The sequence below is a fragment of the Chelativorans petroleitrophicus genome (assembly GCF_025398195.1).
Classification (GTDB): Bacteria; Pseudomonadota; Alphaproteobacteria; order Rhizobiales; family Rhizobiaceae; genus Chelativorans; species Chelativorans petroleitrophicus.
In genome coordinates this window covers 113367-169375 of sequence record NZ_JAODNV010000007.1, presented here as the reverse complement: position 1 = coordinate 169375, position 56009 = coordinate 113367, and the positions used below count along the sequence as shown (strand labels likewise).

The 56009-nt window shown below is 63.5% G+C and carries 54 protein-coding genes, 1 tRNA gene, 1 other RNA gene, 1 pseudogene and 1 riboswitch (2 of these 58 cut by a window edge); of the genes and pseudogenes, 35 read left to right on the top strand and 22 right to left on the bottom strand.

Going from position 1 to position 56009, the window contains the following annotated elements; all coding sequences use genetic code 11:
• The 5 genes from NYR54_RS06940 to NYR54_RS06920 form a co-directional block, all read right to left on the bottom strand.
• Window positions 1-334 carry the 5' portion of a TAXI family TRAP transporter solute-binding subunit gene (locus NYR54_RS06940; protein ID WP_261514876.1) on the bottom strand. It extends 620 nt beyond the left edge of the window, so 334 of the gene's 954 nt are visible here — the first part of the coding sequence; its start codon is at window positions 332-334; the stop codon falls past the left edge of the window.
• A gap of 191 nt (window positions 335-525) precedes the next feature.
• Window positions 526-1335 (bottom strand): isocitrate lyase/PEP mutase family protein, encoded by an 810-nt coding sequence (locus NYR54_RS06935; RefSeq protein ID WP_261514875.1) that lies wholly within the window; start codon window positions 1333-1335, stop codon window positions 526-528.
• 97 nt (window positions 1336-1432) lie between these two features.
• Complete coding sequence (gene dut / locus NYR54_RS06930; RefSeq protein WP_261514874.1) at window positions 1433-1918, bottom strand: dUTP diphosphatase; 486 nt, start codon at window positions 1916-1918, stop codon at window positions 1433-1435.
• 73 nt (window positions 1919-1991) lie between these two features.
• Complete coding sequence (locus NYR54_RS06925; protein ID WP_261514873.1) at window positions 1992-2471, bottom strand: SRPBCC family protein; 480 nt, start codon at window positions 2469-2471, stop codon at window positions 1992-1994.
• The gene (locus tag NYR54_RS06920) at window positions 2464-2784 is read right to left on the bottom strand and encodes an ArsR/SmtB family transcription factor (protein WP_423738578.1); all 321 of its coding nucleotides are present in this window, start codon (window positions 2782-2784) and stop codon (window positions 2464-2466) included. Before NYR54_RS06920 ends, NYR54_RS06925 begins: the two co-directional genes overlap by 8 nt.
• Before the next feature lie 183 nt (window positions 2785-2967).
• Between NYR54_RS06920 and NYR54_RS06915 the strand changes: the two genes are divergently transcribed.
• Complete coding sequence (locus NYR54_RS06915; RefSeq protein ID WP_261514871.1) at window positions 2968-4566, top strand: peptide chain release factor 3; 1599 nt, start codon at window positions 2968-2970, stop codon at window positions 4564-4566.
• Between the two features lie 27 nt (window positions 4567-4593).
• Here the strand turns inward: NYR54_RS06915 and NYR54_RS06910 are convergent, their stop codons facing one another.
• Window positions 4594-5013 carry an HIT family protein gene (locus NYR54_RS06910; protein ID WP_261514870.1) on the bottom strand — a complete coding sequence of 140 codons (420 nt, stop codon included), beginning with the start codon at window positions 5011-5013 and terminating at the stop codon, window positions 4594-4596.
• A 110-nt stretch (window positions 5014-5123) separates the two neighbouring features.
• On the opposite strand from NYR54_RS06910, the gene ffs reads away from it, so the two are divergent.
• The 6 genes from ffs (at window position 5124) to NYR54_RS06880 (ending at window position 10127) form a co-directional block, all read left to right on the top strand.
• Window positions 5124-5221: signal recognition particle sRNA small type (ffs, locus tag NYR54_RS06905), an RNA gene on the top strand.
• A gap of 107 nt (window positions 5222-5328) precedes the next feature.
• Complete coding sequence (locus tag NYR54_RS06900; protein ID WP_261514869.1) at window positions 5329-7170, top strand: DNA polymerase III subunit gamma/tau; 1842 nt, start codon at window positions 5329-5331, stop codon at window positions 7168-7170.
• Window positions 7171-7188: 18 nt separating this feature from the next.
• A complete protein-coding gene (locus NYR54_RS06895) occupies window positions 7189-7512 on the top strand; it encodes a YbaB/EbfC family nucleoid-associated protein (RefSeq protein WP_261514868.1) in 324 nt (107 codons plus the stop codon).
• A gap of 152 nt (window positions 7513-7664) precedes the next feature.
• Window positions 7665-8270, top strand: coding sequence for a recombination mediator RecR (gene recR / locus NYR54_RS06890; RefSeq protein WP_261514867.1), 606 nt, complete (start codon window positions 7665-7667; stop codon window positions 8268-8270).
• Between the two features lie 12 nt (window positions 8271-8282).
• Window positions 8283-9533, top strand: coding sequence for a lytic murein transglycosylase (locus NYR54_RS06885; RefSeq protein ID WP_261514866.1), 1251 nt, complete (start codon window positions 8283-8285; stop codon window positions 9531-9533).
• A gap of 69 nt (window positions 9534-9602) precedes the next feature.
• Window positions 9603-10127, top strand: a complete 525-nt coding sequence (locus tag NYR54_RS06880) for a Kazal-type serine protease inhibitor family protein (protein WP_261514865.1) — start codon at window positions 9603-9605, stop codon at window positions 10125-10127.
• Window positions 10128-10298: 171 nt separating this feature from the next.
• Here NYR54_RS06880 and NYR54_RS06875 read toward each other — a convergent pair whose 3' ends face one another.
• Window positions 10299-10820, bottom strand: a complete 522-nt coding sequence (locus NYR54_RS06875) for an A24 family peptidase (RefSeq protein ID WP_261514864.1) — start codon at window positions 10818-10820, stop codon at window positions 10299-10301.
• 154 nt (window positions 10821-10974) lie between these two features.
• Complete coding sequence (locus NYR54_RS06870; RefSeq protein WP_261514863.1) at window positions 10975-11157, bottom strand: Flp family type IVb pilin; 183 nt, start codon at window positions 11155-11157, stop codon at window positions 10975-10977.
• A gap of 283 nt (window positions 11158-11440) precedes the next feature.
• Between NYR54_RS06870 and NYR54_RS06865 the strand changes: the two genes are divergently transcribed.
• From NYR54_RS06865 to recF, 9 genes are all read left to right on the top strand, one after another.
• The gene (locus NYR54_RS06865; protein ID WP_261514862.1) at window positions 11441-11863 is read left to right on the top strand and encodes a pilus assembly protein N-terminal domain-containing protein; all 423 of its coding nucleotides are present in this window, start codon (window positions 11441-11443) and stop codon (window positions 11861-11863) included.
• Window positions 11864-12043: 180 nt separating this feature from the next.
• Window positions 12044-12601, top strand: a complete 558-nt coding sequence (locus tag NYR54_RS06860; RefSeq protein ID WP_261514861.1) for a TadE/TadG family type IV pilus assembly protein — start codon at window positions 12044-12046, stop codon at window positions 12599-12601.
• On the top strand, window positions 12594-13202 hold the full coding sequence (locus tag NYR54_RS06855; protein ID WP_261514860.1) for a TadE/TadG family type IV pilus assembly protein: 609 nt from the start codon (window positions 12594-12596) through the stop codon (window positions 13200-13202). Before NYR54_RS06860 ends, NYR54_RS06855 begins: the two co-directional genes overlap by 8 nt.
• A 60-nt stretch (window positions 13203-13262) precedes the next feature.
• The gene (locus NYR54_RS06850; protein ID WP_261514859.1) at window positions 13263-14489 is read left to right on the top strand and encodes a phosphopentomutase; all 1227 of its coding nucleotides are present in this window, start codon (window positions 13263-13265) and stop codon (window positions 14487-14489) included.
• Window positions 14482-15378 carry a bifunctional DNA-formamidopyrimidine glycosylase/DNA-(apurinic or apyrimidinic site) lyase gene (gene mutM / locus NYR54_RS06845; RefSeq protein ID WP_261514858.1) on the top strand — a complete coding sequence of 299 codons (897 nt, stop codon included), beginning with the start codon at window positions 14482-14484 and terminating at the stop codon, window positions 15376-15378. Before NYR54_RS06850 ends, mutM begins: the two co-directional genes overlap by 8 nt.
• A 176-nt stretch (window positions 15379-15554) precedes the next feature.
• Window positions 15555-15821 (top strand): 30S ribosomal protein S20, encoded by a 267-nt coding sequence (gene rpsT / locus NYR54_RS06840; protein ID WP_261514857.1) that lies wholly within the window; start codon window positions 15555-15557, stop codon window positions 15819-15821.
• Between the two features lie 785 nt (window positions 15822-16606).
• Complete coding sequence (dnaA, locus tag NYR54_RS06835; RefSeq protein WP_261514856.1) at window positions 16607-18136, top strand: chromosomal replication initiator protein DnaA; 1530 nt, start codon at window positions 16607-16609, stop codon at window positions 18134-18136.
• A 233-nt stretch (window positions 18137-18369) separates the two neighbouring features.
• Window positions 18370-19488 carry a DNA polymerase III subunit beta gene (gene dnaN, locus NYR54_RS06830; protein ID WP_261514855.1) on the top strand — a complete coding sequence of 373 codons (1119 nt, stop codon included), beginning with the start codon at window positions 18370-18372 and terminating at the stop codon, window positions 19486-19488.
• The gene (recF, locus tag NYR54_RS06825; protein WP_261514854.1) at window positions 19485-20669 is read left to right on the top strand and encodes a DNA replication/repair protein RecF; all 1185 of its coding nucleotides are present in this window, start codon (window positions 19485-19487) and stop codon (window positions 20667-20669) included. Before dnaN ends, recF begins: the two co-directional genes overlap by 4 nt.
• A gap of 38 nt (window positions 20670-20707) precedes the next feature.
• Here the strand turns inward: recF and hemW are convergent, their stop codons facing one another.
• The 4 genes and pseudogenes from hemW to rph all read right to left on the bottom strand — a co-directional run bounded on the left by hemW (window position 20708) and on the right by rph (window position 23643).
• On the bottom strand, window positions 20708-21862 hold the full coding sequence (hemW, locus tag NYR54_RS06820; protein ID WP_261514974.1) for a radical SAM family heme chaperone HemW: 1155 nt from the start codon (window positions 21860-21862) through the stop codon (window positions 20708-20710).
• A gap of 2 nt (window positions 21863-21864) precedes the next feature.
• Window positions 21865-22506 (bottom strand): RdgB/HAM1 family non-canonical purine NTP pyrophosphatase, encoded by a 642-nt coding sequence (rdgB, locus tag NYR54_RS06815; RefSeq protein WP_261514853.1) that lies wholly within the window; start codon window positions 22504-22506, stop codon window positions 21865-21867.
• Window positions 22503-22917 (bottom strand): annotated as a pseudogene (locus NYR54_RS06810) (VOC family protein). The gene rdgB and the pseudogene NYR54_RS06810 overlap by 4 nt, the downstream one beginning before the upstream one ends.
• Before the next feature lie 9 nt (window positions 22918-22926).
• On the bottom strand, window positions 22927-23643 hold the full coding sequence (gene rph, locus NYR54_RS06805; protein WP_261514852.1) for a ribonuclease PH: 717 nt from the start codon (window positions 23641-23643) through the stop codon (window positions 22927-22929).
• Window positions 23644-23797: 154 nt separating this feature from the next.
• Here rph and hrcA point away from each other — a divergent pair, with 154 nt between their 5' ends.
• The 3 genes from hrcA to grpE all read left to right on the top strand — a co-directional run bounded on the left by hrcA (window position 23798) and on the right by grpE (window position 25982).
• Window positions 23798-24868 carry a heat-inducible transcriptional repressor HrcA gene (gene hrcA, locus NYR54_RS06800; RefSeq protein ID WP_261514851.1) on the top strand — a complete coding sequence of 357 codons (1071 nt, stop codon included), beginning with the start codon at window positions 23798-23800 and terminating at the stop codon, window positions 24866-24868.
• 73 nt (window positions 24869-24941) lie between these two features.
• Entirely contained in the window at window positions 24942-25238 is a 297-nt protein-coding gene (locus tag NYR54_RS06795; RefSeq protein WP_261514850.1) for a putative quinol monooxygenase, read from the top strand.
• 72 nt (window positions 25239-25310) lie between these two features.
• Complete coding sequence (gene grpE, locus NYR54_RS06790) at window positions 25311-25982, top strand: nucleotide exchange factor GrpE (RefSeq protein WP_261514849.1); 672 nt, start codon at window positions 25311-25313, stop codon at window positions 25980-25982.
• A gap of 75 nt (window positions 25983-26057) precedes the next feature.
• On the opposite strand, the gene NYR54_RS06785 is transcribed toward grpE, so the two are convergent.
• Window positions 26058-27248 carry an O-succinylhomoserine sulfhydrylase gene (locus tag NYR54_RS06785; RefSeq protein WP_261514848.1) on the bottom strand — a complete coding sequence of 397 codons (1191 nt, stop codon included), beginning with the start codon at window positions 27246-27248 and terminating at the stop codon, window positions 26058-26060.
• 43 nt (window positions 27249-27291) lie between these two features.
• Window positions 27292-27369, bottom strand: a riboswitch (SAM riboswitch).
• A gap of 77 nt (window positions 27370-27446) precedes the next feature.
• On the opposite strand from NYR54_RS06785, the gene NYR54_RS06780 reads away from it, so the two are divergent.
• The 5 genes from NYR54_RS06780 (at window position 27447) to NYR54_RS06760 (ending at window position 31370) form a co-directional block, all read left to right on the top strand.
• Window positions 27447-28538 (top strand): 2'-deoxycytidine 5'-triphosphate deaminase, encoded by a 1092-nt coding sequence (locus tag NYR54_RS06780; RefSeq protein WP_261514847.1) that lies wholly within the window; start codon window positions 27447-27449, stop codon window positions 28536-28538.
• A gap of 98 nt (window positions 28539-28636) precedes the next feature.
• Window positions 28637-28711 (top strand) — tRNA-Gly (locus tag NYR54_RS06775).
• Between the two features lie 166 nt (window positions 28712-28877).
• Window positions 28878-29918 (top strand): sodium:calcium antiporter, encoded by a 1041-nt coding sequence (locus NYR54_RS06770; protein ID WP_261514846.1) that lies wholly within the window; start codon window positions 28878-28880, stop codon window positions 29916-29918.
• A gap of 314 nt (window positions 29919-30232) precedes the next feature.
• On the top strand, window positions 30233-30682 hold the full coding sequence (gene rnk, locus NYR54_RS06765) for a nucleoside diphosphate kinase regulator (RefSeq protein WP_261514845.1): 450 nt from the start codon (window positions 30233-30235) through the stop codon (window positions 30680-30682).
• Window positions 30683-30830: 148 nt separating this feature from the next.
• On the top strand, window positions 30831-31370 hold the full coding sequence (locus NYR54_RS06760; RefSeq protein WP_261514844.1) for a GreA/GreB family elongation factor: 540 nt from the start codon (window positions 30831-30833) through the stop codon (window positions 31368-31370).
• Window positions 31371-31420: 50 nt separating this feature from the next.
• Here NYR54_RS06760 and NYR54_RS06755 read toward each other — a convergent pair whose 3' ends face one another.
• The 4 genes from NYR54_RS06755 to rpoN form a co-directional block, all read right to left on the bottom strand.
• Window positions 31421-31996 (bottom strand): transglycosylase SLT domain-containing protein, encoded by a 576-nt coding sequence (locus NYR54_RS06755; RefSeq protein ID WP_261514843.1) that lies wholly within the window; start codon window positions 31994-31996, stop codon window positions 31421-31423.
• Between the two features lie 182 nt (window positions 31997-32178).
• The gene (gene ptsN / locus NYR54_RS06750) at window positions 32179-32643 is read right to left on the bottom strand and encodes a PTS IIA-like nitrogen regulatory protein PtsN (RefSeq protein WP_261514842.1); all 465 of its coding nucleotides are present in this window, start codon (window positions 32641-32643) and stop codon (window positions 32179-32181) included.
• A 46-nt stretch (window positions 32644-32689) separates the two neighbouring features.
• Window positions 32690-33280: a ribosome hibernation-promoting factor, HPF/YfiA family gene (gene hpf / locus NYR54_RS06745; RefSeq protein ID WP_261514841.1), complete on the bottom strand. Its 591-nt coding sequence runs from the start codon at window positions 33278-33280 to the stop codon at window positions 32690-32692.
• A 247-nt stretch (window positions 33281-33527) separates the two neighbouring features.
• Complete coding sequence (gene rpoN, locus NYR54_RS06740; protein ID WP_261514840.1) at window positions 33528-35024, bottom strand: RNA polymerase factor sigma-54; 1497 nt, start codon at window positions 35022-35024, stop codon at window positions 33528-33530.
• A gap of 177 nt (window positions 35025-35201) precedes the next feature.
• On the opposite strand from rpoN, the gene NYR54_RS06735 reads away from it, so the two are divergent.
• Complete coding sequence (locus NYR54_RS06735) at window positions 35202-36041, top strand: DUF2243 domain-containing protein (RefSeq protein WP_261514839.1); 840 nt, start codon at window positions 35202-35204, stop codon at window positions 36039-36041.
• Here NYR54_RS06735 and lptB read toward each other — a convergent pair.
• The 3 genes from lptB to lptC form a co-directional block, all read right to left on the bottom strand.
• Window positions 36031-36765, bottom strand: coding sequence for an LPS export ABC transporter ATP-binding protein (gene lptB, locus NYR54_RS06730; protein ID WP_261514973.1), 735 nt, complete (start codon window positions 36763-36765; stop codon window positions 36031-36033). The genes NYR54_RS06735 and lptB overlap by 11 nt on opposite strands.
• Before the next feature lie 73 nt (window positions 36766-36838).
• Window positions 36839-37366 carry an LptA/OstA family protein gene (locus NYR54_RS06725; protein WP_261514838.1) on the bottom strand — a complete coding sequence of 176 codons (528 nt, stop codon included), beginning with the start codon at window positions 37364-37366 and terminating at the stop codon, window positions 36839-36841.
• Between the two features lie 10 nt (window positions 37367-37376).
• Window positions 37377-38084 (bottom strand): LPS export ABC transporter periplasmic protein LptC, encoded by a 708-nt coding sequence (gene lptC, locus NYR54_RS06720; protein WP_261514837.1) that lies wholly within the window; start codon window positions 38082-38084, stop codon window positions 37377-37379.
• Window positions 38085-38345: 261 nt separating this feature from the next.
• Between lptC and sppA the strand changes: the two genes are divergently transcribed.
• The 7 genes from sppA to olsB all read left to right on the top strand — a co-directional run bounded on the left by sppA (window position 38346) and on the right by olsB (window position 45396).
• Window positions 38346-39314, top strand: coding sequence for a signal peptide peptidase SppA (sppA, locus tag NYR54_RS06715; protein ID WP_261514836.1), 969 nt, complete (start codon window positions 38346-38348; stop codon window positions 39312-39314).
• A 64-nt stretch (window positions 39315-39378) separates the two neighbouring features.
• Window positions 39379-39663: an integration host factor subunit beta gene (locus tag NYR54_RS06710; RefSeq protein ID WP_261514835.1), complete on the top strand. Its 285-nt coding sequence runs from the start codon at window positions 39379-39381 to the stop codon at window positions 39661-39663.
• 11 nt (window positions 39664-39674) lie between these two features.
• Window positions 39675-39992 (top strand): LapA family protein, encoded by a 318-nt coding sequence (locus NYR54_RS06705; protein ID WP_261514834.1) that lies wholly within the window; start codon window positions 39675-39677, stop codon window positions 39990-39992.
• On the top strand, window positions 39989-40963 hold the full coding sequence (gene lhpI / locus NYR54_RS06700; protein WP_261514833.1) for a bifunctional Delta(1)-pyrroline-2-carboxylate/Delta(1)-piperideine-2-carboxylate reductase: 975 nt from the start codon (window positions 39989-39991) through the stop codon (window positions 40961-40963). The genes NYR54_RS06705 and lhpI overlap by 4 nt, the downstream gene beginning before the upstream one ends.
• A 134-nt stretch (window positions 40964-41097) precedes the next feature.
• Entirely contained in the window at window positions 41098-42087 is a 990-nt protein-coding gene (acuI, locus tag NYR54_RS06695; protein ID WP_261514832.1) for an acrylyl-CoA reductase (NADPH), read from the top strand.
• Window positions 42088-42203: 116 nt separating this feature from the next.
• The gene (locus NYR54_RS06690) at window positions 42204-44411 is read left to right on the top strand and encodes a PAS domain-containing sensor histidine kinase (RefSeq protein ID WP_261514831.1); all 2208 of its coding nucleotides are present in this window, start codon (window positions 42204-42206) and stop codon (window positions 44409-44411) included.
• Between the two features lie 73 nt (window positions 44412-44484).
• Entirely contained in the window at window positions 44485-45396 is a 912-nt protein-coding gene (olsB, locus tag NYR54_RS06685) for a l-ornithine N(alpha)-acyltransferase (RefSeq protein WP_423738577.1), read from the top strand.
• A gap of 5 nt (window positions 45397-45401) precedes the next feature.
• Here olsB and NYR54_RS06680 read toward each other — a convergent pair whose 3' ends face one another.
• A complete protein-coding gene (locus tag NYR54_RS06680) occupies window positions 45402-47687 on the bottom strand; it encodes an NADP-dependent malic enzyme (protein WP_261514830.1) in 2286 nt (761 codons plus the stop codon).
• A 199-nt stretch (window positions 47688-47886) separates the two neighbouring features.
• Between NYR54_RS06680 and mutS the strand changes: the two genes are divergently transcribed.
• Window positions 47887-50535, top strand: a complete 2649-nt coding sequence (gene mutS, locus NYR54_RS06675; RefSeq protein WP_261514971.1) for a DNA mismatch repair protein MutS — start codon at window positions 47887-47889, stop codon at window positions 50533-50535.
• A gap of 33 nt (window positions 50536-50568) precedes the next feature.
• On the opposite strand, the gene NYR54_RS06670 is transcribed toward mutS, so the two are convergent.
• Entirely contained in the window at window positions 50569-51537 is a 969-nt protein-coding gene (locus NYR54_RS06670) for a small ribosomal subunit Rsm22 family protein (protein ID WP_261514829.1), read from the bottom strand.
• A 134-nt stretch (window positions 51538-51671) separates the two neighbouring features.
• On the opposite strand from NYR54_RS06670, the gene NYR54_RS06665 reads away from it, so the two are divergent.
• Both NYR54_RS06665 and murJ read left to right on the top strand, forming a co-directional pair.
• Complete coding sequence (locus NYR54_RS06665) at window positions 51672-54482, top strand: [protein-PII] uridylyltransferase (RefSeq protein ID WP_261514828.1); 2811 nt, start codon at window positions 51672-51674, stop codon at window positions 54480-54482.
• A 205-nt stretch (window positions 54483-54687) separates the two neighbouring features.
• Window positions 54688-56009: the 5' portion of a murein biosynthesis integral membrane protein MurJ gene (gene murJ / locus NYR54_RS06660; protein WP_261514827.1), read on the top strand. Its footprint extends 241 nt past the window's final position; 1322 of the gene's 1563 nt are visible here — the first part of the coding sequence; its start codon is at window positions 54688-54690; its stop codon lies beyond the right edge, outside the window.

The following is a 56009-nucleotide window of genomic DNA, read 5'->3' as shown; positions in this document are numbered from 1 at the left end:
CGCGCAGCTTGTCGAGCTTGCCGGGGAAGCCGGCCTCGGTTTCGCCCTCCCAGGCGAGTTTGACCGAATCGCCGAGCGCAAACGCGATCTCTCCGCGCCCCTGCTGCAGGAGGTTCAAATTCTCTACGGATGCCTTGGTCGCCTGAACCTGCGTGCGCGCACCCTCGATCGTGTCGCCATAGATTTCGGAAAGAGCCACGCCCAGCGGATAGTACACGCCCGACGTGCCGCCGGTCAGCACGTTGATGAATTCCTGCGCGCCGGCCGCCGCGCTGAAGCTCAGACCGAGCGCCATGGCTCCGGCAGCCAGCAGTTTTCCTTTTTTTCTGAACATGTGCTCCTCCGCGTTCGGTTTTGTTATCGATGCACCCTCCCCGGGGAGGGCGGAATGTAGCTCATCATGGCGCGATGCCAACACCAAAAAATCGCGCTACGCCGAGCCTGTAGGTCCAGCATAGCGGCAAGCGCCGGCCAGCGGAACCGGCCGGCTTTCGACCTTGGACGCAGAATCCCCGACGGCTGCCGCTATCCGGCTTCTGAAAACGTCTCCTGAAGGCGGGCGAAAGGCATGCTGTCCCGGTCATAGGTGAAGGCGCCCTCGTCCAGCATCTCCTTGGCCGCGCGCTCGATCGCAGCGAAGGCCAGACAGGTGAGTTTGGAGCCGACCGAGATGCGCTTCACGCCGGCCTCGGCCAATTCGGCAACGGTGAAGTCCGCCGTGGCAAGCACGTTCACGGGCCGGCTGACGGACTGGCAAACGGCGCGTACCTGCTCTATGCTGGTAAGCCTTGGCGCGTAGAGCACATCGGCTCCGGCCTTCTCGAAGGCCTGCAGCCGGCGGATCGTATCGTCCAGATCGGGCCGGCCCCATAAGAAATTCTCCGCCCGCGCGGTGAAGACGAAATCCCGCTTCAGGGCACGCGCGGCTTCCGCCGCAGCGGCAACCCGCTCGACGGCCAGCGAGAACTCGTAAATCGGATTGGCCGGATCGCCGGTCGAATCCTCGATCGAGCAGCCGGCAAGGCCGGCCGCCTCCGCCGCGAATATTGTCTCGGCCGCGCTGTCGGGACTGTCGCCCTTGCCATGCTCCAGATCGGCCGAGACTGGCAGCGGTGTGGCGGCAACGATCTCGCGGCAATGGTTTATCCTCTCCTCGAACGGAACCCCGCCATCGGGCAGGCCGCGGGAGAAGGCGTAGCCGGCGCTGGTCGTTGCCAATGCCTTGAAACCGAGCGCGGCAAGCAGCTTCGCCGTGCCGATATCCCAGGGGTTGGGAATGATGAAGGCGCCTTCAGCCTCGTGAAGTGCGCGAAAGATGGAACCGATGTCAGCCATGTGCCATCCCCAGATTTCCTCTTTACCCACGATGAGGCGCCTGCGGCGTGGCGCTGTCAAGGGGAGGCTCTGGTCAGGCGATGGGCGGGAGAGGGCCTCAGGCCGTTCCGGTGGAGCCGAAGCCGTCAGCTCCGCGAGCCGTCGCGCCGGGTCCGTCGCGCTCTTCGATCCGGGCCTGAAGCACAGGGGCGATGACAAGCTGGGCGATGCGCATGCCGCGCGTGACGGCAAAATCGTCCTCGCCCAGATTGACCAGCAGAATCTGCACCTCGCCGCGATAGTCGCTGTCGATCGTTCCGGGTGAGTTCAGGCAGGTGATCCCGTGACGCAGCGCAAGGCCGGAACGCGGCCGTACCTGACCCTCGAAGCCTTCCGGAATCTCTAAGATAAATCCGGTCGGCACCAGGACGCGCCGGCCCGGCAGAAGGATGATCTGCCGGTCCTCAGGCACGGCGGCGCGCAAATCCATGCCGGCGGCACCGGCCGATTCGTATGCGGGCAGCGGCAAGCCCTCGCCATGCGGCAGACGCACGACGCCGACAGTAGGACCGATGACAGAGATTGAAGCAGGTGATGTATCCATACGCACTATCTGACGCCGGGAGGTTCCGGCGTCAATTCAACCTCGCCCAACGGCCGGAATTTTCAAACGCTTTTCAGGCGGCCGCGGCGGCCTCTTCTGCATAAATGGCGAGAAGAGACTGCCAACCGCCTTCCGAATCCAGCCTTTCGCTGGTTGCCGCTGCGCGCTCGCCATAGTTCTCAAGCAGCCTGTGCTCCAGTTCGACGCGCGTGCCGGCTTCGCCCAGCGGAACGAACCGCACTTCCACTTCGGTCAGAAGTTGGGGATCGTATTTCCAGTCCGCGCCGATCCGCCAGGCAAGAAGCACGCGCGACGGCGGCTCCCAGGCAAGCACCTCGCCCCATTGGCATTCCCGGCCGTTTTCTCCCGTCTCGTACCAGCGTCCGCCGACGCGCGGCTCAATAACCGCCGTCTTCAGCGGCGAAGAACCGATGCTGTGGGAGGCGGGCCACCAGCGGCCGAAGCCGGATGTGAAGACCTCGAATGCCTTCTGCTGTGATGCCTTCACGGTAACCGAACGACGGACCGGCGCCGGCGAGATCATCCTATCCATTATCTTCCTTCCCTTCCGTCTCGATTTCTCTCTTGAACTCGTCCAGGGCAGCGGCCCAGAGCCGGTCGAGCCATGCGCGCATCTGCCCGAGTCCCGCCTGATCGATATGGTAGATGTTGCTGGCGCCTTTCGGCTGGGCCCGGACGAGCTGCGCCTCTCTTAACACCTTCAGATGCTGCGAAACGGCCGATTGTGTAACGGGAAGGGCGCGCGTGATCTCCGCCACCGAGCGTGGGCGCTCCGCGATCAGCTCAAATACGGCCCGCCGCGTCGGGTCCGCGAGAGTGGCCACTTGCCTCATATCATTAGCCATAGCTAATCATTAGTTTCAGCTAATTAACTTGTCAACCATTCCGAAAATGCGGATTCCTGGCCTCCTTTCTCTTGAACGGTAGGCATGAAATCGCCGCACGGGCTTTCTATATGCGGGGGTGATTTCCATTCGACAGCGGCGGCCGCGGCTGGTAAGAGCCCGCTATCAAAGGGAATTCCGGATATGCCAGAGAGTTTGGCCGACGCGGTGGCGCGCCGCCGCACCTTCGCGATCATTTCGCACCCGGACGCGGGCAAGACCACGCTCACCGAAAAGCTCCTGCTTTTCGGCGGCGCAATTCAGCTTGCCGGCGAGGTGAAGGCGAAAAAGAACCGCATCCAGACGCGCTCGGACTGGATGAAGATCGAGCGCGAGCGCGGGATTTCCGTGGTCACCTCGGTGATGACGTTCGAATATGGCGGCCATGTCTTCAACCTGCTCGATACGCCGGGCCACGAGGATTTCGCCGACGATACCTACCGGACGCTGACGGCCGTCGATTCCGCCGTGATGGTGATCGACGCGGCCAAGGGCATCGAGCCGCGCACGCTTAAGTTGTTCGAGGTCTGCCGGCTGCGCGACATCCCTATCATCACCTTCGTCAACAAGCTCGACCGGGAAAGCCGTGATCCCTTTGAAATACTGGACGAGATCGAGGAAAAGCTTGCGCTCGACACCGCACCGGTCACCTGGCCGATCGGGCGCGGCAAGTCCTTTGCCGGCACCTACCACCTGGCGGACAACACGTTCCGCCATTCGGACGAGGATGTGAAGCCGATTCCCGTCAACGGACCGGAGGCGGACGCCATCTCCGGCCTGCTACCCGAACACGAGCGCGACGCGCTGGTCGAAGAGATGCTGCTGGCAAAGGAAGCCTGCAAACCGTTCGACCTGCAGGCCTTCCGCGAGGGGCATCTTACGCCCGTCTATTTCGGTTCCGCACTCCGCAATTACGGCGTGCGTGATCTGATTGAGGCACTTGGAAAGTACGGCCCTGCACCGCGCGCCCAGGAGGCCGACACACGCAAGGTCGAGGCGACGGAGGAAAAGATGACCTCCTTCGTCTTCAAGATCCAGGCCAATATGGACCCCAACCACCGCGACCGCATCGCCTTCGTGCGCGTCTGTTCCGGAAAGCTAGAGCGCGGCATGAAGGCAAAGCTGGTGCGCACCGGCAAATCCATCAGCCTCACCGCGCCGCAATTCTTCTTCGCCAAGAACCGCATCACCGCCGACGAGGCATTCGCCGGCGACGTGGTGGGCATACCCAATCACGGTACGCTCAGGATCGGCGACACGCTGACGGAAGGTGAGGACATCCTCTTCCGCGGCGTGCCGAATTTCGCGCCTGAAATTCTCCGCCGCGTGCGCCTTACCGATGCGATGAAGGCGAAGAAGCTGAAGGAGGCGCTGCAGCAGATGGCGGAGGAGGGCGTTGTGCAGCTCTTCTCGCCGGAGGACGGCTCGCCCGCAATAGTCGGCGTCGTCGGCGCACTGCAGCTCGATGTCCTGAAGGAGCGCTTAAAAAGCGAATACGCTCTTCCCGTCGATTTCGAGGCTTCCCGCTTCTCCGTATGCCGCTGGATTTCGGCCGAGGATAGGGCGGAGCTAGAGCGCTTCATCGCCGCCCATCGCGGAGACATCGCGCGCGATCTCGACGACGATCCGGTCTTCCTCGCGCCGCATGAATTCGGCCTCAATTACGAGGCTGAGCGCTGGAAGGCGATCACCTTCACGGCCGTGAAGGACTATCAGGTGCGCGAAAGGGCCGAAGCCGCGTAGCTTATTAAAGACGCTTGCGCCGAACCCTCAAAGCCGCGCGCGAATCTTCTCCGCGAACTGATGCAGATCCTCGCGGCGGTAGGGCTCACGCACGCCGTGGCCCCAGACGGGACCCGGCCAGCCGGGATCGTTCTCGTTGCGCGCGACAACGTGGACGTGAAGCTGGCGCACGATGTTGCCGAGGGCAGCACAATTTATCTTGGTGCAGCCCGTCAGCTCCTTGAGTGTCTTGGAGACGAGATTCGTCTCGAAGGAGAGCATTGCCTGGTCAAGCGGCGTAAGATCGTGGACTTCCTCCACGCCGGGCCGCTGCGGGATAAGCAGAAGCCATGGCCAGCGCCGTTCGTCCCTGATGCGCAGTTCGCACAGCCCAAGCCACACGACCGGAAGACTTTCCCCCTCCAGCCGCGGATCGAGCACGAATCCTTTCCTGCTGCCCGGCAGCATCCGCATCTCCTCATCCTCGTGTCGCGAGGCTAAATTGAGCCAGAAGCCGCTGCAAGCCTTTCCGTGGTGCTGGGCTTGCATTTGTGCCGGCAATTGACGATATGGGGGCGGGAGGTTGGTGGTGGACGCGCCACTCGCCAACCGGGTCAGGTCCGGAAGGAAGCAGCCCTAACGAGCAACGGCACGGGTCACCGTGCCAGCCTCCCGCCCTTTTCCCCTCCGTCCCCATTGACGTGGCCGGCCATGCAAGGGAAAGTCCCGCGTGGGGCGCGCGACGCCTTTGCAGATCATCGACCAGGGAGCGCGCACGATCCTATGAACGACGCGGTGCAGATGGCACAGGGCAAGGCGGGCGTCTATCGCGTTCTGGCCAGGAAATACCGACCACGCGACTTCTCGGGCCTCATCGGCCAGGAGCCGATGGTGCGCACCCTTACCAACGCCTTCTCCACCGGGAGAATCGCCCAGGCCTGGATGCTGACCGGCGTGCGCGGCGTCGGAAAGACCACGACCGCCCGCATTCTGGCCCGCGCGCTCAACTACAAGACCAAGACCGTCGACCAGCCTTCCATCGACCTGACGGAGCTTGGCGAGCATTGCGAAGCCATTCTCGAAGGCCGGCATGTCGATGTGATAGAGATGGACGCCGCCTCGCATACGGGCATCGATGACATCCGCGAGATCATCGACCAGGTGCGCTACGCGCCGGTCTCTGCGCGCTACAAGGTCTATATCATCGACGAGGTGCATATGCTCTCCAACCAGGCCTTCAACGGCCTGTTGAAGACGCTGGAAGAGCCGCCACCTCATGTGAAGTTCATCTTCGCCACCACGGAAATCCGCAAGGTTCCGATCACGATCTTGTCGCGCTGCCAGCGCTTCGATTTGAGAAGGATCGACGCTGCCCTCATAAAGAACCACCTCGCCCATATCGGGCAGCTTGAGGGTGTGGAGGCCGACGACGAGGCGCTCGCCATGATCGCGCGGGCGGCCGAGGGCTCCATGCGTGACGCGCAGTCCATCTTCGATCAGGCGATCGCGCATTCCTCCGGCAGGGTGACGGCAGAGACCGTGCGCGACATGCTGGGGCTCGCCGACCGCGCCCGCATCATTGATCTGTTCGAGTATCTGATGAAGGGCGATGTCGCCGCCGCCCTCGCCGAATTTCGCGCGCAATACGATGTGGGCGCGGACCCGGCGGCCGTGCTCACCGACCTTGCCGAATTCAACCACCTTGTCACCCGTCTGCGCTTCGTGCCGGAGGCGGCGGAGGATGCCGCCCTCTCCCAGGAGGAACGCAGCCGCGGTCTCGAACTCTCCGGAAAACTCTCCGTGCGCATGCTCTCGCGCACATGGCAGATGCTTCTGAAGGGCATTCAGGAGGTGCAGGGCTCCGCCCGACCGGTCGCCGCGGCCGAAATGGTGCTGATTCGCATCGCGCATGCGGCCGATCTGCCCACACTCGATCAGGCGCTGAAGGCGCTGGAGGGGGCTGGCGGGAATGGCGGTGGAAGCGTTGCAGTTGGTTCCGCCCCGGTTTCGTCTGCGCCAGGGCCGGCTTTCGCTTCGGCGCCGGCCAGTCCTGTGAGCACACCGGCGCTTCCTGCCCGGCCCATTCCCTCTGCACACGGCCGGACCATGCGTCTCGTCCAGCCGGCGGCGGAGCAGGAGCCCGCGCCGGCGCCTGCCGCCGCTGCACCTTCCCCGGAGAAGCCTCCAACCGTTCCGGTTGCTTCCCTTGCCGACATTGCCGCGCTTGCCGAACGCAACCGCGACCTGGCCTTCAAGGTCCAGTTCAAGCGCTGTGTGCGGCTCGTGCAGATCGAACCCGGCCGTCTGTCGGTGAATCTCACGGATGACGCTCCCAAGGGCCTTCTGAACGATCTGTCAAACCGCTTGCAGAAGTGGACCGGGCGGCGCTGGGTCGTCTCGCTGTCCAAGGAGCCGGGCGGGCCCACGCTCGCAGAGGAGGAGAGCGGCCGCCGCGAGACCGCGCTCGCCGATGCGCGGGCCGATCCCACGGTGGCTGCCATTTTGGAGCGTTTCCCCGGCGCGCGCATTCTGGATGTGCGTATACCGGATGCCGTGGCCGAAGAGACGGGCGAGGACGCCGTTCCGGCTGATCCCGACGCGGACGACGACGAAGACGAACTTTAGCGCGAATTGGAGACGAAGATGCGCGACCTGATGAGCCTTATGGGCAAGGCCAAGGAAATGCAGGCCAAATTTCAGGCCATGCAGGAAGAAATCGCGGCGATGGAGGCGGAAGGCCAGTCTGGAGGCGGCGCCGTCAAGGTCACGCTTTCCGGCAAATTCGAGATGAAGAAGCTGCAGATCGACCCCTCGCTCTTCAAGGAAGAGGAGGTGGAGATCCTGGAAGACCTCATACTCGCCGCGCACAACGATGCCAAGGCGAAGGTCGAAACAGCCATGCAGAAGAAGACGCAGGAAATGACCGCCGGCCTGCCCCTGCCGCCGGGGTTTAAGCTGCCGTTCTGATGGAGGTGAATGGTGAAAAAGGGAGTAGCGAGTAGGGAATAAGGGGCGGTTAACCGCTTGGCATGCCTTTCTCCCACGTCATCCACCCGTCTTTACCATTCACCATTCACTATCATTTCCCCTACTCCCTATTCGCTCTATTAAACGATTCCATGTCCAAACGAATCGCCGGCCCAGAGATCGAGCGCCTCATTCAGCTCCTGGCCAAGGTGCCGGGCCTCGGCCCGCGCTCGGCTCGGCGCGCCGCTCTTTACCTCATCAAGAAGAAGGAGCAGCTCTTTGCGCCTTTGTCGGCGGCGATGAGCGAGGCTTTGGAGAAGGTGCGCCTGTGCTCCGTCTGCGGAAATGTGGACACGAGCGATCCTTGCACCGTCTGCACTGACCCGCGCCGCGACGGGGCGACGCTGATCGTGGTGGAGGATGTGTCCGATCTCTGGGCGCTGGAACGCGCGGCGGCGATGAGTGCGCGCTACCACGTGCTGGGCGGAACGCTGTCGCCTTTGGACGGCGTCGGTCCGGACGATCTCAACATCAAAGGCCTTATCAGTCGCGTCGCCGAAGGCGGCATTTCCGAGGTCATTCTGGCGGTCAACGCCACCGTGGAGGGTCAGGCGACGGCCCATTACATCACCGACCAGCTCACCGGACTCAACGTGAAGGTGACGCGACTTGCCCATGGCGTGCCGGTCGGAGGCGAACTCGACTATCTGGACGAGGGCACGCTGGCGGCGGCACTCAAATCGCGCACGGCGTTTTGAGGGTGGTGACCGATGGGTTTCGTGAGGGGTCTTAGCGCAGCAGCCTTTCTCACCGCGCTTCCCCTCGCCCTCTCGCTTCTTGCGCCGCTACCCGCCGCGGCGCAGAATGTCACTACCCTTTTCCAGCAGTGGCTGCGGAGCGACCTCTGGCCCGAGGCCCGCGCGCGCGGGATTTCCGAAGCCACCTTCAACGCTGCCTTCGCGGGCGTGAAGCCCAATCTAAAGCTGCCGGACCTCGTGCTGCCCGGCGAGAGCGCGCCGCGCTCGGATAAGCAGCATCAGGCGGAATTCCGGCAGCCTTCCGCCTACTTCGCCCATATTGACGGCGTGGTTTCCGGTGGGCGCGCCCGAGCCAGGGCGTATGCCTCGACCCTTGCCGCGATCGAGCACAGCTTCGGGGTGCCGCGCGGCATCGTGCTTGCCATATGGGGACGCGAGTCGGGCTTCGGGCGTGCCGAGATTCCATACAGCGCCTTCGAGGTGCTGGGTACGAAGGCGTTTCTCGCCACCCGCAAGGAGATGTTCCGCGGCGAAGTGCTCGCGGCGCTGGAGATGGTGGAAAAGCGCGGCATACGGCCGGAGGCGATGCGCTCCTCCTGGGCGGGCGCGATGGGCCAACCGCAATTCATGCCCACCTCCTATCTGAAATATGCTGTCGATTTCGATGGCGACGGGCGCGCCGATATCTGGAACTCGGTGCCCGACACGCTCGCTTCCATCGCCAACTATCTCGCAAGCCACGGCTGGATACAGGGGCGCGACTGGGGTTTCGAGGTCGCGGTGCCGCAAGGCGTTTCCTGCGCACTCGAAGGGCCCGACCGCGGCCGTCCCATTGCGGAATGGGTGGCGATGGGGATCAGGCGCGTGAGCGGCAAGTCTTTCCCCGAACATGAATTGCGCGGAGAGGGTTATCTGATGATGCCCGCCGGGCGCTACGGCCCGGCCTTTATCGTCACGCCGAACTTTTACCGGCTCAAGGACTACAATGAGAGCGATCTGTACGCGCTGTTCGTGGGCCATGGGGGCGACCGCATCATGTATGGCGATATGCATTTTGCCGAAGGCTGGAAGAATGTGGGCGGGCTGAGCCGCGCGGATGTCGCGGCCATGCAGCGGGCGCTGGAACGCCAGGGCTTCGATGTGGGCGGAGCCGATGGCTTGGTCGGCTTCAAGACCCGCCGTTCCATCGGGCAGTGGCAGCAGCAGGCCGGCATGAAACCCACCTGCTTTCCGGATCGGGACTTGACGGCGCGGATCAGATAGGCCCTCCTCTGGTACGGAACGGGACGGCTTTGCCGGGGGGAAGCGGGAGACGCGACAGGAGGGCTTTGCATGAGACCCGTATCGATGGTCATACTTGCCGTTGCTGCCACGCTGCTTGGCAGTTGCACCGTGGAAGTTGTGGATGGCCCGCCCCCTGGCCCGCCTCCCGGCCGCCCGCAGTTCTGCACGCAGGAACATGCGCCGGTCTGCGGCGTGCGCGGCGACCGCCGCAGCACCTTCCCCAACGCCTGCATGGCCGACAGGGCAGGCTACCGCATCCTTCACCGCGGCGAATGCCAGGCGGGCCGTCCGCCGGACAGAGGCCCGCAGGCCTGTACGCGGGAATATCGCCCGGTTTGCGCGGTGCGCGGCAGCACCCGCCGCACCTTCCCCAATGCGTGTGAGGCGGATTCACAAGGGTTCCGCATTCTCCATCCGGGCGAGTGCCGCCCAAGCGCGCCGGACCGGCCGCAGGCATGCACGATGGAGTACCGGCCCGTCTGTGCGACCCGCTCCGGGCGCCTGCGCACCTTCGGCAACGCCTGCCAGGCAAATGCGGAAGGCTGGCGCATCGTGCGGCCGGGCCAGTGCTAAGGCACCCGCCCTTCCTGAAAATTGAGAAGGGGAGGGCGGGCAACCAGCTCATTTCTTGCATAACGGGAGCCGTATTCCCCCCGTAAGAGGGCGGGCTGTCGGACGCAGCAGACGACTGCTTCTATCTTCGGTGAATCAGAGAGGCCTCAAAGGCGCGGTGTCTCCGCGTCCTCATCCGGCTGCGAGTTTTGTCAGCGCCCACTGCATTAGCGGCGTGTCGCCATAGGCGGCAAGCCCGCCGAACCCAAGCGCGATCCCATAGGGAATGCCGGCCTTGCTGTCGGCGATATAGCGCAGAGGCGCGAAGGTACCGGCGAGCAGGCCGATATTGGAATTGCGGAACATCAGCAGCGCCAGCGTGAGGAACCCACCCGCAATAGCGGAGATGAGAAGATAGCTCATCAGTCCGGTGTCGAAGCCGAACCAGACTGCAGTTGCCGCCATCAGCTTGGCGTCGCCTCCGCCCATGCCCCCGATGGCGAACAGAACGAAAGTGATCGCAAGCACGGCGGCCCCGGCAAGCAGATGCAGGCCGACATCCGGCAGGGCCATGCCGGTGAGCGGCGCCAGAATCAGGAAGGAAGCGACGAGAAGGATGGAAACTCGATTGGCAATCGTCATCGACAGCGCGTCAGAGACGGCCGCATAGACCATGCAGAAGGGGAAGAGGACAAGAATTGCGGCTTCGAGCATGGGTGTTTAACGGAATCGACGGTCCGGTGCGGCTAGCAATCCCAGCCTCTAATGAAGTCTTCAGAGATATCAAGTTAAGAGAAACTCAGATGGATGAAGAAATTAAGAAGGCCGCTTCCAGTAAGAAGGCGGCCTTCTAGTAATTACGGTAAAATTAACCTGTAAGACCTTCTTCCTTAAGACCGTCAGAGACTCTTTGGAATGCGGCCTGGATTTGGTCACCCAGTGTGCCGACTAATGTAATAATCGCGGCCGCGATCAGCGCTACGATCAGGCCATACTCCACGGCAGTGGCGCCCGACTCGTCCTTCAGGAAACGAGCGAAAAGCTTGGACATTGAATCACTCCTTATGCCCCGTTTGACAGCACCGTCGGCCGTCTTCCCCGCCGATCGGTTGACGTGACCTTACGCGGCGCCGCTTTCGGCCGTATTAACAAACAATATTACTGAAATCTTTCCGGCGCGATTGCTTTGCTTCGGTAAATGTATGGTAACGCGAAGCATAAAATTTGACTTACTTCCATCTGCCTCACGCCCGCAACCGCAGGCTGTTTCCGTTTACCAATGCTTCACCAGTTGCGTTCATATTCCGTTGAGCATTTCATCGGGGGCTACACGCATGAGAATTCCTGGCGTCAGTGCCGTCTTCGGCGCGATCCTTCTGGCCGGGGCGCTTGGCCTGCCTGCGGCCGCCGGAGCCGAAGGCATCGCGCTCACCATGAATCAGGCCAAAATCATCAAGATCGCGCGACCCGCCAATACGGTGGTGATCGGCAATCCGGAAATTGCGGATGCCGTGGTGCAGGATTCCACAACCATCGTGCTGACGGGCCGGGGCTTCGGCGTCACAAACATCGTGGTTCTCGATGCGGAGGGGCTGCCGATCGTCGATGAGCAGATCGTGGTCTCGCGACAGACGGTCAACTCCGTGCGCGTCTATCGCCGCGCGGACGTGCAGACGCTTTCCTGCACTCCCTTCTGCGAAAGCTCCTATAAGAGTGAGGCCGAGCGGACTTCCGAAATGGAGATGAGCCGGCAGTAAGCATGTACCGGGGGCCTGCCGACGAGGGGATATTTCACGCCCGCCACGACGGAATAGCCGAGCCGCCCGATGGTTGACGATCAATTGAACCGGACGGGCGCATTTTACCGGCCCTGAAAACGGGAAGAAAACCGGGCCGGGCTATGCTCGCGGCGGCGTGAGGCAAATGGGGTTGGGGGCATGGATCGACCTGAGTGCAAGGCCGGGGTGAGGGCTGTATCGGCCCTTGGCCGCCTCGCCGGCCGCTTTGCCAGGGAACGCCGGGGCGTGGCCGCCATCGAGTTCGCCATCCTCGCCTTTCCCTTCTTCCTGCTCATCTTCGCCATTCTCGAATGCTGCATCGCTTTCGTCGCGCAGGAGCTGATGTCCAATGCCGTCGATGACGTCGCGCGGCTGCTGCGCACCGGGCAGTTGAAGCCTGATGATATCGACCGCGAAGAGATGCGCGACGCGCTCTGCGACCGCATGGGCGTCCTTTTTCCTGGAGGCTGCCCGGAGATGCAGATCGATCTGCGCAGCTTCACGACCATCGATTCGGCGAGCCGCGTGTTTGACAGCGGGGTGGTTCCGGCCGAATACAGATTCGATCCCGGCCCGGCCTCGTCAGCGAACGTGCTGCGCGTGTTCTATCCCTGGCCGGTGATCACTGACATCCTGCGCGAGCGCATCTCCTCTCCTGACGGCAAGTGGCTTCTGTTTGCCACCGCTACCTGGCAGAACGAGCCGTTCGATGACTGACGAGACTTTGCAAAACAGGGAAAACGCGCCGCGCCGGTTCCTGCGCGACAGACGCGGCGTGGCGGCGGTCGAGTTTGCGCTCATCGTGCCGGTTCTCCTGGTGCTCTACTTCATGACCATGGAGATCGCGCAGGCCATCGACACCAACAAGAAGGTGAGCCGGATCGCAAGCCAGGTGGCCGATCTGGTGACGCAGCAGAAAACGGTGACTCCTGCCGTCTTGGATTCGGTCATGAAGATCAGCGTGCCGATCCTTGCGCCCTATGGGCGCAGCGCGCCGGTCATCACCGTGACGGCCATCATGGTCAGCAACGACAAGAACCCCGAGGCGGAGGTTGTATGGTCGCGCCGCTATTCCGGCGGCAGCGGGTCGCGCGGCCTGCCGGCCGGAACGAAGGTCACGGTTCCTGAAAGCCTCATGACACCCGGCGCCTTTTTCGTGCGGGCCGAAACCGAGCTCGAATACTGGCCGGTGATCGCTTGGTCGGCGCAGGGATTGGGCGCCATGGGCATTGCCGGCACGCTATTTCCCATCGACATGGGCGAGCGCTATTTCCTGCGGCCGCGGCATGTGCCCGCGATCCCCTGCAGTTCGTGCTAGGAGCGGCGTTGCCAAGCCTTGCCCACGCCTCTATGTCTCTGAGGCTTTCGGAGACGTTCAATGGCACGCGCCTTCCTTTTCGTTCTCGATTCCTTCGGCATCGGCCATGCACCGGATGCCGCGCGTTTTGGCGATGAGGGCGCGGATACCTACGGCCACATCGAGGCGGCCTGCGCTGAGGGAAAAGCCGACCGCGCGGGGTTGAGGCATGGTCCGCTCAAGCTGCAGCACATGCGCGCGCTCGGGCTTGACGGCGCGGGGGCGATCGCTGCGGGGCGCGAGCCTCCGGCAGGCATCACGGGCTTCTTTGGCGCCGCACAAGAGAAATCGAGCGGTAAGGACACGCCCTCCGGCCATTGGGAGATCGCCGGCGTGCCGGTGCTCTTCGAGTGGGGCTATTTTCCCGAGACCGTACCCGCCTTTCCCGAGGCGCTCACAGAGAGGCTGATCAGGGAGGCGGGGCTTCCCGGCATCCTCGGCAACTGCCACGCCTCGGGCACGGAGATCATCGCGCGGCTGGGTGAGGAGCACACCCGCACCGGAAAGCCGATCTGCTATACCTCCGCCGATTCGGTCTTCCAGATCGCCGCGCATGAGCATCATTTCGGGCTCGAAAGGCTCTACAGTCTCTGCGAGACGGCGCGCAGGATTGTAGATGATTACCGGATAGGCCGCGTTATCGCTCGTCCGTTCATTGGAGAAAGCGCGGATACGTTCGAGCGCACGGCCAATCGCCGCGACTATGCCGTGCCGCCGCCTGAGGACACCCTGCTTGACCGGGTCGAGGCGGCCGGAGGCCGGGTCATTGGTATGGGCAAGATCGGCGACATCTTCGCGCATAGGGGCGTGACCGAGGTGCGCAAGGCGACAGGCAACATGACCCTGTTTGACGCCACTCTGCAGGCCATGGATGATGCGCGGGAGGGCGATCTGGTCTTTGCCAATTTCGTCGATTTCGACACGCTATACGGCCACCGCCGCGATGTGGCGGGTTATGCCGCGGCGCTTGAGGCGTTCGATGCTCGCTTGCCGGAGGCGCTGGCCAGGCTGCGCGATGGCGACCTTCTGATCCTCACGGCTGATCACGGCTGTGACCCGACATGGAAGGGGACCGATCACACGCGCGAGCGCGTTCCCGTTTTCGGCACGGGGCCGGGCCTCTCCGCTGGCTCGATCGGCCTCAGGGAAAGCTATGCGGACATTGGAGAGACCATAGCCGCCCATCTGGGTCTGCCGGCCGGGCTGCATGGGCGCTCCTTCCTGTCGGTGATCGCGCCCAATGCCTGAACTGCCGGAGGTCGAGACCGTCCGGCGCGGGCTGGAGCCGGTGATGGAGGGCGCGCTCGTGGAAAGGATCGAAACCCGCCGCCCCGATCTGCGCTTTCCGCTGCCTGCGGGCCTCGACAAGCGGCTTGCAGGCAGGTGCATCACGACTCTGGCCAGACGCGCGAAATATCTGCTCGTTCACATGGAAGATGGTGCCGTTCTGATTTCCCACCTGGGAATGTCAGGTTCCTTCCGGGTGGAGAGGGCAGGGGAGGAATCATCCATCAGGGGGAGATTTCACCACCAGCGTTCCAAGGACGGTAAGCACGACCACGTAGTCTTCCATCTTAGGCGGCCGGAGGGGGCGCGCCTGCGCGTGATCTACAACGATCCGCGACGTTTTGGGTTCATGCTGCTGGCAGAGACGGCGGATCTCGAGAGCCATCCTCTGCTGGCGGGCCTAGGAGTGGAGCCTACGGGCAATGAACTCGATGGCGCACTGCTTGCGAGTCTGCTTCAGGGCAAGCGTACCTCGCTCAAGGCGGCCCTGATGGATCAGCGCGTAATCGCGGGTCTCGGCAATATCTATGTCTGCGAGGCTCTATGGCGGGCGGGCCTTTCGCCGCGCCGCATCGCAGCCACCATCGCCGGCCGCAACGGTGCCGCCACGCGCCGCAGCGAACAGCTTGCAGAGGCCATCCGAGCGGTGATCGCGGACGCGATTGCCGCCGGGGGCTCGTCGCTGCGCGACTATGTGCAGGCGGATGGCTCGTTGGGCTACTTCCAGCATTCCTTCAGCGTCTATGACCGCGAAGGCGAGCCCTGCCGCAAGGAGAGATGCACGGGCACCGTGCAACGCATCGTACAGGGCGCCCGATCCACCTTCTACTGCCCCACCTGTCAGCGATAGTGAATCGCATTGCCTGCGCCGGAAGCGCACGCCTCATGCGTAAGCCGTTGACGGCTCTGGCAGCCTCGACTATAAGCCGCCTCGACTGAGGTGGCCTTGGGGCCGCCCTTTGTTTGCGCCAGGACCAGCATGCTTCGCGACCGGTCCGGTTGTCACGACTGAACGAGAGAGGAATTATGGCCAATACCCCGTCGGCCAAGAAGGCGGCGCGCAAGATCGCCCGTCGTACCGCAGTGAACAAGGCGCGCCGCTCGCGTATCCGCACCTTTGTCCGCAAGGTCGAGGAGGCCATTGCATCCGGTGACAAGGCCGCAGCCGAGCAGGCGCTGCGTGCTGCCCAGCCGGAGCTGATGCGCGCTGCCTCCAAGGGCGTGGTGCATCGCAACACGGCGGCGCGGAAGGTTTCGCGACTCGCGCGGCGTGTGAAGACGTTGAACGCCTGATCATCCTTCACATCGATGCCGGCCCGGCCGTCCGGCCGGGTTTTTCCTTTGCCGGCAATGGCTTGGCAAAGGGAGAGCTGTTGCGCCAAATTTATTTTGCCGGCGTCATGTCGCATTTCTTTAGGAAAACTGTCATACAGGACCTTATCGCAGAGATTGCATAAAGCTATTTTATGTAATGGAAGTAATGAGTTACGGAAGTTTATCCACAGCAAAACCCCATCGTTCGGCAGGGTCAAACCACGCGCAAAAGTCAAGGGTATTTTTTGTTTTTTTTTCGATCCACGGCTGCCGCGAGAAGGGCCCCGAAAAGCTTCTTGAATCAAAATGGTTTAACGCTTCCGTCGCTGGTGGAGAGTGTTGTTACAAAGCCGCAGGGAGGCGTCATTGACGAAAAATGCGCTGGCGCCGCCCTTGCCCTTGCCGCACGAGTTTCGGTAATGTCTGGGCATCGCTGAGGCAGGGCCCTGAGCCCGAAAAACCAAGGATAGTCGATGGTCTTCGACGCGCGGAATCTTTTTCGCGTGGATTGGAGTGTTTTGACTCGGCGATTGGGAGTGGTCTGGATCGGCTGCAGGGTGAGTTTGGTCCGGCGGTGGGTGCGGCATCAGGAGGGGCGCCGCCCCCAGCGGAGAGGTACAGGTCAGGGGGTCGGTTTACAGCAGCAAGAGGTATGAGAGAAGGCACTATTGCAGGTGCCGGTGAAAGCCAAAGAACGGGCAGTCAGGCACTCTTTGCCGGGAAGCCCGTTAGAGAAAGAAGCTATTTTAAACAGGGACACGAGGATGCAAAGCGGCGTCGAGAGGGAAACTGGGGGAGGGTTCTCTTTTCACAATCCAGCAGCAGCCCGGAAGGAAGAAGGGGAAAATTCCTGCGGGTCCATAGCGATATTCGACAGGGTGAGAGCCCAATTGAAGGCCCGCCTCGGAAGCGAGGTCTACTCGAGCTGGTTCGGCCGCATGAAGCTCGCCGAAACTTCCAAGGGAGTGGTTCGCATCTCGGTTCCCACCGCCTTTCTGCGCACATGGATCAACGGTCACTACCTCGATCTCATTACGGAACTGTGGAAGAAGGAGGAGCCCACGGTTCTGAAGGTGGAGATCGTCGTACGCACCGCAACCCGCAGCATGCCTGTCCGCGCCGAGGCCAAGGCGGCGCCTGCACGAAAGACATTGCACCAGCCGCAGGCAGCTGCTGGCGTGCCTACCGGAACGCGCGTTACCGCTCTGCCCACGCAGCGGACGGAACAGCCGCAGCGGCCCGGCGCCTTCGGCTCCCCGCTCGATCCGCGCTATACGTTCGAATCCTTCATTGAGGGTGTATCAAACCGCGTGGCTTGCGCTGCTGCGCGCACCGTGGCGGAATCCGCCGCCGGGGCCATACGCTTCAACCCGCTGTTCCTTCATGCTTCTGTCGGCCTCGGCAAGACGCACCTCCTGCAGGCGATCGCGGCCTCGTCGCTCAACAGCCGGCCGCAGTCGCGCGTGGTTTATCTCACGGCCGAGTATTTCATGTGGCGGTTCGCGACCGCCATCCGCGACAACAATGCCCTGACGCTCAAGGAGCAGCTGCGGGATATCGATCTGCTCATCATCGATGACATGCAGTTCCTCCAGGGCAAGTCGATCCAGAACGAATTCTGCCACCTGCTCAATATGCTGCTCGACAGTGCCCGGCAGGTGGTCGTGGCGGCCGACCGTCCGGTCTCGGAACTCGAATCGCTCGAACCGCGCGTCAAATCGCGGCTTAATGGTGGCGTCTCGCTGGAGATTGGTCCGCCGGATTACGAGCTGCGGCTTGCCATTCTCAAGCAGCGCTACAATGCCGCCAGAGCCGAGGACGCCTCGCTCACCATTCCGGCGGAAGTGCTGGAGCATGTGGCGCGGGTGGTCACCGGCAGCGGGCGTGAGCTCGAAGGGGCTTTCAATCAGCTCGTCTTCCGCCATTCCTTCGAGCCGCAGATCACGCTCGACCGCATTGACGAAATTCTCGGCCCCGTCTGCCGTACCGGTGAGCCGAGGCGTGTGCGCATCGAGGACATCCAGCGCATCGTTGCGCGGCATTACAACGTCTCCAAGACGGAGCTGCTTTCGAACCGGCGTACCCGCTCCATCGTCAAGCCGCGGCAGGTGGCGATGTATCTGGCCAAGGTCATGACGCCTCGCTCGTTGCCGGAAATCGGACGCCGCTTCGGCGGGCGTGACCACACGACGGTGCTGCATGCGGTTCGCAAGATCGAAGGCATGTCGAGCGGCGACAAGCAGCTTGCCCAGGAAATCGAACTCCTGAAGCGGTTGATCGCCGAGCAGGCATAACTACGGAAGAATAGCCGCGCCAGCGCCTTAAGACGCAGGCGACCGCGGAAGCGCCGTGCGGGACGCCTCACGGGGTGCGTTATCCCCAAAAAGCCTGCGGAAAACGGTTGAAGCCGTTCCGCGGGCTTGCCTTTCACCGGGAATTCCTGTCAGTTTGGCCTCTCGTAGAGCCAAGTCCCGGCAGCGCGTTTGCCGGGTCGATTGCGCTCTCTTCCAGGCGAGATTCACAGCTCATGCGCGTAGTTCTTGAACGCTCCAATCTTCTGAAATCTCTCGGGCACGTCCATCGCGTGGTGGAACGGCGGAACACGATCCCTATCCTGTCCAACGTGCTGCTTACTACCGACGGCGCTAGCCTGGAGATGAAGGCCACCGATCTCGATCTGGAGATAACGGAGGCTGCTCCGGCCGTTGTCGAGCAGGCAGGCGCCACTACGGTTCCTGCTCATCTGCTCTATGACATCGTGCGCAAGCTCCCCGAGGGGGCGGAAGTGATGCTGAAGATGGAGGAAAGCGGTCAGTCGCTCTCGGTCATCTCAGGGCGCTCGACCTTCCGTCTGCAGTGCCTGCCGCAGGCAGACTTCCCGGCGCTGACGGCGGGCCAGTTCTCGCACATCTTCCGCCTGGAATCCTCCGCGCTGCGCGATCTGATCGAGAAGACCCAGTTCGCCATCTCCACGGAGGAGACGCGCTACTATCTCAATGGTATCTATCTCCACACGCTCGAATCGGACAGCGGGCTGAAGCTTCGTGCGGTGGCGACGGATGGCCACCGGCTCGCGCGTGCCGAAATAGAGGCGCCGGCCGGATCGGAAGGCATGCCGGGCGTCATTATCCCGCGCAAGACGGTGGGCGAGTTGCAGAAGCTCGTGGACGATCCGGATGTGGCCGTCACCGTGGAGCTTTCCGATACCAAGATCCGCTTCACCATCGGCAGCGTCATCCTCACATCGAAGCTCATCGACGGGACGTTCCCGGACTATCAGCGCGTCATCCCCACGAACAACGACAAGGAACTCATCATCGACCGGCAGAGCTTCGCCGCCGCGGTTGACCGCGTCTCCACCGTCTCGTCCGAGCGCGGGCGCGCGGTGAAGCTGTCGCTTGCGGACGGGCAGGTGACCTTCACCGTCAATAATCCCGATTCGGGCAGCGCTACGGAGGAGATTCCGGCAGGATATGACGCCGAGCCGCTGGAGATCGGCTTCAACGCCCGCTATCTCCTTGACGTCGCCGCCCAGCTTTCGGGCAGCGAGGCGAGGTTCCTGCTGGCCGATGCTGGCTCGCCGACGCTCATTCAGGACACGTCCGACGAGCGCACGCTCTACGTCCTGATGCCCATGCGGGTGTGACCCAGGCGCCTTCCGCAGCTGGCGACCGGAGCGGGCGGCCTGCGCGGGTCTATCTCGCCAGCCTCGGGCTTGCGGATTTTCGCAACTACCACACGCTGCGGCTCGCGCTGGAGCCGGGTGCCGTGGTGCTGACCGGCGAGAACGGCGCGGGCAAGACCAATCTGCTCGAAGCCGTGTCCTTCCTGTCTCCAGGCCGGGGGCTGCGGCGCGCCACCCTTGCCGAGGTGACGCGCATCGGCGCGCCAGACGGGTTTGCCATACATGCCGACGTGGAAGGACCCTATGGCACAAGGCGCATCGGCACCGGTACGGCAGGCGCCGCTGGCGAAGGCTCCGAACCCATGCGCCGCGTGCGCATCGACGGCGAAAACGCGCGAAGCGCTGAGGCCTTGCTGGACTGGCTGCGCGTGATCTGGCTGACGCCGGCCATGGATGCGCTTTTCACCGGCCCGGCGGGTGATCGGCGGCGCTTTCTCGACCGGTTAGTTCTCGCCATCGACCCCGCCCATGGGCGGCGCGCGCTCGACTATGAGAAGGCCATGCGCGCGCGAAACCGACTCTTTGCCGATGACGTGCGCGACGACGCATGGTTCGAGGCCATCGAGCATCAGATGGCGCAGACGGGTGTAGCAATCGCGGCGGCCCGGACGGAGGTGTTGCGACTGCTTTCCGCGATGATCGAGCGCCTTCCGACTGGAGGCGCCTTTCCTCAGGCGCTGCTCTCGCTCGAGGGCACGATCGATGAAGCAATCGGCCAAGGCATGCCTGCCGTGGAGGTGGAGGAAGATTTCCGCGAGCGGCTCAGAAGGGAGCGCCCGCGCGACCGGGCGGCGGGCCGGACGCTTGAGGGTCCGCACAGGAGCGATCTTCTGGTGCGGCATGCACCCAAGGACATGCCGGCCGAACGCTGCTCCACCGGTGAGCAGAAGGCGCTGCTCGTTGGCCTCGTGCTTGCTCATGCGCGTCTGACGGGGGAGCTTTCCGGCATGGCACCGGTGCTGCTCCTGGACGAGATCGCCGCCCATTTTGACGCCGACCGCCGCGCCGCCCTGTTCGATATATTGGAGGACCTTAACTGCCAGGTCTTCATGACGGGCACGGAGGCGGCGCTCTTTTCAAGCCTCAAGGGCCGGGCCCAGTTTCTCACCGTTTTGTCCGGTTCGGTGCGCCCTCTGCCTTAAGCGCCCTGACTGCTCGGCAGGGCTGGATTGTCGTTTGGCTATCGTGCGAGGTCGGCCACCAGCGCGTCGAGAACCATCACGCCGGAAGGTGTGGCGCGCAGGCGCGAATTGCCTACAGGGGCAAGCAGGCCCTCCTCGCGCAGCATGGCCACCCGCTGCGGGGCAAGCGGCCGACCGGCAAGCCGCTCGTAGCGGTCGAGGTCAATGCCCTCTGTAAGCCGCAGACCCATCAGAAGATATTCGTCCGCTTCTTCCGAGCGGGTTAGAATTTCGCCGCCCACCACGCCGGAACCCCTTGCTTCGACAAGGGCGAGCCAGGTTTCTGGATGCTTCTCGGTGAAGGTGACCACGCGCCGCCCGTCCTCGATAAACCGCCCGTGCGCGCCCGGGCCGATGCCCACATATTCGCCGTAGCGCCAGTAGATGAGGTTGTGCCGGCTTTCCGCGCCAGGCTTGGCGTGGTTGGAGATCTCATAGGCCGGCAGACCGCGGGCGGCCGTTACCTCCTGCGTCACCTGATAGAGATCGGCGGCAAGGTCCGGATCGGCCTCCACCAGCTTCCCAGCGGCCCGCAGCGCATGAAAGGGCGTGCCCTCCTCGACGGTCAGCTGATAGAGCGACAGGTGGTCGGCCGCATAGCCGATCGCCTCTTCCAGTTCCGCTTTCCAGGCCTCAACCGTCTGGCCGGGCCGGGCGTAGATCAGATCGAAGGACATGCGCGGGAAGATCGAGCGCGCGAGCCGGATGGCGCCCAGTGCCTCCTCCACATCGTGCAGCCGCCCGAGAAAGCGCAAATCGTTGTCATTCAGCGCCTGCACGCCCAGCGAGACGCGGTTCACGCCTGCCGAGCGATAGCCCCGGAAACGTTCAGCCTCGACAGAGGACGGGTTGGCTTCGAGGGTAATCTCAACGCTCGGTTCCACGCGCCACTGCGCGGCGATCGCATCGAGGATTGCCGCAACGGTCTTCGGCTCCATGAGCGAGGGTGTACCGCCGCCCAGGAAGATGCTGGAGACGGTGCGCGGCCCCGTGCGTTCGCGCATATGCGCAATCTCCCGCGCGAAAGCGGCCGCGAAACGCGGCTGGTCGACCGGCTGGTGCCGCACATGGCTGTTGAAGTCGCAGTAGGGGCACTTGGCCGCGCAGAAAGGCCAATGAACGTAGACGCCGAAGCCCGGACCATCGTCCGACATTTTCATGACAGCCGCGCCTCGGCGAATTTCTTGAAGGCACGGGCGCGGTGTGACAAGGCATGCGGCTCACCCGGCTTCCAGCCGTGCTTTTGCTCCGCCGTCATCTCGCCGAATGTCGTCGCATAGCCGTCGGGTTGGAAGACGGGATCATAGCCGAAGCCGAGCTTTCCACGCGGCGGCCATACGAGCCGCCCTTCCACTTCCCCACGATAATATTCTGCCTCGCCGTCCGGGAAGCACAGACACAGGACGGCCACGAAGCGCGCGCGCCGCTGTTCAGGGGAAATGGCGCCCTTCTCTCGCAAGAGCTTTTCCGTCTTCTCCATGGCCATATAAAAGTCGCGGCTGCCATCCGACTTCGTTGCCCAGTCGGCGGTGTAGACGCCGGGCGCACCGTCAAGGGCATCAGCGCACATGCCTGAATCGTCGGCGAGCGCCGGCAGGCCTGTGGCCGTGGCGGCGGCGTGGGCCTTGATATAAGCATTCTCCTCGAAGGTCGTGCCCGTCTCTGCGGGTTCGGTGAGGCCGAGCTCGGCAGCCGAGCGGACATTGTAGCCAAAGGGTGCGAGCAGATCCGCAAACTCGCGCAGCTTGCCCTTGTTGTGGCTGGCAAGCACGAATGCCTTATCAGGAATAGGCCTCACGGCAGCCCCCAGATGCGTGGTTCGGCAAATTCCAGTGAATTGCCCGCCGGATCGCGGAAATAGATCGACCGCCCCACCCTTCGGCCATTCGAAATCGGCTTCGATATCCACGCCGCGATCCTTTAGCAGGTCCTTCCAGGCTTCGATTTCCTCGGCATTTGCGGCGAAACAGAGATGCCCCGGGCCGTCCGCGCCATGCGGCGGCACCGGCAGTCGGGTGCCCGGCTCCGGAGGCGTCCTCGTCGCCTGTGCGTTGAACAGGAGAAGCACGGCATCTCCGCAGCGGAAGAAGACGTGCCGCCCTTCCACCTTGGCGATTCGTTCGAGGCCGAGTACGCCGCCATAGAAGCGCTCGGCTTCCTCGAGGTCGTTCACATAAAGAGCGGCTTCCAGAATCCGCGAGGGCTGCATGTGCGCCTCTTACAACACCGCCATCTTCTGCAGCTCGATGAGCCGCGCGATTCCCTTCCTGGCAAGCGCGAGCAGCGCCTGGAACTCTTCCTCGCTGAAGGGCGCGCCCTCGGCCGTGCCCTGAATTTCGACAATGCCGCCACTGCCGGTCATGACGAAATTGGCGTCCGTGCCGGCCGCAGAGTCCTCGGCATAATCGAGATCGAGCACGGGCACGCCTTCGCAGATGCCGCATGAAACGGCTGCGACATGATCCTTGAGCACGCGGTCTATCGTGATCATTTGCCGTGCCTGCATCCAGGCAAGGCAGTCGTAAAGGGCGACGAAGCCGCCAGTGATCGCCGCCGTGCGCGTGCCGCCGTCCGCCTGCAGAACATCGCAATCGACCGTGATCTGCAACTCGCCAAGTGCCGTAAGGTCAACCACTGCGCGCAGACTGCGGCCGACCAGGCGCTGAATCTCCAGCGTGCGTCCGCTCTGCTTGCCGCTGGCGGCTTCCCGCCGCGTACGCTCGCCCGTGGCGCGTGGCAGCATGCCGTATTCGGCGGTTATCCAGCCCTTTCCGGAGTTGCGCAGCCAGGCGGGCACCTTTTCTTCGAGGCTGGCAGTGCACAGCACATGCGTATCCCCGAAACGGACGAGGCATGAGCCTTCAGCGTGCTTGGACACGCCCCGCTCGAAGCTGACTGCGCGCATCTCGTCTGGCTGGCGTTTCGATGGTCGCATAGGCTAGGCGTCTCCCGGTTCGGTGCTGGTGCTCGTCGGCGGCTTTTAGCCCTCCTTCTTATTCTACGCAAAGGAAAATCCTGGCGGGGCAACGGCTCCACAGTTGTGTTCTCCGCGGGGCCGCTTATACTTTTCGGCAGGAGAAGGACGAGCCATGACGAAGCCCGTCACCGACCAAACTCTGCAAAATCTGGACGCGCGCTCACGCGACATTTTTCGCCTTATCGTGGAAAGCTATCTCGAGCACGGGGAGCCGGTCGGTTCGCGCAATCTTTCCCGCCTTCTGCCGACCAGCCTTTCGCCCGCCACGGTGCGGAATGTGATGAGCGATCTGGAGCAGCTCGGGCTCATCTATTCGCCGCATGTCTCGGCCGGGCGGCTGCCGACGCAGCAGGGGTTGCGCTTCTTCGTGGACGCCTTCATGGAGATTGGCGACCTTTCGGAAGCGGAGCGGAATGTCATAGATGCGCAGATCAAGGCTTCCGGGCAGGCCCATTCGCTGGAGCATCTGCTTACGGAAGCCAGCCAGATGCTTTCCGGCCTTTCGCGCGGGGCCGGTCTGGTGATCGCCGCGAAAACCGAAGCGCCCCTCAAGCATATCGAGTTCATCCAGCTTGAGCCGAGGAAGGCGCTCGCGATTCTCGTCATGCAGAATGGTGATGTCGAGAACCGTGTCATCGACCTTCCAGCGGGAGTCACGGCGGCGCAGCTTGTCGAGGCGTCCAACTATCTGAACGCGCATATCCGCGGCCGCACCCTTGCGGAGGCCCGGGCTGAAATGGCCCGCCTCAAGGAGGAGACGCGCGCTGCGCTCGATACGCTTTCCCAGTCGCTCGTGGAGCAGGGTCTGGCGATCTGGGCTGGTGCGGAGGGGGATATTCCGGCGCGGCTCATCGTGCGCGGCAGGGCCAAGCTGCTCGAAAATGTCAGCGCTCAGGCCGATCTTGAGCTTCTGCGCCACCTGTTCGAGGATCTGGAGACCAAGGAGGCGCTGATCCAGCTTCTGCAGCTCGCGGAAGAGGGGCCCGGCGTGCGCATCTTCATCGGATCGGAAAACAAGCTCTTCTCGCTCTCCGGCTCGTCGCTGGTGGTCGCCCCCTACAGGGACGAGCAGGCGCGCATCGTGGGCGCGCTCGGCATCATCGGTCCTACACGGCTCAACTATGCGCGGATTGTCCCGATGGTGGACTACACGGCACAGCTCGTAAGCCGCATGCTGCGGTAGGAACCGTGGCCTGGGCGGGCACCGTTGCCTGCCCGTTATTGTCTGAAAACCAATGGATTGAGAGGAGAGGGATATGTTTGGCCTGATTGGCAAGATGCGTGCCGTACCGGGACAAAGGGACGCGCTGATCGCGATTCTGCTGGAATCGACCACCCAGATGCCTGGCTGCCTCAGCTACATCGTGGCCAAGGACGAGGCCGACGTGGATGCGATCTGGGTCACGGAGGTGTGGGATAGCGAGGACAGCCACCGGGCTTCGCTCTCCCTGCCGCAGGTACAGGCCGCCATTGCCAGGGCGCGGCCGATGATCACCGGGTTCGACAGCCATATCCGTACGGCGCCGGTTGGCGGGGTGGGGCTCGGTGGCTGAGCACCCCTTGATTTTGCTCCCCCGAACATCGATATCCGGCGCGGTTTAGCAATCAGACGGTATGAGCAGGGAATGAGCACGCATCCCAAGGACGAGAACGCACCCGAGAATGTCGCGCCCGAGGAGCAGGCCCCCGAGGCGGCCGAATCCACCGCGGGTGAGCAGAACGAGGCCGGCGTTTCCGAGGAAGACGTCCTGGTGCGTCTGGCCCGGGAGAATGAGGAACTGAAGGAGCGGGCGCTGCGGCTTGCCGCCGATATGGAGAATTTGCGCAGGCGCACCCAGCGCGACGTGGCGGACGCGCGCGCCTTCGGCATCACCAATTTCGCGCGCGATATGCTCACTGTAACGGACAATCTGCAGCGCGCGCTGCAGGCCGTCAGCCAGGAGGCGCGGGACCAGGCCGGGCCGGCGCTGAAGGCGCTGGTGGAAGGCGTGGAGATGACGGAGCGCGCCATGCTCGCCGCTCTGGAGCGCCACGGCGTGCGGCGCATCGATCCCGAGGGAGACAAGTTCGACCCGCATTTCCACCAGGCGATGTTCGAGGTCGAGAACCCGAATGTGCCCGCCGGCACAGTCGTCCAGGTGGTGCAGGCAGGCTACATGATCGGTGAGCGTGTTCTAAGACCCGCCATGGTGGGCGTGTCCAAGGGCGGCCCTAAGGGGCAGGATGCCGCGGCGGAGGCGCCCGCGCAGGAAGACACGCCGGCCGAGGAGAACAACGCCGAGGGTCCGGCGAACTGATCGTGTCGCCAGGGCGGCCGGAAGCCAGCGCGCAAAGTGACTTCGCGCCGCCCGCCCTGTGAAGCCAAACAGGCCTTACACTCCCGCCAGCGCCTGCTCGATATCGGCCAGAAGATCGTCCGCATTCTCCAGCCCCACGGAAAGTCGCAGGGTGCCGGGATTGATTCCAGCTTCCAGGCGGGCTTCCTCCGCCAGGTTCTTGTGCGTCGTGGTGGCCGGATGGGTAATCAGGCTCTTGGCGTCGCCCAGATTGTTGGAGATGCCGATGATGTTGAGCCGGTTGGAGAAGGCAAAGGCGCTCTCCTTGCCGCCCTTGACGTCAAGGCAGATCAGGGTGGAGCCGCCCTTCATCTGACGTTTGACGATGTCGGCCTGCGGGTGGTCCGGCCTGCCGGGATAGACCACGCGGGCGATCTTCGGATGGTCGGCAAGATAGTCGGCAATGCGGGAAGCGCTTTCCATCTGCCGCTGCACGCGAATAGGCAGCGTCTCCAAGCCTTTGAGCAGCGTCCAGGCATTGAAGGGCGAAAGGCTGGGGCCAGTGTGGCGGAAATAGTCGTGCAGATGCTCGTCGATCCAGGCCTTGTCGGAAAGAATGATGCCGCCCAGGCAACGGCCCTGGCCGTCGATGTGCTTGGTGGCCGAGTAGACGACCACATGCGCGCCGAGCTCCAGTGGCTTCTGCAGAATAGGCGTAGCAAAGACGTTATCGACCACCAGCCGGGCGCCAATGCTGTTCGCAAGCTCGGCGATTGCCGCGATGTCGCAGACCTCCAGCGTAGGGTTCGTCGGGCTTTCGAGGAAAAAGAGCTTGGTGTTCTTGCGCACCGCGCCTTCCCAGGCATCGATGCTTCGCCCGTCCACCAGCGTGGATTCAATGCCATAGCGCGGCATTAGCGTTTCGATGATCCAGCGGCAGGAGCCGAAGAGCGCGCGGGCCGCCACCACGTGATCCCCCGCCTTGAGCGAACAAAGCAGCGCGGCGGCGACGGCGGCCATTCCCGAGGCCATGGCACGCGCATCCTCGGCGCCCTCCAGTGCGCACATGCGCTGCTCGAGCATGTCCACCGTGGGATTGGCGTAGCGCGAATAGATGAAACCGGGCTCCTCGCCCTTGAAGCGCGATTCAGCGGCCTCCGCGCTCTCGTAGACGAAGCCCTGCGTCAGATAGATCGCCTCGGAGGTTTCGCCGAAGGACGAGCGCAGGGTGCCGCCATGCACAAGGCGGGTTTCGTCTTTCCAATCGTCGCGGAATCTCTTCATCATCGCTCTTTCCCATCATCATAAAAACGGCCGCAAAAGCCGGTCCGAGGGAACGAGCGCGGCCTTTTAGCGACTTGTTTAACGTGGCTGCAAGCCGACCGGCCAAATCACCACGGGATAAGCCCTCTTTAGACGGTGGTTTTACTTGCGTCAATCGCAAGGCGCATTCATGGTCCGGCAGGCATTGCACGGAGGAAAGAGTTGGCGAAGGCGGGCATCCTGCCGGATACGGAAATCGAGGCGCTTTTTGAGAAGGGCGCGCTTGCCGCGGCGCTGCCGCTCGACCCTGACCAGATTCAGCCGGCCAGCCTGGATCTAAGGCTCGGCGATGTTGCCTACCGCGTGCGCGCGAGCTTCCTGCCTGGCCCTGGCTGCCGGGTGGCCGACAAGCTTGAGCGGCTGAAGCTGCACGAGATCAGGCTTGGAGAGGGCGCGGTGCTGGAGACGGGCTGCGTCTATATCGTCCCGCTCATGGAAAGCCTGGCGCTGCCCGTGGATGTTTCCGCCTCGGCCAATCCTAAAAGCTCCACGGGCCGCCTCGATATCTTCACCCGCGTGATGACAGATTACGGTCCCGAGTTCGATAAGATCGCGGCGGGGTATCGTGGTCCGCTCTATCTCGAAGTAAGCCCGCGCACCTTCCCGATCGTCGTGCGGCCCGGCTCGCGACTGTCGCAGATCCGTTTCCGCCGCGGCAATTCCCAGCTGTCGGGTGACGATCTTGCCGCGTTGCATGCGCGTGAGACGCTCGTTGCGGCCGAGCAGCCGAACATCTCCGGCGGCGGCATTGCGCTTTCCATTGATCTCGAGGGCGGGCCGGGCGGACTCGTCGGCTATCGCGCCAAACATCACACGGGGCTCATTGATGTCGACCGGAAGGCGGCCTATGCCGTGACGGATTTCTGGGAACCGCTTTACAATTTCGGCTCCAGGGACCTCGTGCTTGACCCGGATGAGTTTTACATCCTGGTTTCCCGCGAGGCGGTACATGTGCCTCCCTCCCATGCGGCGGAAATGACGCCCTTCGACCCGCTGGTCGGGGAGTTCCGCGTTCACTACGCCGGTTTCTTCGATCCCGGTTTCGGCCATTCGGCGGCGGGAGGCACGGGAAGCCGCGCGGTACTGGAAGTGCGCAGCCACGAAGTGCCCTTCATCCTGGAGCATGGGCAGATCGTCGGCCGGCTGATCTATGAGCGCATGAGTGCGGAGCCGCGCACGCTTTACGGCACGGACAGGAAGTCCAACTACCAGGGACAGGCCCTGAAACTGTCGAAGCATTTTCGCGCGCCCTGAGGGGCGGCGAATCCGGCTTGGGAAGGCTGCTGTGCGGCCTCTTTCCTTCTTGTCTAGGCTCTTCCTCCTCGTGTAAGAAGAGAGCCGCTCCGTACGGCGCGGGCGTAGTTCAGTGGTAGAACGTCAGCTTCCCAAGCTGAATGTCGTGGGTTCGATCCCCATCGCCCGCTCCAGATTTCTTCAAGAAATTCTTGGTTCCGGATAACACCTCGCGGCGCGAGTGCTAGCTATTCACGCCGGCAGCGAGATGGCCGACGTGGCGAGACGTTCTAGGCAGGTCCCCGGGATGCAACCTGAATCGGGGCGGCGGCATTCACCGGTAAAATAGCGGAGTGCGCGTTGCTGCTGGATACTCACCAGAACCCGATAGGGATCAACGCGGCCATATTTCTCGTCGCAAGCTGCGCCGTCTGGTGGGGCGGAACACGGCTCACGCTTCATGTGGACCGGATCAGCCACCTGACGGGGCTGGGGCAGGTCTTCGCCGGCATGCTGCTTCTGGGGGTGATCACGTCCCTGCCGGAGGTGGCCAACGTGATCACGGCCTCATCGATCGGCAATCCGGCCCTCGCCCTGAACAATCTCCTTGGCAGCGCAGCCATCAACATTTTTCTTCTGGCCATCGGCGACACGCTCGTGCGCGCCGGCGCCCTGACATCGGTGGTCGCCAGCCCCTCCACGCTCATGATGAGCGTGCTTTGCATCCTGGTGCTCATCATGATCGCCATTGCCGTCACGGTGGGCGATGTCCGGTTTCTTGGCGTGGGCGTCTGGAGCGTGAGCATCACGGCCGTCAGCGTCGGCTCTTTCTGGCTCGCGTCCGGCTATGGGCACCGCAGCTCCTGGACGGTGAGCGACGAGGCGGAAGATGTGCGCGATAAAACGAAGAGCGAGGCCGTTCTTCAGGAATCGCTTCGCGCTGCGATCTGGAGGGCAGGCGGCCTAGGGCTCGTGATCTTCCTAGCGGGTTATGCGCTGTCGCAGACCGGGGATGCGATCGCGGAACAGTCGGGCCTCGGCTCCGGCCTGGTCGGATTTGCACTGATCGGCATCGCGACTTCGACGCCGGAACTCAGCACCGTCGTGCAGTCCGTGCGCATCCGCCGCTACGAAATGGCTTTCGGCCAGATTCTGGGGACGAACTTCGTCAATCTCTCGCTCTTCGTGCTTGCGGACGCGGTTTATGCGGGGGGCCCGGTGATCGGCGAGCTGGGGCAGTTCGAGGTGCTCTCGGCACTCATCGGCGCGGTGCTCATTGCCATATTCCTGATCGGCCTTCTAGAGCGGCGCGACGCCACCCTGGGCGGCGTGGGCTACGACTCGCTCACGGTGATCCTCGCTTTCCTGTTCGGGCTGGGGCTGCTTGCCTTCCACGGCTAGGCCCTCGCCTTCGATCGTGACGCTGCCGGCGCGCCGGATAGCTTGACTTTCTCCTCCCGAAGGCCCACCTCTGATACATGTACAAGACTGCGCGCCATTTCCTTACGTTTTACAGGGTGTGCCCCATCGCGGGCACTTGACCCCCGGCCAGGTCGCGTCGCGCGCCCCGGCCGCGGGGCAATAACAGGCCAGTCTCCCGCACCGCGGGAAAGACGAGGCCGGGTACGCGACACAGTTCCCGACACAAGAACACAATAACTCGACCGCATCGGCGCAAAGGATGCGCTGAGAGGCAGTTTTCAAGGAGGCGTGAGATGGTTTCTGAGACGAAGAGACGGCGTAAGCCCGCTATCAAGATTACACGCACCGACTATGAGAGGCTGACGCGGCTCGCCGAGTCCCATATGGCGAGGAACCCGGAAGTGGCCGAGCAGCTTCTGGCGGAACTCAACCGCGCGCATGTGGTTGCCGACGCGGTGATCGCGGACGACGTCGTCCGCATGGGATCGAGCCTGCGGTTCAAGACTGACACGGGAGAAGAGCGCGACGTGACGCTGGTCTTCCCCGGCGAGGCTGATATCGCCGAAGGCAAGATTTCGATTCTCACCCCGATCGGGGCCGCGCTGATCGGCCTCTCGGCCAGTCAGTCCATCGACTGGACTGCCCGCGACGGACGTGCCCATCGGCTCACCGTGATGAGCGTGAAGGCACCGGCCAGTGTCGCGGCCGAGCACACCGATGTCGAACTCGGGGCGGTGGTATGACGAGGGCCATTCCGCCGCCGTGCCGCCTGTCTTTGTTCGGGGGCTGCCTCATCGCAGGCTTCTAGCCCCTGCTCCGCACGCGCGGGCAGGGGATTCTCCAATTCGTTTCAACGTAACGGCTCCCGCGATGGAGCGATGGAGAACTGCGATGCCGAACGAGAAATGCATCCTCACCACTAAGGACTTCACCATCCTCGAAGTCATGCGCGACCGCTGCCCCGACCCGGACGATGCTCTTGCGCGGCTCCTGAAAAGAAAGCTTGAGAGCGCGGTTGTCATGTTCCGTGACGATGTGCCTGAGAACGTGGCCACCTTGAACAGCCGCGTCACCTTCAGCGTGAATGGCCGCGACCCGGACACGCGGATAATCTCGCACGACCAGATGAACGCGCCCGTGGGCCTGTTCCTGCCGATCACCATCCTGCGGGGGCTCGCGCTCCTCGGGCTTTCGGAAGGCCAGGAAATCAGCCTGATCAATTATGACGGGGCGGAAGAGCGGATCAGGCTCGAGAAAGTCTGCTACCAGCCCGAGGCAGCACGGCGCGAAAAGCAGGCGGTGGATCGGCTTGCGGAACCAGCGCGCGGGAGACCGAAGCTGAGGCTGATCCGCGGCGCGGCGCAAGATCGGCCGCAGCCAATGCATGCTGGTCCGGACGGCTTTGACGATCCCGGTCCGTCGGCCGCGTAGGGCCGGACGGGCATTTTACGGCAGCCGGTGGCTCGCTCCCCCTGGAGCGGCTAGAGCCTGCACGAGCGGATTTGCGCGTCGTAGGTCTGGGCCATGGAGGCAGCTTTCTGTGCCGCGCGCTGTATGGCCGGATTGCCTTTCCAGGAGCCGTTGGCGTAGCCGCTGTGCCCGGAATAGTAGGCAAGATAGAGATTGTAGGCGTCGTTCAGCGCGATCCCGTTCCGTTCGTGGCTGCGACGGTGATACCATCCAACGAAGTCGATCGCGTCCGCGAAATTGCTGCGCCTGGCACCGTAACGGCCCGTCGCGCGCTTGTATTCCTGCCAGGTGCCGTCGAGAGCCTGCGAGTAGCCATAGGCGCTTGAGGGGCGCTTCCAAGGGATGAAGCCGAGCAGTTTCTTGCGTGGCGGCCTCGCATTGCTCTTGAAGCCGGATTCCACCCTGATGGTCGCCATGAGGACCGATACCGGAACGCCATAGGCGCGTTCGGTGCGTTTGGCGGCGTTATACCAGTTGTTGAACCAGCCATCCCGCTGTTGGAAGACGGCACAGGCGTTGTTGATATTGCGGGGCGCGGTGGCGCATCCCGCAAGCGCCAGCAACAGGATCAGAAACACAGCACGCATATAAGACCTCGCCTTTGCGGCGAGGCCTATCGCGAAGTTCTAAAATTCCGCTTAAGGCGACGTTAATGATTCGAGCCGCGCCAAGCCTGCCAAGATGGCGGCGCGCCGGTCGTGCATAGCTGGCTCGCCGGACGGGAAAGCGGCCGGCCAAGGGCCGGTTCACATGGTCCGTTTTCTTCTCTTCAGGCCGCGTTTGAAGCCGGTGCTTGGGCGAGGAATGTGTGGATGGCGGCGGCGTCCCTGGTGCCGCGGATCTTCGCTGTCGTATCAGTGTCGCGCAGCACGCGCGCAATCCGCGACAGGGCCTTGAGATGGTCTGCGCCGGCCCCTTCGGGCGCCAGGAGAAGAAAGACAAGATCGACGGGCAGGTCGTCAAGAGAATCGAAGTCCACCGGCGTCTCCAGCCGTGCGAAGACACCCGTGATGCGCTGGATGCCCGGCAGCTTGCCGTGCGGAATGGCGATGCCATTGCCCACGCCGGTGGAGCCCAGGCGCTCGCGCTGCAGAATCGTGTCGAAGATTTCGCGCTCCGGAAGACCGGTCACCTCGGCTGCCTTTTCGGCAAGTAACTGCAAGACCTGCTTCTTGGAATTCGCTTTCAAGGCCGGCAGTATCGCCGAGACCTCGATCAGATCGCTCAGATCCATTTCCAGCATCCTCTGCTTCGGCCGCGCCCCAAACCCGGCGGAATGATCATCCGCCGCTGGCCACCGAGGGATCGATCCAGCCGATATTGCCATCGGCCCGCCGATAAACAATGTTCACCTGGTTGTTTCCGGCATTGCGGAAGACGAAAACCGGGCTGTCCTTCATGTCCAGCTCTTCCACAGCGGCAGCGACCGACATGGTTTTCAGCGGAAGCCGCGTCTCGGCCACCACGGTCGGTGCATAATCCTCCGGCACCTCGTCATCGTCGTCGGGAACCGGTGCGACCACGCGATAGGTCATATCGCTCTCCGCCACTCCATTGCCCCGGTGGGCGGGGCTATGCGACCGCAATCTGCGATTGTAGCGGCGCAGTCTTTTTTCGATGCGCTCGGCGGCGGCGTCGAAGGCGATCTGCGGGTCCTGCGCCTCACCGGTGGCCTGGAGAACGGCACCAGTGTCGAGGTGAACCGTGCAGTCAGCGGAAAAACGACTGCCCGCCCTCTCCTTCTCCACAGTCACGCGTCCGGAGAAGCCGCCATCGAAATATTTTTCCACTGCTTCGGTGATTCTGCTTTCGATCCGCGTCCGGAACGCGTCGCCTATGTCCATGTGCTTGCCAGATATGCGGAGGCTCATGGGAAAACGACCTTTCCTGGTCAGGGGTTCAACGTCCGAGAGTTTATACAGGTGACCCGCACGCACAAGGCTTCTAAGCGGTAAAACAGGGTACTCCGGCGTCTACTGCTGGCTGGGCTTCGGCCGCCACTAACCAGGAGATCGTGTCGCCGACCCAGCCGCTCATGGGGGCGGGCTTCTAGTGCTTCCGTCCGTGCTTGTCAATCGAGGGTGGTGAGGGATTCTGCCGCGCCCTGCAAACCACCCTTTATGCCACCGCGCCCGCCATAGCCTTCTTTTCGCGGCGCCGCTGCACCGAGGAGGGAATGTTCATGCTCTCCCGATATTTGGCGACGGTGCGGCGGGCGATATCCACACCTTCGCTGCGCAGCAGCTCCACAATGGCATCGTCGGAGAGCACGGACGAGGCGTCCTCCGCCTCGATCAGATCGCGGATGCGGTCTCGCACGGCCTCCGCCGAATGCGCGTCACCTCCATCCGCCGCGGCGATGGCCGTGGTGAAGAAGTAGCGCAGCTCGAAGACGCCGCGCGGCGTCATCATGTATTTGTTGGCGGCCACGCGGCTCACCGTCGATTCGTGCATGCCGATCGCCTCAGCCACGTCGCGCAGCTTGAGCGGGCGCAGATGGCGCACGCCATGCGTTAGAAAAGCATCCTGCCGGCGCACGATTTCGGACGTGACCTTGAGAATGGTGCGGGCGCGCTGATCGAGGCTGCGGACGAGCCAATTGGCATTCTGCAGGCACTCGGAAAGAAACAGCTTTTCCTCGCCCCTGGCGCGGGCGGACACGGTGGCGAAGTAGGTTTCATCCACCAAGACCCGCGGCAGCGCCTCCGGATTGAGCTCCACGGCCCAGCTGCCATCGGCGGACCTGCGCACGATGACATCTGGCACGATCGGGTCGGCCGTCCCGCTGGTGAAGGCTGCGCCGGGTCTGGGATCCAGCGTGCGGATTTCGGCCAGCATGTCCACCAGATCTTCCTCGTCGACGCCGCACAGCCGCTTCAGCGTTCGGAAATCGCGCCGAGCAAGCAGATCGAGATGGGAAAGCAGCGCCTGCATGGCGGGGTCCAGCCGATCTCGCGCCTTGAGCTGAAGGGCCAGGCAATCGGCAAGGTCGCGCGCAAACAGCCCCGGCGGATCGAAGGTTCGGCACGTTTCCAGGACGCGATCCAGCATCGCGCGGTCCGCGCCGGCGCGGAGCGCGATCTCGTCCAGGTCAGCGGCAAGGTAGCCCGCCTCGTCAAGCTCCTCGGTCAGCGCTTCGGCCAGAATACGGGAGGCGGGATCGTGAAAGGCGAAGGCGATCTGCTCGCGCAGGTGCTCCCGCAGCGTGACCGGCGCAGCCGCCACCGCTTCCAGGTTGAAGTCGTCATTGCCGGCCGCGGCAATCCCATTGCCGGCTGCCGACCGCCATTGCGCCGAGAGGTCCGGACCAATGGTCTCCTGCACACCGGGATCGTCGGGGAACAGGTTTTCGAGCGAGCTGTCGAGCCGCTCCGCCATTGAGGCGGCGCTATAGGGGAGAGCGTCGTACTCACCCCCTGTCCCCTCCAGCTCCATCTCGGCCTCGCGGTCGCCGCGTTCATCGCGCTCAAGCAGGGGATTGGATTCGATCTCGGAGGCGATGAACTGCTCCAGCTCGGTGTGAGTGAGCTGCAGTAGCCGGATCGACTGCAGCAATTGCGGTGTCATGACCAGCGACTGAGTCTGCCGCAGTTGCAATTTGGGGGACAGCGACATGCACGCTTCCTGAACGATACCCGCGCGGGGCAGATAAAACTGGCCTGGGATTTGCTTGTCAAGGAAGCGCGTCACGCTGGCGTCAATGGCAGTCGGAAAATCCGCATGGCGAGCCTGGGAACAGGCGCAGGCAGGAGCGGGTTACGGACCGCACCTTGGCCCATCGTGTGAACCCGAATGATAGCCCTTGCAGACAGAACGCGCCCGTCTAACCGCTTCTCACCCGCCCTCGGCTGGGCTGGCTACATGCTGGGCTTTGCCATCGGCGGGTTCTTCGACGGCATTCTGCTGCATCAGGTGCTGCAGTGGCACCACCTGCTTTCCGGGCTGCGGGGCGGACGGTTCGATGATCTCCGTTTCCAGATCATGGCGGACGGGCTGTTCCACCTTCTCATGTATCTGATCGGCTTCGCGGGCCTTTATCTGCTGTGGCGTTCCCATGAGGAGTTCGCGGCACCAGGGGCCGACCGGTTTCTGGCCGCCTGCGCACTGATCGGCCTAGGCGTGTGGCACATTCTCGATGCATTCGCTTCCCATTGGTTTCTCGGCATCCATCGCATCCGGATGGATTCCGCCACACCGCTGGTATGGGATCTGGCCTGGTTCATCGTCTTTGGAATCCTGCCGCTTGCCGTTGGCTGGCTTCTGCGGACGGACAAGCCGGGCTCCGGCACCCGGCCGGGCGCAGCCGCTACCTTGATCGTCCTCACTCTGGCGGGCGGGACCTGGGCATCGTTGCCTCCCGCGGGCCTCGCTCAGGGCCCTCTGCTGGTAGTGTTCAGGCCAGGCGTCACGCCTGGGCAGGCCGCCGCGGCGATGAACGCCGTGGCAGGCCGGCTCGTCTGGTCGGATCCTTCCGACCAGGTTTGGGCGATCGAGGTGCCGGAGGGCACGAACGCGCTGAGGCTCTACGCCCAAGGGGCTTTGGTGGTCGGCGGATCGCTGCTGCCAGCGGGATGTCTCGGCTGGACGCGCGGACCGGTGGATTTGAGCGGACGCAAGCCGCTCAGAGCGTAAAGCCTTCGCCGAGATAGAGGCGGCGCACGTCGGCATTGCCGACAATGTCCTGCGGCCTGCCGTGGGTAAGCACCTGGCCGGCATGTATGATGTAGGCCCGGTCAATTAGGCCCAATGTCTCGCGCACATTGTGATCGGTGATCAGCACACCGATGCCGCGCGCCGTCAGGTGCTTGACGAGCTGCTGAATATCGGTCACGGCGATCGGGTCGATGCCTGCGAAGGGTTCGTCGAGCAGCATGAAATTCGGCCGGCTGGCCAGCGCCCGCGCAATCTCCAGCCGCCGGCGCTCGCCCCCTGAAAGGGAGATGGCGGGGGCTTTGCGCAGATGGCTGATGTGAAACTCCTCGAGCAGCGCATCGAGCGTACGTTCGCGCTCCTTGCGGCTTTTTTCCACCACCTCGAGAATGGCGCGGATGTTCTTTTCCACCGTCAGGCCCCTGAAGATGGAGGCTTCCTGGGGCAGATAGCCGACGCCAAGCCGCGCCCGCCGGTACATCGGCATGGCCGTAACGTCGTGGCCATCGATGTGGATGCTTCCCTGATCGACCGGCACGAGCCCGGTGACCATGTAGAAGCAGGTGGTCTTTCCGGCGCCGTTGGGGCCTAGAAGGCCGACGGCTTCGCCTGCACGCACGCCAAAGGACACGCCGCTAACGACCTGGCGGTTCTTGTAGGACTTGGTCAGGCCGCGGGCGATCAGCGTGCCCTTGTAACGCTCCAGATCGGGACCCGGCGTCGTTTCCGGCGCCCTGCCGTTTTTGCGCTTGCTGGGATGGATGGTCACTGGATCGCCGTCAGTTCTGGGACTCGGGCGTCAGGAGCATTCTCACACGGCCAGGCGACTCGCCGCTCTTGCAGCTTTCGAGCGTTGCGTGTCCCGTTTTCATCTGAACGGTTAGCGCGCAGCCAACGATGACGTTCTTGCCCTCCGTCAGCACGACCTCATCACCGGTCAGTACGAGCACCTCGGTCTTCATGTCGAAGGTGCCGCGATCGCCGGTCGCTACCTGGCCTTCGGACTTAAGGTAGACACCGCCCTCCGCCTCCAGGCGCTCGATCTGTGCGCTGCCCGTAGTCGCAGAGCCATTGCTTTTGGCGTAATGGACCGTCATGCGCGCCGTCTTCAGCAGTGTCGCGCCCTGCACCACCGACACATTGCCAATGAAGACGCCGATATTCTTGCTTTCATCCACTTCGAACCGGTCGCTTTCGATCTGGATCGGTTCGTCGCTCGAAAGGTTGAGCCGGGTCGCGCCAGCTTGACCCTCTTGCGCCAAGGCCGCGGGCGGGAAGAGGAGCCCCAAGGCAAGAATCATCAGCATGTGGGGCCTGCTATTCATCGTTTCCGCTCTCCTCTTCCCGGTTTTGCCTGATCGTGGCTGGATCCAGCTCCATGCGCACGCGATTCTCGAATATTAGCTTGTTGCCGCCGTCGCTGGCGCGGAAAGTGTCCGCGCGCAGGCGCATTCCTTCCATCTCGATCTGCACCGGCTCGTCGGAGCTCAGGACATTTGCGCCGATATCGACCTCGGCCGACTGCAGGCGCGCGACGATGCCGGAGGTAGTGGTCATCGTGATGCCTTCTGAAAGTGTCAGGCGGTCCTTCTGCCGGTCAAAGACGCCCGAACGCGCCGTCAGCGTGGCGCGGTCGGTCTCATCGAGCGGCAGCGAAGCCTGGATCCCCTCCAGCCTTATCGCTCCGTTTTCGTCTCCCACGGCTTGGCGCGCGCGCTCGGCCGTCATGCTGTAGGGCAAATTTTCGCGGGTGTAGCCGTCGAGCGAGGGATTCCGCATCACCAGCTCGCCGTTCTCGATGGAGGTCAAGCCGAGATCGACTCCGCCCCAGCCGGCCGATGACAGAAGGGAGTAGCCGAGAAACAGCGCGGTGATGACGATTGCCGCTCCGGGCAGCACGAATTTCAGGACGCGCACGAGGCGCGAATGCCGCCTGGCGCGCGCGAAAGCTTCCGCTCCGCGCTCGCTGCGCTTGATTGCATGCGCCCCGCTTTCGTCCACTTCAGCCATGACCGCGCTCGTCATCCGCTCGCTCCAGATAGAGGCCGCGAGTCTTCCGCGCCCGTCGAAAGGCCGCCGCCGGCAAGCTCCTGCCGCCCATGGTTTTGCAGCTGGCCGGCCCCCGCCCGGTGTCGCCGTTGCAACTGTAATATGGCTATTTTGCGCGAAGCTCAAATACTTGGCGATGAGTTGTGATCACGAGGGCGCGAAACACGGTAGCTCATATGCGTGGCTTCGTCTAAAAGGCAAGCCGAACAGCATTTGCGACAGTTGCGAGGCTTTCCCATGTCCACCCGAGCCGACGACCTGATCGACCGGCGGCGCCTGAGGCGCAAGGTGACCTTCTGGCGTGCTGCCACATTCCTCTTTATCGCATTCGCGCTTCTTGCCACCGCGCGCTGGCTGTTTGGCGACGCACTCTCCTTTACGAGCTCGCACATTGCGCAGGTGCGCGTTGAAGGCACGATCCTTGAAGACGAAGAACTTCTCGACCTTCTGGAAAGCGTGCGCGAGTCGAGCGCGGTCAAGGGGGTCATCCTGACAGTTGACACGCCCGGCGGCACCACGGCGGGCGGTGAAGCCATTTTCGAGGCGGTCCGCCGGCTGGCGGAGGAAAAGCCGGTCGTCGCACAGGTGGGCACGCTGGCAGCCTCGGCGGGCTATATGGTTGCGTCCGCCGCTGATTATATCGTCGCGCGCCAAACCTCCATCGTCGGCTCCATCGGCGTCATCGTTCAGTATCCGCAGATCACCGGGCTCTTGGACAAGATCGGCGTGAAGGTGGAGGAAGTGAAGTCGGCGCCGCTTAAATCCGAACCGTCGCCCTTCAACCCGACAACCCAGGAAGAGCGCGAAATGCTCATGGCGATGGTGCGGGACAGCTACAACTGGTTTGTCGATCTCATCGCTGACCGGCGCGCGCTTCCGCGGGATGAGGTGCTGGCCCTCGCCGATGGTTCCATTTTCACGGGGCGCCAGGCGCTTCAGCTGAAACTCGTGGATGCGCTCGGCGGCGTGCGCGAGGCAAAGGACTGGCTTGTCGAGCAGGGGGTGAGCGCGGAACTGGAGATCGTCGAATGGAAGCCGCGCAACGCTGACGGCTCACTCTTCCTGCCGGGTTTTGCGGCGCAGTGGACGGCACGGCTTCTCGGCCTGCCGTCCGGCGACATTTGGGACCAGCTTGCCGGGAAACGCATCTTTCTTGACGGCCTCTTGTCGCTCTGGCAACCTGAACGAATGGCCCTGCCGGATTGAAAACATAGATAATTCAGTTCACTATCTGGCAGCCTAGGCAACCAGAAGCGGCGGAACCGAAGCCATGATCAAGTCCGAGCTCGTGCAGACCATTGCGAACCGCAACCCGCATTTGTTCCTGCGGGACGTGGAGAATATCGTCAACGCGATCTTTGACGAGATTACGGAAGCCCTCGCCCAGGGCAATCGCGTCGAACTCAGGGGCTTCGGCGCCTTTTCGGTGAAGAACCGCCCGGCGCGGAAAGGACGCAATCCGCGAACCGGCGAGACCGTCTACGTCGAGGAAAAGTGGGTTCCCTTTTTCAAGACCGGCAAGGAGCTGCGCGAACGGCTGAACGCCGACAGCTAAAGGCGCTCTCTATGCTGCACCGGGTCATCATCGCCGTAGTTGTCGTACCGCTGGCGATCATCCTCGTTGCCCTTGCGGTCGCCAACCGAGCGATGACACCGTTCACGCTCGACCCGTTCAATCCGGGGAATCCCGGCCTGACGATCGAACTGCCTCTATTCGTTCATCTCTTCCTAGCCCTCATTCTCGGCGTGATTGTCGGCGGCGCGGTCACCTGGGTCCGGCAGGGGCGGTACCGGCGGCTTGCACGCGAACGCACGCAGGAGCTCGAGCGGCTGCGCCACGACAGCGGCCAGCGGGCGCTTGCTTCCACCGATCCTGCCGCATGATCCATATTTCCGCCGAGGACATTGACCGCTGCCTGACCCATGCCGGGCTGGTGGACATCCTGCGCGAGGCGTTCCGCGCCGGCGCCGTGCAGCCGCTGCGCCACCATCATACGGTGGAGCGGCCGCAGGGCTCGGATGTGACGCTTCTCCTCATGCCTGCCTGGAGCGATCCGTCGAATGGAACAGGCGAGACCTATATCGGGGTCAAGGTCGTCACCGTCTCTCCGGACAACAACACTATCGGCAAGCCCGCGATCATGGGCGTCTATCTGCTGCTTGACGGAGCCACGGGCGAGCCGCGCGCCCTGATCGACGGCCAGCGGCTGACCCTCTGGCGCACCGCCTGCGCCTCGGCCCTTGCCGCATCCTATCTGGCGCGTGAGGACGCCGAACGCCTGCTGGTGGTAGGCGCGGGGGCGCTCGCGCCGCATCTGGCGCGGGCTCATGCCAGCCAGCGCCCGATCAGAGAGATCAAAATCTGGAACCGCACGCCCGCCAATGCGGAAAAAGTGGCCGAGGCGCTGCGCGCCGAGGGGTATCACGCCAGCATGGCCGGCAATCTCGACGCGGCGGTGAGCTGGGCGGACATTGTTTCCTGCGCCACCTTGTCGTCCGAGCCGCTGGTGCGCGGCCAATTCCTCAGGCCCGGCACCCATGTGGACCTCGTGGGCGCCTATGCGCCGACAATGCGCGAGGGCGACGATGCTGCGATTTCACGCTCCGCCGTCTATGTGGACACCCGCGCCGGCGCCACCAAGGAGGCTGGCGACATCGTGCAGGCCATCAAGTCGGGCGCGCTGGCGCTTCAGGACATCAAGGCCGATCTTTTCGAGCTTTCACGCGGTGAAAGGCCGGGGCGGCAAAGCCCGGACGAGATCACGCTCTTCAAATCGGTGGGCGCGGCCATCGAAGATCTGGCCGCGGGAATTGCCGTCTATAAAGCCTTCAACGGCGAAACCGGCCCGCACTGACGCTTCGCGGGTGCTGGTGGAGGCGCGTCTCTTCCCGCTGGACCGTGAAAGCGTCTCAAAGGATGTTGGGTTTTGACTCTGTGCGGAAAAGATCCTCAGCCTGAATGCCCATCGGGCCCAGACGGAGAAGCATTATGAGCGAACGTTTCGAAGCTGTTCTCATCACCCGCGACGAGGAGAAGAAGCAACGGGTCTCCTTTGTCGAGATGGGCGAGGACGAGTTGATGCCGGGCGACGTAACCATCGCGGTCGAGGCAACGACGGTGAACTACAAGGATGGGCTGGCAATTACCGGCAAGGCACCGGTTATACGCCGCTTCCCGATGATCCCCGGCGTGGACCTAGCAGGCACGGTTGTCCGCTCGAACCATCCGGAATGGAAAGAGGGCGACAAGGTGGTTCTGAACGGCTGGGGTCTAGGCGAGACCCATTATGGCGCCTATGCGGGCCGTGCCCGAGTCTCCGGCGATTGGCTGGTGCCGCTGCCGGAGGGCATGAGCGTTCATGACGCCATGGCTGTCGGAACGGCGGGTTACACGGCCATGCTCGCCATCATGGCGCTCGAGCGCCATGGAATTACGCCGGACCGCGGCCCCGTCATCGTCACGGGCGCGGCGGGCGGCGTAGGGTCCGTCGCCATCGCCCTCTTGTCCAGGCTCGGCTATCACATCGTGGCGTCCACCGGACGCACCGCGGAGACGGAATATCTGAAGTATCTGGGCGCCAGCGAGATCATTTCGCGGGAGGAGCTCGCGGGTCCCGCGCGGCCACTCGGCAAGGAACGCTGGGCCGGCGGTATCGATGCGGTCGGCAGCCATACGCTGGCCAATGTTCTGTCCATGACAAGCTATGGCGGCGCGGTCGCCGCCTGCGGCCTCGCGCAGGGCATGGATTTGCCCGCGACCGTGGCACCTTTTATCCTGCGCGGTGTCTCGCTGCTCGGCATCGATTCGGTGATGGCGCCCAAGCCGCCGCGGCTTGAAGCGTGGCAGCGTATCGGGACTGAACTGGATCACGCAAGGCTTGCCGCCCTCACCAGCACCATTTCCTTCCGCGACATCCCGAAGGCCGCCGAGGACATCATTGCCGGAAAGGTCCGTGGCCGTCTGGTCGTCAAGATGTAGAAAGGCTTTTGCGGAACGCTAAAATTTGGCTGAATTGCCACAGGCTTCCGTAATTCGCGGCCTGTATCCTGCCCGCCATGAAGGTGGCAGGTACCAACGAGTTGCTTGAACAACCCATGGCGGCCGGTATGCTGCGCGCCGATCCGCATGCGCGGCCGGCGCGGCCAATGCCGGTTCTCAGTCTGCTCGTCCTCGGCATCCTGATCCTGTTGCTTGCGGTGCTGTCCCATATGACCGGCGGTGCCAGGCCGGTCACTGGTTTCGCGATTCTTCTTGGTGCTGCGTCCATCCTGTGGGGGCTGATCAATCGACGCCTGGCAGCGCGTGATGCCGCTGCCGCCGGAGAGTCTGTGGAAAGACAGATCGAGCTGCTTGCCGACCGCATGTGGGAGATGCAGGAAAGCGAGCAGCGCTTCCACGATCTTCTAGAGGCGCTGGGCGATCTTGTCGTGCACCGCGACCGTGACGGCCGCATCCTTTATGCGAACCGCGTTCTCGCTAATCTGCTGGAGATGGAGCCGCAGGAGCTTGCGGGCAAAAAACTCGGCCAGTTCGGCATAGAAGTTCCGGCCGTGCCGGATGGCTTCTCGGGCAGCGAAAATCTCGGTACAACGGATGTCGCCATTCACACGCAGGGCGGCCTGCGTTGGTTCGCGTGGACCGAGCTTTCCCTGCGCAACCGCGACGGCACCGCCTCGCATTGGGCCATCGCGCGCGACATCACCAGCCGCAAACGGGCCGAGATGGCGCTCGTCAACGCGCGCGAGCGCGCGGAGCAGGCGAGCCTGGCCAAGTCGCGCTTCCTGGCCACGGTCAGCCACGAAATCCGCACCCCCATGAACGGGATACTGGGGATGACGGCGCTGCTTGCCGGCACCCGGCTCACGGCGGAACAGCGCACCTACATCGGCGCCATTTCCGCCTCCGCCAACGCGCTGCTGGCGCTCATCAAAGACCTGCTCGACTACTCCAAGATCGAGGCTGGGAGGCTTGAGCTGGAGCTTCAGCGCGTGGCCGTGCGCGAATTGGTGGAGAACGTCGTGGAACTGCTCGCTTCGCGCGCCTTCGCCAAGGGGATCGGGCTTGGCTGCCATATCGCGCCCGATGTGCCTGAAACGATCACCGCCGATCCGGGGCGGCTGCGCCAGATTCTGCTCAACCTCCTCGGCAACGCTATCAAGTTCACCGATGAGGGCGGCGTACTCGTTACCGTGACATGGGCCAGGCAGGGCGATCGCCCCTCGCTCGCCTTCAAGGTGGATGACACGGGCCCCGGCCTCGAGCCCGAAGCGGCCCAGCGCATTTTCGAGGAGTTCGAGCAGGCCGCCAAGGGGACTCCCGGCCGGCAGGACGGCGCAGGGCTCGGCCTTGCCATCACGCGAAGGCTGGTGGAAGCCATGGGCGGCACGATCTCCGTTGAAAGCGCGCCAGGAGAGGGGGCAGCCTTTACCGTGTGCCTGCCTTTGCAGGAAGCCGATGCCGGGCCGCAGGATGTAGCGCTCGCGCTTAAAGGCTGGGATGTCGTCATTCTCACCCCGTATGCGGTGGAGGGAGAGGCGCTTGCCCGGACCGTGCGCGCCTATGGCGGTAAGGCGCGTGTGCTGGATGGGGAGAAAAGCGCACTTGTGCTTCTGCGCCGCCGCAAGACCCCGTTCGAGGCCGTTCTCATCGACGCTTCGCTGGAAGACGAGGCAGCTGATCTGCTCGGCCGGCTTCGTGGGAACGGCCTGCGCGCCGCCCAGGCGCTGACGCTGATCTCACCCGGCGATCGCAAGCGGATCGCCCTTTTCCGAGCCAAGGGTTACGACGCCTTTGTCGCTCGCCCGGTGCGCGGACGCACGCTTCTGCGGCTGCTGCTCAACGGCCGCCCGGCGGAGGCGGGCGTTCCGGAAGCGCCTGGGCGTGAAGACATGGAGAATCCGGCGCAGCCGAAAGCCGGGCGCGGGCTCCGGGTGCTGGTCGCGGAGGACAACGAGATCAACGCAATGCTGGTGCGCGCGGCGCTCACGAGGGCAGGGCATCAGGTTTCGGTCGTTTTCAACGGGCGGGCGGCTGTCGACGCGCTCACCCATCCCTCGCGAGAATACGATCTGGCGCTCATGGACCTCCACATGCCCGTACTGGACGGGCTCGATGCCATCGCCAGCGTCCGCCGCTATGAGGAAGAGACCGGGCTTGCCCCCCTTCCCATCCTCGTACTCTCCGCCGACGGGCAGGAGGCGACCCGCAGGCGCGTGCTCGCCAACAGCGCAAGCGGATTCATCACCAAGCCGCTCGATCCGGATGATCTGCTCGCGGCGCTGAAGGATCACGTTGTCGCGTAAGTGAGGGCATTGCCAACCGGCTCGCTCCCTTGCCATCCTTTTGTTGTAGCCCCATTCTATCCTAGCCGCGGCAATGGAGGGAGAATCAGCCGTGCAGGGCTTGGCTCTGAATGAGAAATCCGCCGATCCGGCTCTTGCCAGGAGGGCCTGCGAGGCGTTGGCCGAACAGACCGTCCTGGGCCGGATTGGGCAGCTTGAGGTACGGCTTGCGCGCGAGGAAGAGGAGATCGCCGCAGCCCAGGCGGTCCGCTTTCGCGTCTTTCATCAGGAATTGGGCGCCCGCCTGCCGGCAATCACGGCGCAGGAGGAACGCGACGCGGACCGTTTCGACGCCGTGTGCGATCACCTTCTGGTGATCGACACCGAGTCGGCTGGCCCGACAGAAGACCGTGTTGTGGGCACCTACCGCCTTCTACCGCAGGAGCGCGCCGCGATGACGGGCGGCTTCTACTCAGAGGATGAGTTCGAGCTCAATCGTCTGATCGAGCGCCATCACGGGCGGCGTTTTCTAGAGCTGGGACGCTCCTGCGTTCTGCCGGCCTACCGCTCCCGTCGCACGATCGAGCTTCTGTGGCAAGGCATTTGGGCCTATTGCAGACGCTACCGTTTCGACGTCATGACAGGCTGCGCCTCCTTCCCCGGAATCGTGCCGGCCGCTCACGCGCAAGCCTTGTCCTATCTTTCCCATTTCTGCCGCGCGGAGGAGCCTTGGGACGTGCGCGCCAAGGCCCACCGCTACGCCTGCATGGATCTAATGCCGCCCGAGGGGGTCGATGCCAGGGCCGCCCTCTCGGCCATGCCGCCGCTGATCAAGGGCTATCTAAGGCTCGGTGCGAGGTTCGGCGAAGGCTGTGTGATCGACCACGATTTCGGCACCACCGACGTGCTGGTGGTGCTGCCGGTGGAGATGATCTCACAGCGCTATATCGCCCACTACGGCGCGGAGGCGGAGCGTTTCGCGGTACAGGATCTCGATAACCGCTGAGGCAGCTACTGGTCGGCGCTGTAGGCCGCGATGGCTGCCATGTTGACGATATCGGAATCCTTCGCGTTCATCGACACGATCTGAACCGGCTTGTTGAGGCCGACAAGCAGCGGACCGATGACCGTCGAGCCGCCCAGCTCCTGCAGCATCTTGGTCGAGATGGATGCCGAGTGGAAGGCCGGCATGATGAGCACGTTGGCCGGCCCGGAAAGGCGGCAGAACGGGTACTGATGCATCAGCCGGGGATTGAGCGCCACGTCGGCCGCCATCTCGCCGTCGAACTCGAAGTCCACCCGTCGCTTCTCGAGAATGTTCACGGCTTCCTGAATGCGTTCGGAACGCTCGCCGGGCGGATGGCCGAAGGTGGAATAGGCAAGCATGGCGATGCGCGGCTCATACCCCATGCGTCGGGCGAAATTCGCCGTCTCCTCGGCGATATCGGCAATCTGGTTGGCATCAGGCATGTCGTGAACGGCCGTATCTGCCACGATCACCGTGCGCCCGCGCGCCAGCACGATCGATACGCCGATCACCCGGTGGCCGGGCCGGGCATCGATAACCCGGCGCACATCGTCGAGCGCGGTGGAATAGTTGCGCGTGAGACCGGTGACCATGCCGTCGGCATCACTCAGCGCGACCATGCACGCGGCGAAGTGGTTGCGGTCGTTGTTGATGAGGCGCTGGCAATCGCGGAAGAGATAGCCCTTGCGCTGCAGGCGCTCGTAGAGGAAATCCGCATAGATGCCGTTGCGGCGCGATAGCCGCGCATTGATGATTTCGATGCCCGGGCGGGCGAGATCGACGCCCGCGTTCCGCGCCGTCTCACGTATACGCTCCTCGCGGCCGAGTAGGATGGCCGTGCCCAGCTTCTGGTTCACGTAGGAGACCGCCGCGCGCATCATCTGCTCCTCCTCGCCCTCGGCGAAGACGATCCGCTTGGGCTGGCGGCGCACCCGGTCGTAAATGCGCTGGAGCGTCGATGCGATGGGATCGCGCCGCGCGGACAGTTCGTTGACGTACCGTTCCATGTCGAGAATGGGCCGGCGCGCCACGCCCGTTTCCATCGCCGCCTTCGCCACGGCCGGCGGCACCGACGTGATCAGCCGGGGATCGAAGGGTACGGGGATGATGTAGTTGGGGCCGTATTTGGGCCGGTTCCCCTGATAGGCGGCTGCCACATCGTCCGGCACGTCCTGGCGCGCGAGCGCGGCAAGGGCCTCGGCCGCCGCCACCTTCATCTCGTCGTTGATGGTGGTCGCGCGCACGTCGAGCGCGCCGCGGAAGATGTAGGGGAAGCCGAGCACGTTGTTGATCTGGTTCGGATAGTCCGAACGCCCGGTGGCCATGATCGCGTCGGTGCGGATCTCCGCCACCTCCTCCGGCGTGATTTCCGGGTCCGGATTGGCCATGGCGAAGATGATCGGATTCTTCGCCATTGAGCGTACCATAGCGGGAGTCAGCGCGCCCTTGGCGGAGAGGCCAAAGAAGATGTCGGCGCCGTCGAGTGCTTCGGCGAGCGTACGCCTGTCGGTTTCCACCGCATGAGCCGACTTCCACTGGTTCATGCCATCGGTGCGACCCTTGTAGACTACGCCCTTGGTGTCACACAGGATGATGTTTTCCGGGTTGAAGCCCATTGACTTGATGAGCTCGACACAGGCGATGCCTGCCGAGCCCGCGCCATTGCAGACAAGGCGGGCCGTCTTCATGTCGCGGCCGGTCAGGTCCAGCGCGTTGATGAGACCGGCCGCGGCGATGATGGCTGTCCCGTGCTGGTCGTCGTGGAAGACGGGAATGTCCATCAGCTCGCGCAGGCGGCTTTCGATGATGAAGCAATCGGGTGCCTTGATGTCTTCCAGATTGATGCCGCCGAAGGACGGGCCCAGAAAACGCACGCAGTTGATGAACTCATCGACGTCCGTGGTGTCGATTTCCAGATCGATAGAATCCACGTCGGCGAATCGCTTGAAAAGCACAGCCTTGCCTTCCATCACCGGCTTGGAGGCGAGCGCTCCGAGATTGCCGAGGCCCAGGATTGCCGTGCCATTTGAGATGACGGCGACCAGATTGCCGCGCGTGGTATAGTCAAAGGCCTTTCCGGGGTCTTCCGCGATGGCCTTCACCGGCGCGGCCACGCCCGGCGAATAGGCAAGCGAGAGATCCCGCTGCGTGGCCATCGGCTTTGTGGGGTTGACCTCCAGTTTCCCGGGCCTGCCAGTGGCATGAAAGTCAAGCGCCTCCTGCTGGCCGACCGACGGGCCTAATCCTTCCCGCTTGTTCGCATCCGCCATCGCCTCTTGTTCTCCTCCCGCCACAGGCTTTCTGTGGAGTTTTGCCGAACACCGGTGCATAAGGCTACACTTCGTGTGCGTAAATGGCCAAAACCGCGTATCCGGAATTTTTGCTGAGGGTTCCTTGAACAGGCAAACGCCCGTGGACGAGCAGCAGGCTGTCGCCGTGCCGCCCCCTTCTGCGGACGGGGCGACGCCCATGATGCGTCAATATATCGAGATCAAGGCCGCGAACAGCGACTGCCTCCTGTTCTATCGCATGGGCGATTTTTATGAGCTCTTCTTTGAGGATGCGGTCATCGCCAGCCGTGCGCTCGGCATCACGCTAACCAAGCGCGGCAAGCACCAGGGCGAAGACATTCCCATGTGCGGCGTGCCGGTGCATGCAGCCGATGACTATCTTCAGAAACTGATCGCACTGGGGCACCGGGTGGCCGTCTGCGAGCAGATGGAGGACCCAGCGGAGGCCAAGAAACGCGGTTACAAGGCCGTCGTGCAGCGGGATGTCATCCGTCTCGTCACGCCCGGCACGATTACCGAGGAGAAGCTTCTCGATCCTTCGCAAGCCAACTATCTCATGGCGCTTGGCCGGGTGAAGGGTGGCGAGGATGCCATGGCGCTTGCCTGGCTCGATATCTCCACGGGCGTCTTCCGCGTGGCAACCACTCTGCCCGACCGGCTGCTTGCCGATATCATGCGGGTCGACCCGCGCGAGCTGATCGTCGCCGAGCCGGTCTATCACGATCCTGCCTTGCGGCCCCTGTTCGATACTCTGGGGCGCATGGTGAACCCACAGCCGCCGGCCTTCTTCGATTCGGCCAGCGCGCCCATGCGGCTTGCGCGCTTTTATGGCGTGGCCACGCTGGACGGCTTTGGCCGCTTCTCCCGGGCGGAGCTTTCGGCCATCTCGGGCGCTGTCGCCTATGTGGAGAAAACCCAGGTTTCGGAGCGTCCGCCGCTCGGCCGCCCCGAGCGCGACGATGAAACTGCGAGCCTCTTCATCGATCCGGCCACCCGGGCCAATCTGGAGCTGACGCGGACCCTTTCAGGCGAGCGCGAAGGCAGCCTTCTGAAGACCATCGACCGCACCGTGACGGGAGCGGGCGGTAGGCTGCTTTGCGAGCGGCTGATGTCGCCGCTTACCGACCCGGAGGCGATCGCAGAGCGGCTTGATTCTGTTTCCTTCTTCCTCAATGAGGCGATGCTGCGCGACGGGCTGCGCGAGCTTTTGAAAGCTGCCCCGGACATTAGCCGCGCTCTGTCGCGTATCGCGCTGAACCGCGGAGGCCCGCGCGACCTCGGCGCACTGGCGGCGGGACTGGAGGCCGCACGAGCCGTCTGCGATCTGCTCCAGGGAAAGGAGCTGCCTGCCGAGCTGTCCCGCGCGGTGCGCGACCTTGAAGTGTTGCCCGCTCACCTTGCGAACCACCTGGCCCGCGCCCTGGCCGACGAGCTTCCCCTTATGAAGCGCGACGGCGGCTTCGTCCGCCCGGGCTATGACAGCGAGCTCGATGAAATGCGCTCGCTTCGTGACGAATCCCGCCGCGTGATCGCGGCCATGGAGCGGGATCTCATCGAGGAGACCGGCATTCGCTCGCTGAAGATCCGGCACAACAACATTCTCGGCTATTATATCGAGGTCACGGCCAACAATGCCGGCGTGCTGACTAACTCGGATGAAGCCAAGGCTCGCTTCATCCATCGCCAGACCATGGCCAACGCCATGCGTTTTACCACAACCGAGCTGGCAGGACTGGAAACCAAGATCGCCAACGCCGCCGACCGGGCGCTTTCCATCGAGCTCGCGGTCTTTGATCGGCTGGCGGCGGAGGTGGTGGCCGCGTCTGAAGTGCTGCGCGACGGGGCGGCGGCGCTCGCTGTTCTTGACGTATCGGCCGCACTCGCAACGCTTGCCGACAGCGAAAACTATTGCCGCCCCGTCGTAGACGATAGCCTCGATTTCCACATCGAAGCCGGGCGTCACCCGGTGGTCGAACAGGCGTTGCGTAGGCAGCTTGGCGAACCGTTCGTGGCCAACGATTGCGATCTTTCCCCGGCGGATGGCGAGAAGGCGGGCGCGATCTGGCTCCTGACCGGCCCCAATATGGGTGGCAAGTCCACCTTCCTGCGCCAGAACGCGTTGATCGCCATCATGGCCCAGATGGGCTCCTTCGTACCCGCGCGTTCAGCGCGCATTGGCGTTGTGGACCGGCTCTTTTCCCGCGTCGGTGCCTCGGACGATCTTGCCCGTGGCCGTTCGACCTTCATGGTGGAGATGGTGGAGACGGCGGCCATCCTGAACCAGGCGGGCGAACGCTCGCTGGTGATCCTTGATGAAATCGGCCGGGGAACCGCCACTTTCGACGGCCTCTCCATCGCTTGGGCAGCGGTGGAATATCTGCACGAGAAGAACCGCTGCCGTGCGCTCTTCGCCACCCACTTCCATGAGATGACCGCACTCAGCGAGAAGCTTTCCCGCCTTGTCAATGTGACAATGCGGGTGAAGGAATTCGAGGGCGAAGTGATCTTCCTGCACGAGGTGGCGCGTGGCGCGGCGGACCGTTCCTACGGCATTCAGGTGGCGCGGCTTGCCGGCCTACCGCCCGCCGTCGTGGAGCGGGCGCGGGAGGTCCTGCATCTGCTCGAGGAAGGTGAAACGGGGTCCAAGGCTGCGCGCATCGTGGACGATCTGCCGCTGTTTTCGGCGGCTATGCACAGGGACCCGCCGATGCGGAAAACGTCCGACCGGCTACGGGAAGAGCTGAGCGCATTGAACCCGGACGAAATGACACCGAGGGAAGCGCTCGATGCCCTCTATCGCCTGAAGGGGCTGCTTCTGGGCAACTGACCGGATATCCCGGAGCTATAGTCGCCATGCGAGCTATAGCTCCAACATGTCACCCCATTCAATCCGGCGTGCGGCCTTGAAGGCTCGGCCTTCGCGCCGGGTGACGAGCCGCTCTTCCAGCTTGCCATCGGGACCGCAGAGCTTCAGCCGGATCGCGCCGCTTGCCGTTCTTGGCGGCGTGAGAACGCGCAGGCCGACTTGCCGCGTCGCGGTGCGCGATGCCGCCAGATAGATGAATTTCTCGTCTTCCCAAGGCACGTCGCCGCCTTTGGCTAGCCGGTGCAGGCGCGACCGGGCGACCCGGCGCGAAAAGTGGCACCAGTCGGGCGGCGCGACCGGGCAGGGGGCGTAATGGGGGCAGGGTGCAAGGATATGCGCCCCGGCCTTAAGCAGAATTTCGCGCGCGGCCATAATGCGCTGCCAGCCCGCTGGCGTACCCGGTTCGACAATCACCAGCATCCTCAGGCTGAGCGTCCAGAGACGTTTGACCAGAAGATCGCGAAAAGCGGGGGCAAGCTCGTCGAGCACATAGCAGAGCGTGACAAGTTCAGCGGGTTCCGCTTGGCCGGAAAGGTCCTCGGCCTTGAGCGCGCGCCAGGAAAGCCGCTTCAGGTTAAGCGATCGTGCGAGCCGCTGCCCGGTTTCACGCATCGGACTGCTTGCTTCCACCAGTACCGCCTCCTCGATCTGCGGCCACTCTTCGAGTGCCGCCCACAGCGCGGTGCCGGGTCCCGAGCCGATGTCGAGCAGGCTCTTCGGCTGGCACTCCGCGTTGCGCCTTGCTGTCTCGGCAAGGCTCTGCCGGATCGCGGCATAGGTCGCGGGTAGCCGCGTGACGAGATAGGCCTTTGCCGCCAGGACGTCGGAAACATGCAGGCACCCGTCAAGGACCTCGCCGCGATATCGCTGCGAGAGGCGTTCCGCGGCTCGCCGCAGATCATGCAGGGATACGCCCTCCAGAATTTCGTCGGCTGCCTGCCGCAGCGTGGCGGGAAGCTCCATCGGTCCATACCCTCGAAAGAAAGCCTCGCCATAATGGACGGCCTCAAACGGGACAAGCTGTCACGAAATGGCCGATGCCGTTTCTTATGCCGCGAGAACGCGCTATACAGCGCCGCCGAACGGGGAAAGACGAAATGGCAAAGGTCCCCCTGAAACTGGACCAGATCATCGACGCTGAACGCCTTCGCGCCGATCTGGAGGCGATCGCTTCAGACGCCGAAGGCGCCTCCTCGCCCGCTGCTCGCTCGCGCGTGATGAAGCTTCTCAAGGAACGCCTGATCGGCGGCCGGAAAATGGCGGAGACCATGCTGGCGGAAGACGGAGGTGGAACCGCTTGCGCCACCCGCCTGTCTCATCTCATGGATGAGATGATCCGCGCGCTCTACGAATTCGCCGCCGTTCACGTTTACTCGGTGCGGAACCGCTCCGCCGCTGAGCGCATGGCCGTGGTCGCCGTTGGCGGGTACGGGCGCGGCACGCTGGCGCCGGGGTCCGACATCGACCTCCTGTTCCTGCTTCCCTACAAGCAGACGCCCTGGGGCGAGCAGGTCGCCGAATACATGCTCTACATGTTCTGGGACCTGGGCCTAAAGGTCGGCCACGCGACGCGCACGGTGGACGAGTGTATCCGCCACGCGCAGACGGACATCACCATCCGTACGGCTGTTCTGGAAGCGCGCTACATCTGCGGCGAGGAGGCCCTTTACGACAAGCTGATTGCCCGCTTCGACCGAGAGATCGTCAAGGACACGGCTACCGAATACATCCAGGCAAAGCTCGCTGAGCGTGACGCCCGGCACGCCAAGGCGGGCGAAAGCCGCTATCTGGTCGAGCCCAATGTGAAGGACGGCAAGGGCGGGCTGCGCGACCTGCATACGCTTTTCTGGATCGGCAAATATTACTACCGCGTACGCGAGGCCGAGGAACTGGTCGACAAGGGCGTTTTCACCCGCCGCGAATACCTGCAGTTCCGCAAGGCGGAGGATTTCCTGTGGGCCGTGCGCTGCCACATGCATTTCCTGACCGGAAAGGCGGAGGAGCGGCTGCATTTCGACATCCAGAGCGAGATTGCCGAACGGCTCGGCTATACCAGCCATCCGGGCCTTTCCCCCGTCGAGCGCTTCATGAAGCACTACTTCCTGACCGCCAAGGCGGTGGGAGACCTCACGCGCATCTTCTGCGCCGCGCTTGAGGAGGAGCAGGCCAAGCATGTGCCCGGCTTCAACCGCATCTTCCTCACCTTCTCGCGCCGCAAGCGCAAGCTCGCGGGAACGAGCGACTTCGTCATCGACAACCATCGCATCAATGTGGCTGACGAGCGCGTCTTCGAGCGCGATCCCGTCAACATCCTGCGGCTGTTCTGGTTCGCCGACAGGCACGGGCTGGAGTATCACCCCGACGCGCTGAAGCTTCTGACACGTTCGCTCAAGCTGATCGACCGGAACCTGCGCCGGAACGCGGAAGCGAACCGGCTTTTCATGGACCTGCTCACCTCGCCGCGCGATCCGGAGCTCAACATGCGCCGCATGAATGAGGCCGGCGTGCTGGGCAAGCTCATCCCCGATTTCAACAGGATCGTGGCGATGATGCAGTTTTCCATGTACCACCACTACACGGTCGATGAGCATCTGATCCGCTGCCTCGGCGTACTGGCCGAGATTGAACGCGGCGAATGCGAGAAGTTGCATCCGCTCATCCATTCGCTCATGCCGAGTCTCAAGCCTTGGCGCGAGGTGCTTTATGCTGCCCTCCTCTTCCATGACATCGCCAAGGGACGGCCGGAGGACCACTCGGTTGCAGGCGCCCGCATCGCGCGGCGGCTGTGCCCGCATATGGGTTTCGACAAGGCCCAGACCGAAATGGTGGCCTGGCTGGTGGAACAGCATCTCACCATGTCCATGATCGCGCAGATGCGCGACCTCAACGACCGTAAGACGATCCAGGACTTTGCCGACATCGTGCAGTCGGTGGAGCGGCTGAAGCTGCTTCTTGTCATCACCGTCTGCGACATTCGTGGCGTGGGCCCCGGCGTGTGGAACGGCTGGAAGGGCCAGCTTCTGCGCACCCTCTATTTCGAGACGGAGCTCCTGCTTACCGGCGGCTTCTCCGTGACCTCCCGCGCCGCGCGGGCGGATGCCGCGCGCGACCAGCTTGTCGAGGCGCTTACCGCCAGGGATTGGACGGCGGAGGAAGCGCGCCGCTACGCCGAACTGCATTACGAGAATTATCTACTGACCGTGGATACGGCAGACCAGGTGCGGCACGCCGAATTCATCCGCGACGCCGATCGCGGGAGCAGGGCGCTTTCCACCATGGTGGAGCCGCACGCCTTCGAGGCTGTGACGGAGATCACAGTGCTTGCGCCGGACCATCCTCGGCTGCTCTCGATCATTGCCGGAGCATGCGCGGCCGCCGGAGCCAATATCGTAGACGCCCAGATTTTCACCACCGCCGACGGACGGGCGCTCGATACGATCCTCATCAGCCGTCAGTTCGATTTCGACGACGACGAACGGCGGCGGGCCGAACGGGTGGGGCAGCTCATCCAGGATGTGCTGTCGGGCAAGACCTACCTGCCGGATGTAATCGAGAAGCGCGTCAAGCCACGCCGGGGTCCGCGAACCTTCCGCGTCGAGCCGCGCGCCGAGGTGCAAAACACCTTGTCGAACCGCTTCTCGGTGATTGAGCTTGAATGTCTTGACCGGCCCGGCCTGCTTTCGGAAGTGACAGGCGCGATGTCGGACCTGTCGCTCGACATAGCCTCGGCGCACATCACCACCTTCGGCGAAAAGGTGATCGACACGTTCTATGTCACCGATCTGACCGGCGCGAAGATCGAGAACCCCGACCGGATGGAAGCGATCCGCCGCGAACTGCTGGATGTGCTGGAAAACGGCCGGCGCCTGCGCGGCAGCCGCTCGCGCGCGAAGGCGGCGGTCGCGTAATGGCGGCAGGGAAGAATGTGGCAAGATCCTTTCCAAACTTCCCGGAAACACGGAAAGGATCTAAGTTATTGTTGTTGCTTAATTCCGTCCGGGATATCCGTATCCCTTTTTCCCGGCATTGCGCCAAAGCGAGGCAGCCGTCCGTGATCCCCACAATGCATTCAACCTCCTCACCGTCTACGGCCATGGGCAGGGGACGGCGCGCATGAGCCTTGTCGCTAAGTTCGCCAGCGTGGGAAGCGCCACCATGGCCAGCCGCATGCTGGGTTTCGTACGTGAGGCGCTGATTGCCGCAGCCCTTGGCGTGGGGCCGGTAACCGACGCCTTTTATGCCGCCTTCCGTTTCCCGAATCTCTTCCGCCGGCTGTTTGCCGAAGGTGCCTTCAACACGGCATTCGTGCCTCTGTTCTCCAAGGAACTGGAAGGCGGCGGGATGGAGGCGGCCCGGCATTTCGGCGAGCATGTGCTGGCTGCGCTTCTGGCTGCGCTTCTGGCTTTGACGGCTGTCGCGATGATCTTCATGCCGTTCCTGGTAAGCACGCTGGTTGCGCCCGGCTTTCTGGACGATCCGGAAAAGTTCGACCTCACGGTCGTCATGACACGGATCATGTTTCCGTATCTTGCCTGCATGTCGCTGGTGGCGATGCTTTCAGGCATCCTGAATTCCATGCGCCGCTTTTTTCTCGCCGCCCTGGTGCCGGTCTTGCTCAACGTGATTCTGTCCGCCGCGCTGGCGCTGTGCCTGCTTCTTGAACTGCCCGCCCGCCTCACGGGGCTTTGGCTCGCATGGGGCGTGTTCATCTCCGGCATCGCGCAGCTTGCGATCCTCATTGCCGCCGTGCGCAAGGCCGGGTTCACGTTGCGGCTGCGCCGCCCGCGCCTGACGCCGGCCGTGCGGCGCGTGCTGGTGCTTATGGCTCCGGCGCTGGTGACCGGCGGCATCATGCAGATCAATTTGCTCATCGGCCAGATCATCGCCTCGGCCCAGGACAAGGCGATCGCGCTTCTGAACTTTGCAGACCGTATCAATCAGCTTCCGCTGGGCGTCATCGGCATCGCCGTGGGCGTCGTGCTTCTGCCGGAGCTTGCGCGTGCGCTGAAGGCCGGCAACCAGCGCGAGGCGCAGCATCTACAGAACCGCTCCCTGGAGTTCGCCCTCGGCCTCACCGTGCCGGCGGCCGTGGGGCTGATGGTCCTTCCGGGCCCCATCGTCGCTCTGCTTTATGAGCGGGGCGCCTTCACCGCGCACGACACGGCCATGACGGCCTCCGCGCTTTCCGCTTTCGCCTCCGGGCTTCCGGCCTATGTGCTGGTGAAGGTGTTCCAGCCAGGATTTTTTGCACGCGAGGACATGAGGACGCCGATGTGGTTCTCGCTGATTTCCGTGATCGTCAATATCGCGATGAGCCTGGTGCTGTTCCGTTGGCTCGGGCACGTGGCGATCGCGCTTGCCACCTCGGTATCGTCCTGGGTCAATGTCCTGCTTCTTGCCGTGACCCTGTGGCGGCGCAATGCCTTCCGCCCGTC

Coding starts and splice junctions, on each gene's coding strand:
- NYR54_RS06935 (WP_261514875.1), bottom strand. CDS start 1,335: ATGGCTGACATCGGTTCCATCTTTCGCGCACTTCACGAGGCTGAAGGC.
- dut (WP_261514874.1), bottom strand. CDS start 1,918: ATGGATACATCACCTGCTTCAATCTCTGTCATCGGTCCTACTGTCGGC.
- NYR54_RS06925 (WP_261514873.1), bottom strand. CDS start 2,471: ATGGATAGGATGATCTCGCCGGCGCCGGTCCGTCGTTCGGTTACCGTG.
- NYR54_RS06920 (WP_423738578.1), bottom strand. CDS start 2,784: ATGGCTAATGATATGAGGCAAGTGGCCACTCTCGCGGACCCGACGCGG.
- NYR54_RS06915 (WP_261514871.1), top strand. CDS start 2,968: ATGCCAGAGAGTTTGGCCGACGCGGTGGCGCGCCGCCGCACCTTCGCG.
- NYR54_RS06910 (WP_261514870.1), bottom strand. CDS start 5,013: ATGCTGCCGGGCAGCAGGAAAGGATTCGTGCTCGATCCGCGGCTGGAG.
- NYR54_RS06900 (WP_261514869.1), top strand. CDS start 5,329: ATGAACGACGCGGTGCAGATGGCACAGGGCAAGGCGGGCGTCTATCGC.
- NYR54_RS06895 (WP_261514868.1), top strand. CDS start 7,189: ATGCGCGACCTGATGAGCCTTATGGGCAAGGCCAAGGAAATGCAGGCC.
- recR (WP_261514867.1), top strand. CDS start 7,665: ATGTCCAAACGAATCGCCGGCCCAGAGATCGAGCGCCTCATTCAGCTC.
- NYR54_RS06885 (WP_261514866.1), top strand. CDS start 8,283: ATGGGTTTCGTGAGGGGTCTTAGCGCAGCAGCCTTTCTCACCGCGCTT.
- NYR54_RS06880 (WP_261514865.1), top strand. CDS start 9,603: ATGAGACCCGTATCGATGGTCATACTTGCCGTTGCTGCCACGCTGCTT.
- NYR54_RS06875 (WP_261514864.1), bottom strand. CDS start 10,820: ATGCTCGAAGCCGCAATTCTTGTCCTCTTCCCCTTCTGCATGGTCTAT.
- NYR54_RS06870 (WP_261514863.1), bottom strand. CDS start 11,157: ATGTCCAAGCTTTTCGCTCGTTTCCTGAAGGACGAGTCGGGCGCCACT.
- NYR54_RS06865 (WP_261514862.1), top strand. CDS start 11,441: ATGAGAATTCCTGGCGTCAGTGCCGTCTTCGGCGCGATCCTTCTGGCC.
- NYR54_RS06860 (WP_261514861.1), top strand. CDS start 12,044: ATGGATCGACCTGAGTGCAAGGCCGGGGTGAGGGCTGTATCGGCCCTT.
- NYR54_RS06855 (WP_261514860.1), top strand. CDS start 12,594: ATGACTGACGAGACTTTGCAAAACAGGGAAAACGCGCCGCGCCGGTTC.
- NYR54_RS06850 (WP_261514859.1), top strand. CDS start 13,263: ATGGCACGCGCCTTCCTTTTCGTTCTCGATTCCTTCGGCATCGGCCAT.
- mutM (WP_261514858.1), top strand. CDS start 14,482: ATGCCTGAACTGCCGGAGGTCGAGACCGTCCGGCGCGGGCTGGAGCCG.
- rpsT (WP_261514857.1), top strand. CDS start 15,555: ATGGCCAATACCCCGTCGGCCAAGAAGGCGGCGCGCAAGATCGCCCGT.
- dnaA (WP_261514856.1), top strand. CDS start 16,607: ATGCAAAGCGGCGTCGAGAGGGAAACTGGGGGAGGGTTCTCTTTTCAC.
- dnaN (WP_261514855.1), top strand. CDS start 18,370: ATGCGCGTAGTTCTTGAACGCTCCAATCTTCTGAAATCTCTCGGGCAC.
- hemW (WP_261514974.1), bottom strand. CDS start 21,862: ATGTCGGACGATGGTCCGGGCTTCGGCGTCTACGTTCATTGGCCTTTC.
- rph (WP_261514852.1), bottom strand. CDS start 23,643: ATGCGACCATCGAAACGCCAGCCAGACGAGATGCGCGCAGTCAGCTTC.
- hrcA (WP_261514851.1), top strand. CDS start 23,798: ATGACGAAGCCCGTCACCGACCAAACTCTGCAAAATCTGGACGCGCGC.
- NYR54_RS06795 (WP_261514850.1), top strand. CDS start 24,942: ATGTTTGGCCTGATTGGCAAGATGCGTGCCGTACCGGGACAAAGGGAC.
- grpE (WP_261514849.1), top strand. CDS start 25,311: ATGAGCACGCATCCCAAGGACGAGAACGCACCCGAGAATGTCGCGCCC.
- NYR54_RS06785 (WP_261514848.1), bottom strand. CDS start 27,248: ATGATGAAGAGATTCCGCGACGATTGGAAAGACGAAACCCGCCTTGTG.
- rnk (WP_261514845.1), top strand. CDS start 30,233: ATGGTTTCTGAGACGAAGAGACGGCGTAAGCCCGCTATCAAGATTACA.
- NYR54_RS06760 (WP_261514844.1), top strand. CDS start 30,831: ATGCCGAACGAGAAATGCATCCTCACCACTAAGGACTTCACCATCCTC.
- NYR54_RS06755 (WP_261514843.1), bottom strand. CDS start 31,996: ATGCGTGCTGTGTTTCTGATCCTGTTGCTGGCGCTTGCGGGATGCGCC.
- ptsN (WP_261514842.1), bottom strand. CDS start 32,643: ATGGATCTGAGCGATCTGATCGAGGTCTCGGCGATACTGCCGGCCTTG.
- hpf (WP_261514841.1), bottom strand. CDS start 33,280: ATGAGCCTCCGCATATCTGGCAAGCACATGGACATAGGCGACGCGTTC.
- rpoN (WP_261514840.1), bottom strand. CDS start 35,024: ATGTCGCTGTCCCCCAAATTGCAACTGCGGCAGACTCAGTCGCTGGTC.
- NYR54_RS06735 (WP_261514839.1), top strand. CDS start 35,202: ATGATAGCCCTTGCAGACAGAACGCGCCCGTCTAACCGCTTCTCACCC.
- NYR54_RS06725 (WP_261514838.1), bottom strand. CDS start 37,366: ATGCTGATGATTCTTGCCTTGGGGCTCCTCTTCCCGCCCGCGGCCTTG.
- lptC (WP_261514837.1), bottom strand. CDS start 38,084: ATGACGAGCGCGGTCATGGCTGAAGTGGACGAAAGCGGGGCGCATGCA.
- sppA (WP_261514836.1), top strand. CDS start 38,346: ATGTCCACCCGAGCCGACGACCTGATCGACCGGCGGCGCCTGAGGCGC.
- NYR54_RS06710 (WP_261514835.1), top strand. CDS start 39,379: ATGATCAAGTCCGAGCTCGTGCAGACCATTGCGAACCGCAACCCGCAT.
- NYR54_RS06705 (WP_261514834.1), top strand. CDS start 39,675: ATGCTGCACCGGGTCATCATCGCCGTAGTTGTCGTACCGCTGGCGATC.
- lhpI (WP_261514833.1), top strand. CDS start 39,989: ATGATCCATATTTCCGCCGAGGACATTGACCGCTGCCTGACCCATGCC.
- acuI (WP_261514832.1), top strand. CDS start 41,098: ATGAGCGAACGTTTCGAAGCTGTTCTCATCACCCGCGACGAGGAGAAG.
- NYR54_RS06690 (WP_261514831.1), top strand. CDS start 42,204: ATGGCGGCCGGTATGCTGCGCGCCGATCCGCATGCGCGGCCGGCGCGG.
- olsB (WP_423738577.1), top strand. CDS start 44,485: ATGGAGGGAGAATCAGCCGTGCAGGGCTTGGCTCTGAATGAGAAATCC.
- NYR54_RS06680 (WP_261514830.1), bottom strand. CDS start 47,687: ATGGCGGATGCGAACAAGCGGGAAGGATTAGGCCCGTCGGTCGGCCAG.
- mutS (WP_261514971.1), top strand. CDS start 47,887: ATGATGCGTCAATATATCGAGATCAAGGCCGCGAACAGCGACTGCCTC.
- NYR54_RS06670 (WP_261514829.1), bottom strand. CDS start 51,537: ATGGAGCTTCCCGCCACGCTGCGGCAGGCAGCCGACGAAATTCTGGAG.
- NYR54_RS06665 (WP_261514828.1), top strand. CDS start 51,672: ATGGCAAAGGTCCCCCTGAAACTGGACCAGATCATCGACGCTGAACGC.